56 protein-coding genes, 2 tRNA genes and 2 pseudogenes (1 of these 60 only partly in view) are annotated in these 55957 nt (G+C 56.9%); 31 read left to right on the forward strand and 29 right to left on the reverse strand.

Annotated features, from left to right (window positions below):
* The 10 genes from MWU51_RS05930 to MWU51_RS05975 form a co-directional block, all read left to right on the forward strand.
* Positions 1–380, forward strand: the 3' portion of a protein-coding gene (locus tag MWU51_RS05930; RefSeq protein ID WP_247035601.1) for a thioredoxin family protein. 208 nt of this gene lie to the left of the window's left edge; only the last 380 of its 588 coding nucleotides appear in the window; the start codon falls outside the window, past its left edge; the stop codon is at positions 378–380.
* Positions 381–458: 78 nt separating this feature from the next.
* Entirely contained in the window at positions 459–1169 is a 711-nt protein-coding gene (locus tag MWU51_RS05935) for a c-type cytochrome (RefSeq protein WP_247035606.1), read from the forward strand.
* Between the two features lie 74 nt (positions 1170–1243).
* On the forward strand, positions 1244–2518 hold the full coding sequence (locus MWU51_RS05940; RefSeq protein WP_247035607.1) for an NAD(P)/FAD-dependent oxidoreductase: 1275 nt from the start codon (positions 1244–1246) through the stop codon (positions 2516–2518).
* A 121-nt stretch (positions 2519–2639) separates the two neighbouring features.
* A complete protein-coding gene (locus tag MWU51_RS05945) occupies positions 2640–3098 on the forward strand; it encodes a DUF302 domain-containing protein (RefSeq protein WP_247035608.1) in 459 nt (152 codons plus the stop codon).
* Between the two features lie 172 nt (positions 3099–3270).
* Complete coding sequence (locus MWU51_RS05950) at positions 3271–3705, forward strand: YeeE/YedE thiosulfate transporter family protein (RefSeq protein ID WP_247035609.1); 435 nt, start codon at positions 3271–3273, stop codon at positions 3703–3705.
* A 12-nt stretch (positions 3706–3717) separates the two neighbouring features.
* Positions 3718–4161 (forward strand): YeeE/YedE family protein, encoded by a 444-nt coding sequence (locus MWU51_RS05955; protein WP_247035610.1) that lies wholly within the window; start codon positions 3718–3720, stop codon positions 4159–4161.
* 45 nt (positions 4162–4206) lie between these two features.
* On the forward strand, positions 4207–5094 hold the full coding sequence (locus MWU51_RS05960) for an MBL fold metallo-hydrolase (protein WP_247035611.1): 888 nt from the start codon (positions 4207–4209) through the stop codon (positions 5092–5094).
* Between the two features lie 30 nt (positions 5095–5124).
* Complete coding sequence (locus tag MWU51_RS05965; protein ID WP_247035613.1) at positions 5125–5454, forward strand: TIGR01244 family sulfur transferase; 330 nt, start codon at positions 5125–5127, stop codon at positions 5452–5454.
* A 40-nt stretch (positions 5455–5494) separates the two neighbouring features.
* Positions 5495–7276: a sulfate permease gene (gene sulP / locus MWU51_RS05970; RefSeq protein WP_247035615.1), complete on the forward strand. Its 1782-nt coding sequence runs from the start codon at positions 5495–5497 to the stop codon at positions 7274–7276.
* Between the two features lie 80 nt (positions 7277–7356).
* Positions 7357–8124 carry an SDR family NAD(P)-dependent oxidoreductase gene (locus MWU51_RS05975; protein WP_247035617.1) on the forward strand — a complete coding sequence of 256 codons (768 nt, stop codon included), beginning with the start codon at positions 7357–7359 and terminating at the stop codon, positions 8122–8124.
* A gap of 585 nt (positions 8125–8709) precedes the next feature.
* Here MWU51_RS05975 and MWU51_RS05980 read toward each other — a convergent pair.
* The 12 genes and pseudogenes from MWU51_RS05980 to MWU51_RS06035 all read right to left on the reverse strand — a co-directional run bounded on the left by MWU51_RS05980 (position 8710) and on the right by MWU51_RS06035 (position 17546).
* A complete protein-coding gene (locus MWU51_RS05980; protein ID WP_247035618.1) occupies positions 8710–9450 on the reverse strand; it encodes a GNAT family N-acetyltransferase in 741 nt (246 codons plus the stop codon).
* Positions 9447–10586 carry an o-succinylbenzoate synthase gene (menC, locus tag MWU51_RS05985; RefSeq protein WP_247035619.1) on the reverse strand — a complete coding sequence of 380 codons (1140 nt, stop codon included), beginning with the start codon at positions 10584–10586 and terminating at the stop codon, positions 9447–9449. The genes MWU51_RS05980 and menC overlap by 4 nt, the downstream gene beginning before the upstream one ends.
* 28 nt (positions 10587–10614) lie before the next feature.
* On the reverse strand, positions 10615–11373 hold the full coding sequence (locus tag MWU51_RS05990) for an amino acid ABC transporter ATP-binding protein (RefSeq protein WP_247035620.1): 759 nt from the start codon (positions 11371–11373) through the stop codon (positions 10615–10617).
* A complete protein-coding gene (locus tag MWU51_RS05995) occupies positions 11370–12095 on the reverse strand; it encodes an ABC transporter permease (RefSeq protein WP_247035624.1) in 726 nt (241 codons plus the stop codon). The genes MWU51_RS05990 and MWU51_RS05995 overlap by 4 nt, the downstream gene beginning before the upstream one ends.
* Before the next feature lie 10 nt (positions 12096–12105).
* Positions 12106–12813, reverse strand: coding sequence for an ABC transporter permease (locus MWU51_RS06000; RefSeq protein WP_247035626.1), 708 nt, complete (start codon positions 12811–12813; stop codon positions 12106–12108).
* 33 nt (positions 12814–12846) lie between these two features.
* Positions 12847–13620, reverse strand: coding sequence for an ABC transporter substrate-binding protein (locus MWU51_RS06005; protein ID WP_247035628.1), 774 nt, complete (start codon positions 13618–13620; stop codon positions 12847–12849).
* Positions 13621–13651: 31 nt separating this feature from the next.
* Positions 13652–14284: an SIS domain-containing protein gene (locus MWU51_RS06010; protein WP_247038882.1), complete on the reverse strand. Its 633-nt coding sequence runs from the start codon at positions 14282–14284 to the stop codon at positions 13652–13654.
* A 30-nt stretch (positions 14285–14314) separates the two neighbouring features.
* A pseudogene (locus MWU51_RS17130) lies at positions 14315–14536 on the reverse strand (RpiR family transcriptional regulator); the annotation flags it as partial.
* Between the two features lie 296 nt (positions 14537–14832).
* Positions 14833–15105, reverse strand: coding sequence for a pyocin activator PrtN family protein (locus MWU51_RS06020; RefSeq protein ID WP_247035630.1), 273 nt, complete (start codon positions 15103–15105; stop codon positions 14833–14835).
* Positions 15106–15112: 7 nt separating this feature from the next.
* Complete coding sequence (locus tag MWU51_RS06025) at positions 15113–15370, reverse strand: pyocin activator PrtN family protein (protein WP_247035632.1); 258 nt, start codon at positions 15368–15370, stop codon at positions 15113–15115.
* Positions 15371–15539: 169 nt separating this feature from the next.
* Positions 15540–15953 (reverse strand): hypothetical protein, encoded by a 414-nt coding sequence (locus MWU51_RS06030; RefSeq protein ID WP_247035633.1) that lies wholly within the window; start codon positions 15951–15953, stop codon positions 15540–15542.
* 459 nt (positions 15954–16412) lie between these two features.
* Positions 16413–17546 (reverse strand): DNA-primase RepB domain-containing protein, encoded by a 1134-nt coding sequence (locus MWU51_RS06035; RefSeq protein ID WP_247035634.1) that lies wholly within the window; start codon positions 17544–17546, stop codon positions 16413–16415.
* 474 nt (positions 17547–18020) lie between these two features.
* Here MWU51_RS06035 and MWU51_RS06040 point away from each other — a divergent pair, with 474 nt between their 5' ends.
* A complete protein-coding gene (locus tag MWU51_RS06040) occupies positions 18021–18647 on the forward strand; it encodes a hypothetical protein (RefSeq protein WP_247035635.1) in 627 nt (208 codons plus the stop codon).
* A gap of 292 nt (positions 18648–18939) precedes the next feature.
* On the opposite strand, the pseudogene MWU51_RS06045 reads toward MWU51_RS06040, so the two are convergent.
* A pseudogene (locus tag MWU51_RS06045) lies at positions 18940–19668 on the reverse strand (MobA/MobL family protein); the annotation flags it as partial.
* Positions 19669–19872: 204 nt separating this feature from the next.
* On the opposite strand from MWU51_RS06045, the gene MWU51_RS06050 reads away from it, so the two are divergent.
* Complete coding sequence (locus tag MWU51_RS06050) at positions 19873–20154, forward strand: hypothetical protein (protein WP_247035636.1); 282 nt, start codon at positions 19873–19875, stop codon at positions 20152–20154.
* A 61-nt stretch (positions 20155–20215) separates the two neighbouring features.
* On the opposite strand, the gene MWU51_RS06055 is transcribed toward MWU51_RS06050, so the two are convergent.
* Together MWU51_RS06055 and MWU51_RS06060 are read right to left on the reverse strand one after the other, a co-directional pair.
* Complete coding sequence (locus MWU51_RS06055; protein WP_247035637.1) at positions 20216–20761, reverse strand: hypothetical protein; 546 nt, start codon at positions 20759–20761, stop codon at positions 20216–20218.
* Between the two features lie 87 nt (positions 20762–20848).
* A complete protein-coding gene (locus MWU51_RS06060) occupies positions 20849–21367 on the reverse strand; it encodes a hypothetical protein (protein WP_247035638.1) in 519 nt (172 codons plus the stop codon).
* Positions 21368–21763: 396 nt separating this feature from the next.
* Here MWU51_RS06060 and MWU51_RS06065 point away from each other — a divergent pair, with 396 nt between their 5' ends.
* From MWU51_RS06065 to MWU51_RS06075, 3 genes are read left to right on the forward strand one after another with little or no spacing between them, the layout of a single operon-like run.
* Entirely contained in the window at positions 21764–24475 is a 2712-nt protein-coding gene (locus tag MWU51_RS06065) for a DNA methyltransferase (RefSeq protein WP_247035639.1), read from the forward strand.
* A complete protein-coding gene (locus MWU51_RS06070; protein WP_247035640.1) occupies positions 24476–26551 on the forward strand; it encodes a DEAD/DEAH box helicase in 2076 nt (691 codons plus the stop codon).
* A complete protein-coding gene (locus MWU51_RS06075; protein WP_247035642.1) occupies positions 26551–27750 on the forward strand; it encodes a GIY-YIG nuclease family protein in 1200 nt (399 codons plus the stop codon). Before MWU51_RS06070 ends, MWU51_RS06075 begins: the two co-directional genes overlap by 1 nt.
* A 13-nt stretch (positions 27751–27763) precedes the next feature.
* Here MWU51_RS06075 and MWU51_RS06080 read toward each other — a convergent pair whose 3' ends face one another.
* Complete coding sequence (locus MWU51_RS06080) at positions 27764–28918, reverse strand: site-specific integrase (RefSeq protein WP_247035644.1); 1155 nt, start codon at positions 28916–28918, stop codon at positions 27764–27766.
* Positions 28919–29193: 275 nt separating this feature from the next.
* Between MWU51_RS06080 and dusA the strand changes: the two genes are divergently transcribed.
* Together dusA and MWU51_RS06090 are read left to right on the forward strand one after the other, a co-directional pair.
* A complete protein-coding gene (dusA, locus tag MWU51_RS06085; RefSeq protein WP_247035645.1) occupies positions 29194–30225 on the forward strand; it encodes a tRNA dihydrouridine(20/20a) synthase DusA in 1032 nt (343 codons plus the stop codon).
* An 8-nt stretch (positions 30226–30233) separates the two neighbouring features.
* Complete coding sequence (locus tag MWU51_RS06090; protein ID WP_247035646.1) at positions 30234–31058, forward strand: sulfite exporter TauE/SafE family protein; 825 nt, start codon at positions 30234–30236, stop codon at positions 31056–31058.
* Between the two features lie 3 nt (positions 31059–31061).
* Here the strand turns inward: MWU51_RS06090 and MWU51_RS06095 are convergent, their stop codons facing one another.
* The 8 genes from MWU51_RS06095 to MWU51_RS06130 all read right to left on the reverse strand — a co-directional run bounded on the left by MWU51_RS06095 (position 31062) and on the right by MWU51_RS06130 (position 38098).
* Complete coding sequence (locus MWU51_RS06095) at positions 31062–31550, reverse strand: acyl-CoA thioesterase (RefSeq protein ID WP_247035647.1); 489 nt, start codon at positions 31548–31550, stop codon at positions 31062–31064.
* Between the two features lie 61 nt (positions 31551–31611).
* A tRNA-Gly gene (locus MWU51_RS06100) sits at positions 31612–31685 on the reverse strand.
* Positions 31686–31740: 55 nt separating this feature from the next.
* A complete protein-coding gene (locus tag MWU51_RS06105; protein ID WP_247035648.1) occupies positions 31741–33783 on the reverse strand; it encodes an ASKHA domain-containing protein in 2043 nt (680 codons plus the stop codon).
* Positions 33784–33921: 138 nt separating this feature from the next.
* Positions 33922–35097, reverse strand: a complete 1176-nt coding sequence (locus MWU51_RS06110; protein WP_247035649.1) for a CoA transferase — start codon at positions 35095–35097, stop codon at positions 33922–33924.
* Between the two features lie 199 nt (positions 35098–35296).
* Positions 35297–35605 (reverse strand): antibiotic biosynthesis monooxygenase, encoded by a 309-nt coding sequence (locus tag MWU51_RS06115; protein ID WP_247035650.1) that lies wholly within the window; start codon positions 35603–35605, stop codon positions 35297–35299.
* A 154-nt stretch (positions 35606–35759) separates the two neighbouring features.
* On the reverse strand, positions 35760–36833 hold the full coding sequence (locus tag MWU51_RS06120) for a methyltetrahydrofolate cobalamin methyltransferase (protein ID WP_247035652.1): 1074 nt from the start codon (positions 36831–36833) through the stop codon (positions 35760–35762).
* Positions 36834–36836: 3 nt separating this feature from the next.
* Positions 36837–37775 (reverse strand): methylenetetrahydrofolate reductase, encoded by a 939-nt coding sequence (locus MWU51_RS06125; protein ID WP_247035654.1) that lies wholly within the window; start codon positions 37773–37775, stop codon positions 36837–36839.
* A 26-nt stretch (positions 37776–37801) separates the two neighbouring features.
* Complete coding sequence (locus MWU51_RS06130; RefSeq protein ID WP_247035656.1) at positions 37802–38098, reverse strand: virulence factor; 297 nt, start codon at positions 38096–38098, stop codon at positions 37802–37804.
* 290 nt (positions 38099–38388) lie between these two features.
* Between MWU51_RS06130 and MWU51_RS06135 the strand changes: the two genes are divergently transcribed.
* The 3 genes from MWU51_RS06135 to betB all read left to right on the forward strand — a co-directional run bounded on the left by MWU51_RS06135 (position 38389) and on the right by betB (position 41851).
* Complete coding sequence (locus tag MWU51_RS06135; protein ID WP_247035657.1) at positions 38389–39501, forward strand: Ppx/GppA phosphatase family protein; 1113 nt, start codon at positions 38389–38391, stop codon at positions 39499–39501.
* The gene (locus MWU51_RS06140) at positions 39501–40232 is read left to right on the forward strand and encodes an RlmE family RNA methyltransferase (protein WP_247035658.1); all 732 of its coding nucleotides are present in this window, start codon (positions 39501–39503) and stop codon (positions 40230–40232) included. The genes MWU51_RS06135 and MWU51_RS06140 overlap by 1 nt, the downstream gene beginning before the upstream one ends.
* A gap of 164 nt (positions 40233–40396) precedes the next feature.
* A complete protein-coding gene (gene betB, locus MWU51_RS06145) occupies positions 40397–41851 on the forward strand; it encodes a betaine-aldehyde dehydrogenase (protein WP_247035659.1) in 1455 nt (484 codons plus the stop codon).
* A 13-nt stretch (positions 41852–41864) separates the two neighbouring features.
* Here the strand turns inward: betB and MWU51_RS06150 are convergent, their stop codons facing one another.
* From MWU51_RS06150 to MWU51_RS06160, 3 genes are all read right to left on the reverse strand, one after another.
* Positions 41865–43733 carry a hypothetical protein gene (locus MWU51_RS06150; RefSeq protein WP_247035660.1) on the reverse strand — a complete coding sequence of 623 codons (1869 nt, stop codon included), beginning with the start codon at positions 43731–43733 and terminating at the stop codon, positions 41865–41867.
* The gene (locus MWU51_RS06155; protein ID WP_247035661.1) at positions 43726–44010 is read right to left on the reverse strand and encodes a hypothetical protein; all 285 of its coding nucleotides are present in this window, start codon (positions 44008–44010) and stop codon (positions 43726–43728) included. Before MWU51_RS06155 ends, MWU51_RS06150 begins: the two co-directional genes overlap by 8 nt.
* A 389-nt stretch (positions 44011–44399) precedes the next feature.
* Positions 44400–44489 (reverse strand) — tRNA-Ser (locus MWU51_RS06160).
* A gap of 164 nt (positions 44490–44653) precedes the next feature.
* Here MWU51_RS06160 and MWU51_RS06165 point away from each other — a divergent pair.
* Together MWU51_RS06165 and MWU51_RS06170 are read left to right on the forward strand one after the other, a co-directional pair.
* Positions 44654–45484 carry a DUF2059 domain-containing protein gene (locus MWU51_RS06165; protein WP_247035662.1) on the forward strand — a complete coding sequence of 277 codons (831 nt, stop codon included), beginning with the start codon at positions 44654–44656 and terminating at the stop codon, positions 45482–45484.
* Entirely contained in the window at positions 45484–46365 is an 882-nt protein-coding gene (locus MWU51_RS06170; RefSeq protein ID WP_247035664.1) for a hypothetical protein, read from the forward strand. The genes MWU51_RS06165 and MWU51_RS06170 overlap by 1 nt, the downstream gene beginning before the upstream one ends.
* Before the next feature lie 39 nt (positions 46366–46404).
* On the opposite strand, the gene MWU51_RS06175 is transcribed toward MWU51_RS06170, so the two are convergent.
* A complete protein-coding gene (locus MWU51_RS06175) occupies positions 46405–48573 on the reverse strand; it encodes a sulfotransferase (protein WP_247035665.1) in 2169 nt (722 codons plus the stop codon).
* Positions 48574–48915: 342 nt separating this feature from the next.
* Here MWU51_RS06175 and MWU51_RS06180 point away from each other — a divergent pair, with 342 nt between their 5' ends.
* The 8 genes from MWU51_RS06180 (at position 48916) to MWU51_RS06215 (ending at position 55085) form a co-directional block, all read left to right on the forward strand.
* Positions 48916–49527, forward strand: a complete 612-nt coding sequence (locus tag MWU51_RS06180) for a 50S ribosomal protein L21 (protein WP_247038731.1) — start codon at positions 48916–48918, stop codon at positions 49525–49527.
* Between the two features lie 21 nt (positions 49528–49548).
* Positions 49549–49818, forward strand: a complete 270-nt coding sequence (rpmA, locus tag MWU51_RS06185) for a 50S ribosomal protein L27 (RefSeq protein WP_247035667.1) — start codon at positions 49549–49551, stop codon at positions 49816–49818.
* Between the two features lie 196 nt (positions 49819–50014).
* Entirely contained in the window at positions 50015–50554 is a 540-nt protein-coding gene (locus MWU51_RS06190) for a GNAT family N-acetyltransferase (RefSeq protein ID WP_247035668.1), read from the forward strand.
* Positions 50555–50596: 42 nt separating this feature from the next.
* The gene (locus MWU51_RS06195) at positions 50597–51082 is read left to right on the forward strand and encodes a GNAT family N-acetyltransferase (RefSeq protein ID WP_247035669.1); all 486 of its coding nucleotides are present in this window, start codon (positions 50597–50599) and stop codon (positions 51080–51082) included.
* Entirely contained in the window at positions 51082–51594 is a 513-nt protein-coding gene (locus MWU51_RS06200; RefSeq protein ID WP_247035670.1) for a GNAT family N-acetyltransferase, read from the forward strand. The genes MWU51_RS06195 and MWU51_RS06200 overlap by 1 nt, the downstream gene beginning before the upstream one ends.
* Before the next feature lie 90 nt (positions 51595–51684).
* Entirely contained in the window at positions 51685–52716 is a 1032-nt protein-coding gene (gene obgE / locus MWU51_RS06205; RefSeq protein WP_247035671.1) for a GTPase ObgE, read from the forward strand.
* Positions 52704–53810: a glutamate 5-kinase gene (gene proB / locus MWU51_RS06210; protein WP_247035672.1), complete on the forward strand. Its 1107-nt coding sequence runs from the start codon at positions 52704–52706 to the stop codon at positions 53808–53810. The genes obgE and proB overlap by 13 nt, the downstream gene beginning before the upstream one ends.
* Positions 53811–53837: 27 nt before the next feature.
* Complete coding sequence (locus MWU51_RS06215; RefSeq protein WP_247035674.1) at positions 53838–55085, forward strand: glutamate-5-semialdehyde dehydrogenase; 1248 nt, start codon at positions 53838–53840, stop codon at positions 55083–55085.
* A 4-nt stretch (positions 55086–55089) separates the two neighbouring features.
* On the opposite strand, the gene MWU51_RS06220 is transcribed toward MWU51_RS06215, so the two are convergent.
* Positions 55090–55689: a histidine phosphotransferase family protein gene (locus MWU51_RS06220; RefSeq protein WP_247035675.1), complete on the reverse strand. Its 600-nt coding sequence runs from the start codon at positions 55687–55689 to the stop codon at positions 55090–55092.
* 26 nt (positions 55690–55715) lie between these two features.
* Between MWU51_RS06220 and MWU51_RS06225 the strand changes: the two genes are divergently transcribed.
* The gene (locus tag MWU51_RS06225) at positions 55716–55907 is read left to right on the forward strand and encodes a DUF3553 domain-containing protein (RefSeq protein WP_247035677.1); all 192 of its coding nucleotides are present in this window, start codon (positions 55716–55718) and stop codon (positions 55905–55907) included.
* Positions 55908–55957: the final 50 nt, after the last annotated feature.

Below are 55957 nucleotides of genomic sequence, written 5' to 3' on the forward strand. Positions count from 1 at the left end.
AGCTGCACGAGGTCAATTTTGCGCGTCAGCAGATCGTGGATCACCTGCGGGAAAATTTCATGGTCGTGCAGTTGAACATGTTCGGCGCGCGCGAGGTCGTCGATTTCGACGGTGAGGCGCTGGAAGAGCGTGATCTGACCGTGAAATGGGGTGTGAACTTCACGCCAACTGTGGTGATATTCCCCTCGGATGCCCCTGATAACAGTTCCGCCCGCGCCGCTGAAGCGTTTCGGATGCCCGGTTACTTCAAGCCATTCCATTTTCTGAAGTCTTTGGAATTTGTCACATCTGATGCCTATCAGGATCAGGTGTTCCAGCGTTACCTTCAGGATGTGTTCCAGCAGATGGACGAGAAGGGCGAAACGCCTGACGTGTGGTGATCGAAAATTCCAGCCAAATGCACGCATCATGATATGAATATTATTGAGTGCGTCAGGTTAACACGTTACGCTTTTTGCATGCGTTGGATTCGACACATTACGACCTGCTTTGCCGCCTTGGCCGTCACAGCGACACCGAGTTTTGCCAACGAGATCGGGGATGCCGACAAGGGCGAGGCCATGTTTCGCGAATGCTCAAGTTGCCATTCCGTTGGGCAAGGGGCGAAAAACCGGGTCGGGCCGCATCTGAACAGTCTTTTCGGCCGTCGCGCGGCCGCGATTGAGGGGTTCAACTACTCCAACGGGCTGACGCGCATGGGCAAAGACGGGCTGGTCTGGGACTTTGATCTGCTGGATCGCTATGTCGAAAACCCCAAAGCCTTCGCGTCGGACACGCGGATGGCGTATAAGGGGTTGAAAGACGCGCAGCAACGCGCTGATTTGCTTGCATTTTTGCGCAGGTATTCCGATGATCCAAGCAACATTCCGGAAGCCGCGCCGACGGCTGCGGGCACCGATCATTCGGTCGACCCCGCCATCCTCGCCATTCAGGGCGACCCGGAATATGGCGAATACCTGTCGTCGGAATGTGTGTCGTGCCATCAGCTGGATGGTGATTATGACGGTATTCCGGGCATTATCGGCTGGCCGGTCGAAGATTTTGTGGTCGCCATGCACGCCTACAAGGACAAGTTCCGGCCCCATCCCGTGATGCAGATGATGGCAGGCCGCCTGTCCAACGAAGAGATTGCCGCCCTGGCCACCTATTTCGCGATGGCCGGTTCATAGGCAGGCAGGCCCGAACGGGCCGGTCAAACGCGAACGGTGCGCGCGGATATCGCACCAAATTGGGAGGAATTCATATGAAACTGAACAGACGTCTTTTCATGGGGGGGGCTGCGGCGGGGGCAGCAGCTGCGACGTTGTCAGCTCCAATGGCGCACGCCTCGACCAACGGCAAACCTAGGGTGGTTGTTATTGGGGGTGGGGCAGGTGGCGCAACAGCCGCGCGCTACATCGCAAAGGATAGCAACGGCGAGATCGACGTGGCGCTGGTCGAGCCCACGCGCAGCTATTACACATGTTTCTTTTCAAACCTTTACATGGCGGGGTTCCGTGAGCTTGGTTCGATTGCGCATAGTTACGGCAAGCTGGCGTCCGAATTTGGCGTGAACGTGGTGCATGACTGGGCGGTCGGGATCGACCGCGAGGCGCGTACGGTCACGCTGGCCGGTGGGGCGACATTGCCCTATGACCGCCTGATCCTGTCGCCCGGCATTGATTTCGTCGATGGCGCGGTCGAGGGCTGGGATGTTACCCAGCAAAACAAGATGCCCCACGCCTATAAGGCCGGGTCGCAGTCCGAGCTTTTGAAGGCGCAGATCGAAGCGATGCCCGAAGGCGGCACCTTTGCCATGGTGGCCCCACCCAACCCGTTCCGCTGCCCGCCGGGGCCGTATGAGCGGATCTCGATGGTGGCGCATATTCTGAAGGAAAAGAACCCGACCGCGAAGATCATCATCGCCGACCCGAAAGAGAAGTTTTCGAAAATGGCTTTGTTTCAGGAAGGTTGGGGTCGGCACTATGACGGCATGATTGACTGGATCGGGCCGGATTTCGGGGGCGGCAACGTCTCGGTCAATCCGGACGCGATGACGCTGACCATCGATGGCGAGGAAACCAAGGTTGATGTCTGCAACGTGATCCCCGCCATGAAGGCCGGGCGTATTTGCGAGATTGCAGGCATCACCGATGGCAATTGGGCACCCGTGAACCCGTACACCATGCAAAGCCGTATGGATGAAAACATCCATGTGCTGGGCGACGCCAGCCATCAGGGCGACATGCCCAAGTCCGGCTTTGCCGCCAACAGTCAGGCCAAGGTGGCAGCGATGGCGGTGCGGTCCGCACTGACGGGGTCGAAGCTGTTCCCGGCCAAGTTCACCAACACCTGTTGGTCGCTGATCGATAGTGATGATGGCGTCAAGGTAGGGGCAAGCTACGAGGCCACCGATGAAAAGATCGCTAAGGTGGATGGGTTTATCAGCCAGACCGGCGAGGATGCTGAACTACGCAAGGCCACCTACGAGGAAAGCATCGGCTGGTATGCCGGGATCACAGCCGACATGTTTGGTTGAACCTGTTGTAAATATTCGCAGCGGGGAATATGTTTTCTGTACGACCGGGGCAGGTGTTCTGCCCCGGCACTGTCAGGGGAAGGTCCGGGTCTTGCCCACTGATCGACGAGGAGCGTCCAATATGAAAAAGCTACTGACTGCCACACTGTCCGCCGTTCTGCTGGCAACGCCAGCCATGGCCGACAACCACGATATGCAGGAAACCGAGCATGCGATCACCTATGCGTTTGAGGGCGACTTTGATGACGCGACTTTCGCGGTCGAAACGGCGATTGTCGGCAAAGGGCTTGTGATCGACTATGTCAGCCACACCGGCGCGATGCTTGAGCGCACAAAAGGCGATGTCGGGTCAGACGTCAAAATCTATGACGCAGCCGATATCTACCTGTTCTGCTCGGCCCAGATCAGCCGTGAAGTGATGGAACCCGATCCCATGAACATCGCATTTTGCCCCTATGGCATCTTCGTGACGGATACCGATGGTGATATCCACGTAGGGTATCGCAAGTATCCCGAGGGTGACATGCAAAAGGTTCAGATGCTGCTTGACGATATCGTGAAAGAAGCTGTGTCCAACTGAATCGCGTCAAATATCTTGAAAAATCAGGCCCCGCGTGTCCGAATGGCAGGCGGGGTTTTGCGTGACGTGGCGAAAGATTAAAAAAAACATTCAATAAAATGAATGTAAGACTTGCTCCTGCCGATATGTGCACTTAACTTAACACGCGAACAAGACATCTGGTGAGGCAGACATGATCGAAACCGAATTTACTCCTTGGGCATCCGCATTCGGGGGGGCACTGATTGGCCTTGCCTCGGTGTTTCTGATGTGGGTGCGTGGCAACGTGTTCGGCGCGACCGGCATTCTGGCAGGGTTTTTGCAGCCCAGCAGTTCGACCGACTGGTCGTGGCGCGCGGCCATTCTGGCGGGGATGCTGACCGGTCCGCTGATCTTTCTGGCGGCAACAGGCGGTTTCCCGGCGATCGAGGTGCCGGTGTCTACCCTGTCGATGATCGTCGGCGGGTTGATCGTCGGCGTCGGCGTCACCTATGGCTCTGGCTGTACGTCGGGGCACGGCGTGTGCGGCATGGCGCGGTTTTCTCCGCGATCCATTGTCGCCACGCTGACCTTCATGGCAGGCACGGCGGTGATGGTCTTTCTGACCCGTCACGTTATCGGGTTGTGAAGGGGGATTAAAATGAAACTTTTTCTGACATATCTGGCAGGCGTCGTCTTTGGGCTTGGGATTGCAATCTCGGGCATGGCAAATCCAGCCAAGGTGCTGAACTTCTTTGATGTGTTCGGGGCATGGGACCCCAGCCTTGCCTTTGTCATGGGGGCGGCCCTTCTGGTGACCGCACCGGGCTACATGCTGGTGTTCAAACGCCCCAAACCCGCCTTCGCCGAAAGCTTCAAACTGCCCGGCACCCGGTTGATCGACCGAAAACTGGTGCTGGGATCGTTCACCTTTGGTCTTGGCTGGGGGCTGGCGGGGTTCTGCCCTGGTGCCGCCTTGCCCGTGATTTCGACCGGGAACCCCTCGGTTTTGATCTTCACGGTTTCAATGGTTGCGGGTTTGTTTCTGGCCCGCTGGATGATCACAAACACCGCGCGCCGCCGCGATGCCGCGCAGGCAAACTAATCATTGGGCGCCGATCGCGCCTGGACAGACTGGAAAGGACAGATCATGAGCGACTATCCCGTCAACACATCCCTCAAACCCGAGGTGAAGGCCTTTTTCGAAGAGGATTCAAACACCATTTCGTATGTGGTCAAAGACCCCGCGTCGAAGGCCTGTGCCGTGATCGACAGTGTGATGGACATCGACTATGCCGCTGGCCGGATCACCCATAACCACGCGGACGAAATTATCGCCTATATCAAGTCCGAAGGGTTGGCGCTTGACTGGGTGATCGAAACCCATGTCCATGCTGACCACCTGTCCGCCGCGCCTTACATACAAGAGCAACTGGGCGGCAAGATCGGTATCGGCAGCCAGATCACCGTTGTGCAGGAGGTGTTCGGCAAGGTCTTCAACGAAGGCACCGAGTTTCAGCGTGACGGCAGTCAGTTTGACCAGTTGTTCGAAGATGGCGACACATACAAGATCGGTACGATGGACGCGTTCGTGATGCATACGCCCGGCCACACCCCCGCTTGCATGGTGCATGTGATCGGCGACGCGGCCTTCGTGGGCGATACGTTGTTCATGCCCGATGGCGGCTCTGCGCGGGCCGATTTCCCTGGTGGGGACGCGGGCGAGCTTTATGACTCGATCCAGAAGGTGCTGGCACTGCCCGATGAAACGCGGCTATTCATGTGCCACGATTACGGGCCGAACGGGCGTGACATTCAGTGGGAAACCACCGTGGCAGAGGAAAAAGCGCATAACATCCATGTGGGTGGTGGCAAGACCAAAGAAGAATTTGTGAAATTCCGCACAGAACGTGATGCCCAATTGGCCATGCCGCGACTGATCATTCCGTCGCTTCAGGTCAATATGCGCGCAGGTGACATGCCGCCCGCGGACGAGGATGGCAAGACCTTCCTGAAAGTGCCCGTTAACACGCTTTAAGATCATGCTTGGAAAGGCAGTTTGATGCAGATGAAGAAACTCGACGACAAGGTGACGGTCGCCCCCCAGATCTCCGCAGGCGACATCCCTGACATCAAGGCGGCGGGCTTCACCGTGGTGATGTGCAACCGACCGGATGGCGAAGAGCCGGGACAGCCCACCTGGGCGGATATCAGGGCAGCCGCCGAAGCGGCAGGTCTGGCGACATCGTTTCTTCCCATGTCGAACCGCGACGACGCCTTTGCGGTGATGAACGAATTTCGGCGTGTGGTCGATACCGCCGCAGGACCCGTTTTCGCCTATTGTCGTTCAGGCGCACGATGCGAAATTCTGTGGATGACAGCGCAGGCAAACGCTTGAATATCTGGGGGTAATCCCCGGCAATACTTAGGAAAAGCTCATGAATTCGAAGCATGATCTGGCGGCGCGCGGCGCTGCCCTCAGACGCTTTGTACCAATTCTTGATTGGGGCCGACGTTATGATAGCACGACGCTGAGCTCAGATCTGGTGGCGGCGGTGATTGTCACGATCATGCTGATCCCGCAATCGCTGGCCTATGCGCTGCTGGCGGGTCTGCCTGCCGAGATGGGGCTTTATGCCTCGATCCTGCCGCTGGTGGCCTATGCGATCTTTGGCACATCACGCGCCTTGGCGGTGGGTCCAGTGGCAGTGGTCAGCCTGATGACAGCAGCTGCAGTGGGCAATCTGGGGTTAGACAACCCTGCGGATTATGCCCTTGCCGCGATCACGCTGGCCTTTCTGTCTGGCATGATCCTTCTGGTCATGGGCGTGTTCCGTCTGGGCTTTCTGGCGAACTTCCTGAGCCACCCGGTGATCGCGGGGTTCATCACGGCCTCGGGGCTGTTGATTGCCACCAGCCAGTTGAAACACATTTTCGGGATTGAGGCGCACGGGCATTCGTTGTTTGAGCTTCTCGGCTCGCTCCTGTCGCATGTCAGCCAGATCAACCTCGTTACATTTGCCATCGGGGCGGCGTCCGTTGCGTTCCTGTTTTGGGTGCGCAAAGGGTTGAAACCATTGCTCTTGTCGCTTGGTCTTGGCAAGCGACTGGCGGAAATTCTGGCAAAAGCCGGACCGGTGGGTGCGGTGGCGGTTACGACGTTGATCAGTTGGGGGTTTGACCTGCAATCGAAGGGTGTGGCCATCGTGGGGGACGTGCCGCAGGGACTGCCGCCGCTGACATTCCCTAGCTTTGATGCGGACCTTTGGACCAGCCTGTTTGGGTCCGCCTTGCTGATTTCGATCATAGGGTTTGTCGAAAGCATTTCGGTCGCTCAAACACTGGCCGCCAAGAAACGCCAGCGCATCGTGCCGGATCAGGAGCTTGTGGGGTTGGGCGCGTCGAACATCGCGGCGGCCGTGTCGGGCGGTTATCCGGTGACAGGCGGCTTCGCGCGCTCGGTCGTCAACTTTGACGCGGGTGCGGAAACCCCGGCGGCAGGTGCGTTCACCGCGATCGGCATCGCAGGCGCGGCGTTGTTCCTGACGCCGCTTCTGTTCTTCCTGCCCAAGGCCACGCTGGCCGCGACCATCATTGTCGCCGTGCTGAGCCTTGTGGATTTCCACATCCTGAGCGCCACATGGGCCTATCATCGCGCGGATTTCACCGCCGTTCTGGCAACCATCCTGCTGACCCTCAGCTTTGGGGTGGAAATCGGCGTCTCGACAGGCGTGATCCTGTCCATCGTGCTGTATCTTTACAAAACCTCGCGGCCTCATATTGCCGAGGTCGGATTGGTCCCCGGCACCCAGCATTTCCGTAACATCAACCGCCACAAGGTTCTGACCCACCCGGAACTGGTGACGCTACGGCTGGACGAGAACCTCTATTTCGCCAACGCGCGGTTTATCGAGGACTACCTGCTGGCCCGCGTCGCGAAAGGCGGCATCAAGCATGTGGTGCTGATGTGCTCTGCGGTGAACGAGATCGACCTGTCCGCGCTGGAAACGCTGGAAGAACTGAACCGGCAATTGGGCGACGCTGGCATCACGCTTAGCTTGTCCGAGGTCAAAGGCCCAGTGATGGATCGACTGATGCGAACGCATTTTGTCGAAAACCTGACCGGTTGTGTGTATCTGACCCAGTTTGCAGCCATGCGGGCGTTGGGGCAGGTGAACGGTGCTGTGCCGATCAAGTCGGGGCAGGGCGACGCTGCGTAACTCTGGTTGACTGTCAGGATTTATTGAACGCTTGTGCAATTCTTGCTATGTCGCTGCAGACCATAAACGGAGGGCTTGCCATGCAAATCACTGAAAACACCGTTGCCGTCGTCACCGGGGGTGCGTCCGGGTTGGGCGGCGCTGTGGCACAGGCGTTGGCAACTGCCGGGGCGAAGGTTGGTATCTTTGACCTGAACGAAGACGCCGGGCAGGCGATGGCCGACAAGATTGGCGGCACATTTGCCAAGGTGGACGTTTCCGATCCCGCATCGGTGGCTGAAGGGTTCAAAATCCTGCGCGCGGCCCATGGTCAAGAGCATGTCTTGGTCAATTGTGCAGGTATCGCACCTGCCTCAAAAACGCAATCGAAGGGCGAACCGCACGATCCCAACGTTTTCACCAAAACCATCGGCGTAAACCTGATCGGTACCTTCAATTGTGCCAGCCAAGCGGCGGCAGGCATGTCGCAATCCGACCCGGTGACCGATGACGGCGAACGTGGCGTGATCGTCAATACGGCTTCGATCGCGGCGTTTGATGGGCAGATCGGGCAACTGGCCTATGCCGCATCAAAAGGCGGCGTCGTTGGAATGACCCTGCCCATGGCACGCGACCTGATGCGCGACGGCATCCGCGTGATGACCATTGCGCCGGGTATCTTCAAAACACCAATGGTTGCAGGGCTGCCGCAAGAGGTACAAGACAGCCTTGGCGCCCAAGTCCCGTTCCCGTCACGCCTTGGCGATCCGGCAGAATACGCTGCCACGGTGCGCCACATCGTTGAAAACAGCATGTTGAACGGAGAAGTCATCCGGTTGGACGGTGCAATCCGCATGGCCCCGCGGTAGAGTTTCGATACGGTTTGATCCTATCTGCGGTCAGTTTCGCGCGGGATTGTTGTTAGGCCCACGTGCGGCAGGTTGACTCGAACAAACTTACGCGCCCTATGCGGAGTGCTTCGCACGAAAAGGGCTACTGCTTGTGACCCTGCGCCGCAAAATCGCCACCCCTGATGCGCCAAAGATTGTCGCAACATATTACAGGGTAGAAATACCGGAGGCACCTCTTCTTGGGCCGACCATGATCGCCAAAATGAAAACAGGACGCTGTTAACGGCGCAAGGTTTCGCCGAAAACCCCGAACGTTCACGGGGTGACGTTTTCGCATTCGAACGTTCCTCGCATTGATTGTTGACGACTGACAGTGGCATCTGGCTTTAACCACGTCATTCCATTATGTAGCGCGCGATGAGCACTAACAATGACATAACCCACGCCGCGCGCCTTTCGATCGCCCCCATGATGGATTGGATGGGTGATCCCTGAAGGGCCTTGTTTTGTTGGTGTTGTGAAAACTGGCGGTTTTTTGTAGCACTGAATGTAGCACCAAGAATGACTCCGGATTTGAGCCCCGGGAACTGAGCGCTTCGGGCCTCATAACCGGGTCAGAAGATAGCGGCAAGTTTCGGTGTCAAATCCTGTAATTCGATAACCCTTTGAAAATGCCGTGGTCAGTGCCTCGCGCACGCGCAACCGTTCGGCAATCGCCTTGTCCAAATCTGTGGACAATAGCCTATCTAAATCATTAGGAACGTCCACTTCCAGGCAGCTTTCGGAAGGTGCCGAGAGAGCTGCGTCGACCCCATTCGTGCCTTTCGCCAACGCCTCGACATGGGGCGCATTCAACGCCCAGTCAGCCACCAGGCGGTCTGAGGCGACGCCAGCGTTGATGCCCTCCATCTGGCCGTAGTAATCCTCGTGATATGTTCTGGCTGTGGCACCAAGGCGCGTGATGTTCAGCCCTGCATTGATGCGACGCAGTGGATCATAGGTCCAGCGCACCAAAGTGATACCCCGCGAAAGGCACCAGTCGCGCTGAAACCATTTCAGCTTCATCCCCAGTCCCATGCCACGACTGTCAGGATGCACGGCGAGCCGGTGCGAATGTTGAATATGCGCCTGCGAGGTCGGAAAACCGAAAAGGAATCCCAGCATCCGCCCATCTTTGAACGCGCCCGCTACCAGCCCACCTTCGTGTTGGATTGCAAGCATAAGGTCGGAGTTGTCGGGCGGGTCGTCCTCCCCCCAAACGGTTTTCTGGAAATGTTCCGAGTCTTTGAGTTCTGCAACACCCGACAGTTCTCGCAGCACCAGGCCCTCGTTCTGAATGTTCATGTCTGGATCTCCTCGACATGGTCGGTGACGGTTGCAAGGAAATCGTAGTCCAACGTGACGCCGATGCCGGGTCCATTTGTGGGCACCGGCATCTGGCCGTTCGCGGCTTCGAGCGGTTCGTTGATGATATCGCGTTTGAAATAGCGGCTGGCGCTGGAAGTGTCGCCGGGCTTGGTGAAGTTCGCTAACGTCGCCAGATGGATGTTGTGTGCGCGGCCAATGCCGCTTTCCAGCATCCCGCCACACCAGACCGGCGCATCAAAGGCAGCGCAGGTGTCATGGATGGCGCGAGCGGCCATAAAGCCACCGACGCGGCCCACTTTTATGTTGATGACCCTCGCGGCACCGATTTCCAAGGCAACGCGCGCATCCTTGGCGCTTTTGATGCTTTCATCCAGACAAATGGTGGTCTTGACCAACTGTTGCAGTTTGGCATGATCGTGGATGTCGTCAAAGGCGAGGGGTTGTTCGATATAATCCAGCGCGAACTCATCCAGAGCCCGAAGCACAGGCGTATCAGAGAGAGTATAGTCCGTATTTGCATCCACCGTGAGTTTGATGTCGGGGTGGGCGGCGCGCACTGCTGCTACAATCTTTACGTCATGGCCCTGCGCGACCTTCAGTTTAGTGCGCTTATAACCCTGTGCGACGGCTTCATCGACGCGCTCAAGCGTTTTTTCAATCGGCGCAATGCCAAGGCTTACGCCGACATCAACATGATCACGAACCCCGCCAAGCGCGGCTTTCAGTGGAAGGTTCAGGGTTTTGGCCCAGAGATCCCAGAATGCCATTTCCACCACCGCCTTGGCCATGCGGTTTCCTCGCCACGGCGAAAGGATTTGCTCCAGCTCGTAAGGTGTCGCAAAGCGCTTCCCGACGATCTGCGGCAACAGCACATCGCGTAGAAACGCCATGGCACTGGGAATGGTTTCCTCCAGATAATCGGGTGTCGGGTCCATGACGCCTTCGGCCACGCCCTCCAACCCTTCGCCTTTGAGCACAAGCAGGGGGAAAGTCTTGCCGGTCATGGTGCCGGTCGAGATTACAAATGGGATCAGCAGCGGCAGGCTGACGATGCGCAGCTCAGCGGCCTCGATCAGGACGCCCGGACGGTGCGCAGGGTGTGAATGCAGCATCTAATTTGTCTTTCGTTCGAGTAGGGGCTTACATCACCTTGGCGATAAAGCGCTGGAATTCTTCGGTTTTGGGATTGGCGAACATCTCGGCCGGCGGGCCTTGTTCCGCGATGTGGCCTTCGTGCAGGAACACCACTTCGGAGGACACCTCGCGGGCAAATCCCATCTCATGCGTGACGACGATCATGGTGCGCCCCTCGGCGGCCAGATCCTGCATGACCTTCAAAACCTCGCCCACCAGTTCAGGGTCCAGCGCAGACGTGGGTTCGTCAAACAGGATTGCGTCGGGTTCCATCGCCAAGGCGCGCGCGATAGCAACCCGCTGTTGCTGACCGCCAGAAAGCTGCGAAGGATACATGTCCATCCGTTCTTCCAGCCCGACGCGTTTCAGCAAGGCTTCGGCCTTGTCGCGTGCCTCGGCTTTGGTTTCGCGTTTGACCTGAAGGGGGCCTTCCATCACGTTTTCCAGAACTGTGCGGTGAGTCCATAAGTTAAATTGCTGAAAAACCATACCGAGATGGCTTCGGATTTCCTCGATATGACGCGTGTTCTGCGGCTTGCCATTTTTGACCAGCACTTCTTCGCCATGCACGGTGACTTTACCCGAAGTCGGGATTTCTAAAAAATTCAGGCAACGCAGAAACGTGCTCTTGCCTGATCCGGACGAGCCAAGGATCGAGATCACGTCATGTTTGCGGGCCTCAAGCGAGATGCCCTTGAGGACTTCGAGACTACCAAAGGATTTGTGAATGTCCTCGGCTTTCAGAATAAGTTCCGGCTGGGTCATGCTTGGGATTCCTTCACGGTCTGCGCATTGGCACGCGGTTTTCCGGGGCGGTCGATATGGCGGCTGAGACGGCGTTCGGCCTGCCGCCAGAGCAGGACGAAAATGGCGGTGATGCACAGATAGATCAGCGCCGCCCACAGGTAGACCGAGAAATCGAAGCTGCGCGAGAAGATCTGGCGCGTGCGTCCCATCAGGTCGAAGACGGTCACGATGCTGGCCAGCGCGCTGGCTTTCATCAGCAGGATCACCTCGTTGCCAAGCGCCGGCCATGCAATGCGGTAGGCGTGAGGGAACACCACACGGCGCAGGGTGCGGGTGCGGCTCATGCCGATCGCCTTGGCGGCTTCGATTTCGCCTTGTGGCACGCCCATGATGCCACCGCGCAGGATCTCGGTCTGATAGGCGGTAGAATTCAGCGCAAAGGCCAGAAGCGCGCAGTTGAACGGATCACGAAAGAAGGTCCAAAGGCCCCATTCCTGCAGAAACGGGCGAAACTGGCCCGACCCATAGAAGATCAGGAACAACTGCGCCAGAATTGGTGTCCCGCGCATGAACGAGATGTAAAGGCGCAGCGGTGCTTGTGCGATGGGCGAGGCCTGCACCCGGACCAGGGCAAAGAACGGCGACACCATACCGGCAATCAGCGCACCCAGCAGGGTCAGCTTGATCGTCATCAGTGTGCCATCCAGCAGGCGCGGCCAGTATTGGAGGAAAATGTCCATCGGGTTCATCTCAGGCCCTCCGGATGCCGCGATTGGCGCGGCGTTCCATATGCGCCAGCACAATCTCTGACAGCACACACATGGCCCAATAGATCAGGCACGCAGCAAGGTAGAAGGTGAACGGCTGTTTGGTCACGCCCACCGCCACCTTGGTCATGCGCATCAGATCACTCAGCGCGATGACAGAAACAAGCGCGGTGTCTTTCAGCATGTTGATCCACAGGTTGCCCAATCCCGGCAGCGCAAATCGCCACAGTTGCGGCAACTGTATGCGGCGAAAGATTTGCGCGTCAGTCATTCCGATTGCGCGCCCGGCTTCGGTCTGGCCGACATCGAGCGAATTGAATGCCCCGCGCAGCACTTCACCCGCAAAGGCACCGAACACCATGCCAAGCGCCACAACTCCGGCGGCAAAGGGACTGAAGTCAATGAACGTGGCGTCGGGGTTCCACCACTTCAGGGCTGCATTCAGCAGCAGTCCAACGCCGTTGTAGACAACAAACAATGTCAGGATTTCCGGCAAGCCGCGCATGACGGTGGTGTAACCAAAGCCAATGGCACGCAATGCACTCAGCTTTGACATGGATGCAAAGGCCGCGAGGAAGCCCAGGCAAAGCCCGACAGGTAGCGTGACGATCGCCAGTTGCACCGTGATCGCCAGCCCCCGAAGGATTTCGTCCCCCCAGCCGGTATCGCCGTATGAGAATAGTTCAAACATGGATTACCCTTTTTACTGGGAGGACGGGGGAGTTTACTTCATCGTGTAGACGTCAATGTCGAAATATTTGTCGTTGATCGCTTTGTAGGTGCCGTCAGCGCGGATTTCGGCCAATGCGGCGTTCAGCTTTTCGCGCAGATCGTCGTCTTCCTGACGCACAGCGATGCCCACGCCTTCGCCGACAAAGGCCGGATCGGTAATAGGCTCACCGGCCAGTTCGCAACAGCCGCCATCGTCGGACTTGGTGGTCCAGTCCAGCATTGGCAGCATGTCACCGACCTGCATGTCGATACGACCGCTGGCCATGTCCAGGTTCACCTCATCCTGCGTTGGATAAAGGCGGATATCGGCATCGGGGTAGGTGGCCTCGATGAAGTCGGCCTGGGTGGTGCCCGATTGCGCGCCGATCACCTTGCCCGACAGGGCGTCATTGGTGAATTCGGTGATGCCCGCGCCCTTGGGCACGACATGGGTCATCGCCGCAAGATAGTAAGGATCGGTGAAATCCACCTGCTTCTTGCGCTCTTCAGTGATGAACATCGAAGCGATGATGAAATCGTATTTGTTGGCCAGCAGACCGGGGATGATCCCGTCCCAGTCCTGCGCAACCAGATCGCATTCGACGCCGATGCGTTTGCACAGCTCCAACCCGATCTCGACGTCGAACCCGGCGATCTTGCCATCGGCTTCGATGTAGTTGAACGGAGGGTATGCCCCCTCGGTCCCAAGTCGCAGGGTCTCTGCGGATGCAGTTTGCGCTGCAGTTGCGACAAGTATGGCTGACGCCAGTATGTTTCTGAGTTTCATTTGGTTTCCTCCCTTTGGATTTCTGTTTTCTTCATTTTGCGATGGTTGCGACCGGGTCACCGACATGGCCGGTAATGCTGCCGTAAAGCTTGGCAAACCGGCTCAGGCGGTCTTCGACGGCGGGCCCGAGCTCCATGCAGACGCTATTGATCAAAAGGTTTGACAGGCTTGCCATCTGCGCTGTGGAATCCCAGAACTGGTTGAACTGGGTGGGCACAACAAAGACTTCGTCAGCGGTGTCCCGCGCCCAGTCGCAAAACAGGTCGGTGACAATGGTCACCGGAACGCCGGCGGCTTGCGCCTCCTGTGCCAGCACCTTGGCCATCCGGGAATACCGGCGCGCCTCGAAGATCACCAGGCAGGCGTCTTGATCGGAGGCCAGCACTTCGGCGAAGTTGCCACTCGCCAGATCAAGCAGCATCACGCGGTCTCTCAGGTATTGCATCTGGTTGGCAAAATACTGCGCCAACCCACGTTCGGTCTGGAAGCCCGCCACATACACATTGGCTGTGTGGGCCAGCCGGTCGACCACGCTCTGCCATTCTGGTGTTCCGACATATTCATAGATCCGCACCACCGCAGCGATTTCCATTTCCATGGCGTCAGTCAGATCGGTTTTGTCCTTGCGGGCACTGCTTTGCATCTCGTTCAGCCGGTCGCTCACCAGCCAGGGGTGGTCTCCCAGATCTGCTTTCAGATGCTCTTTGAGGTCTTTGAAGCTTTTATATCCGACCGAGCGACAGAATCGCCCAACCGTGGCCTCACTCACCTCAACCTTTGCCGCAAGGCTTGCCGCAGTCTCAAAAGGAACCTCAGCCAATGCGCCTAACATATAGTTTGCAATGGATTTATCGGCTTTGGATCCTGTCTTGATTGCATTAGATAATCTGGAGCGAACGGGGAGTGGCAAGGGCAAACCTTCTGAGTAGGGCAGTCTGGACTTTAGGTAACATTGAAAGTTTTCTGACTTTACGTCAAGAATTTAAAAAAACTGTCATTTCCGAATGTCTGTATTGAGGCCGGAAGGCATTTGGGCCCTTAGCAATTTTTCCGCATCGGAAATGCCGTAAATACGGAGGCGGCTTCACACAGCTGGTAACCATGGTTTTCCCGGTGTTTCACTGGACGCATAGGCGAGATCCGGTTTCCCTAATTCCGAGCGATACGTTCTCAGGTGCGCGAAATTCCGAACGCGACACGGTGCAAGAAAAGCTACCTTGGCGAGGTATCCGGTGAGTATTCTGCCATTTTGAACATTGCGGTTGCGCGCCTGTCTTGGATGTATCGCGCCAAGTGGGTTAAGGGGATGTTACTTGAGCGGAGGGCTTTCAAGCGTTCAACTGGGAGGTCGATCTGAAGCGACCCCTTGTTGATCTTTCGCTCAAGAGCTTCCGGTTCAATTCCAAAATACTCCCTTGCCATCTGGCGGAAAGGGATCTCTTCCTGCCCATCATGGCGGGCCAATAGCAACATCAGTGTCGTCATGGTCGTCTCAGTGTCCCATCAGCTTCAGTTCTTTCTCGGCGGCAGCACGGCGCGTGTCGATGTAATCCGCAAGGTCAGTCAGGTGAACACCCTTTGCGCACTTCTGGCTGTCTTCCATGGTTACCAGCGGGAGAGGAATATCCCCCTTGCGGATCTTTTCATGGAATTTACCGACAGACAGGTTGAACCAGTCTGCTGCAACCGCTTCGGAAGGGATGATCGGGCGGGCGTTATACATGGCCATCATCATGATTGCTGTGTTCATTTAGTTTTCCTCGAATGCGACCGCGCGGAACACGGTTATTGTTGTTGCAAAAACTGGCACCTTGTGGCGACAGTTTTGAGAAAATGGCTCATTCGCAAAAACGCAGAAGAAATTTTTTGGAGTTCGAGAACCCATAAAACGAGGTGATCTCAAAACTTGGGGGCAGGGGTCATATGCCCGCCAGCAGTCTATCAGTTTGCCGTATCGCTGCGACCTTGTCTTCGAGCGCACGCTGAGCCGCGCGGAATTGGCGCCAACGCCACGCGAGATTGATCAGGTCGATGACTTTAGTATCGTAGATGTGCTCCGTCTCGATATCTGTAGCCATTGCACGATCACCGAGGCCCTCTCGAAATTCGTTGGTAAACCGACGGATCTGATCACCGAGCACTTCGATGCGATCGTCATCGATGTCCTGCAGTCCGCAACGGTCGGTCAGCTTTTGAAGCAGATCTAACGTCAGCTGTTTTGTGCTGCCCCGCGGAACCAAGCCCGCTGTGTGCCATTCTTGTGCCAGCAGGCGACCGTGGGTGATTGCATTGAGCGTCCGATCGTGGAGTTCGCGTTCCGTCTTTTCGTCCATAAAGAGTCCTCCGGAGGTGAGACCGCGTTATGTGGCCTCTCAAGACGCGGGCAGTGGGAGCTGCTGCCAGCGGGTGCGTTCTGGCGGCGAAAATGATGCCAGACTGGGGGGAGGCCAGCGTTTCCCGAGCCGGCCACTCACCTCCGACCCGGGATCACTTCACTCACACAATGGAACCAACTTTGTTCGGTTCCCGAGGGGCTTGCGTTTCCGGTCGCGCCCTCACCAAGAGGGGCGTGATCGAAACGGCAAGCATCTCGGCGGTTTTCATCCCCTCTTCGCGCATGGCTTTGCTCTCCGGCGGACAGGTCTATGGTGGTGCTGTGGCTGCGGGCTTGTCCGGAGGTGGGCCGGTGGGGCAGCGGGTGGCTGTTCACCGCTGTTGGGGTCATTTCTGCCCCCAGGCTGGAGCCAGGTGGGCGGGCTTTGCCCCTGAAGCGGGCACGGACCTGTCCGTGATCACGCCGCCAGGGGTTCGGGCAGCATTCCTACACGTTTCAGCTCGTAATACTTGGTCCGACCGATCCCGAATGCGGCCCAGGGCTTCATCCGCGAGGCGCTATTCGCCTCCAGATAGGCGTCGCGGGACTTGGCGCCATTTGCCGCGCGGCGCTGCCTTTCAGCCTCCGCCTTACGGCGCCGTCTTTCCTCTTCGGGGATCATCTGCTTCAGGCCGAGGTTGCGCGCGAGGTCCGGCGTGATGCCCAGACGCTCGGCCATCGTTGCGCCCTTATAGTGATAGCGGCCGTCAGCCCACAAAGACGCGTTGGTGAAAAGCTTTGCCTTCTGGATGGCCTGCCTGACAATCGCATTCACTTCGATCCGCTCCAGCCCCGGTGTCGCGCCCTGCGCGGCACTCAAGATCTCTGCTTCCAGATCCATGACTTCGGGCAAATGGGTGAGGCAGGTCGCATGGAAGTGCAGCCAGGTGTTCCGCAGACCCGTCGGGATCAATCCGCCATGCGCACCACGAAATGCCGCCAGATCATCGCGGATTAACCTGAACCTCTCTGTCTGTGTCAGCCCCCGTGGCATCGCGGCGTTTGCGCGGCGTTTCTTCGATTTGCGCGTCCTTCGCTCCTGCAATTCGGCGCGGGTGGGCCTGCCGGCGGCCCTGTAGATCAGATCCGCCAGATCGTCGAAACGGTGGCGTTCTGCGGTGCCGCCGCTGACTCGAACCTCCTTGTGCGACTTTTCGTTGAGTGTGCCCGGAATGCGGAAGACGCGTGCTGCATCCTTGCACGCCTTGTCTGCCCCGAACGTGGCCGCGACGTCGATCAGCGCGCCCATTGCGCCCTGCCAGCGCGGGAGCGCCGAGATCGGGATCGGCACGATCAGCCAGATCGCTGCAAGCCCGTGCCCCGTCTGTAGGAACACCGACGGCTGCGGCATTCCCGAGATCAGCAGATGGGCGGCGAATGCACTCTGAACTTCGGCGGGCGGCTTTCCACGCCATTGTGGCGCATGGAAATAGTCGAGATCGACATAAAGCGCGTTAAGCGATGCCAGCGACTTCAGCTTCCGCCCATACCAAAAGCGGTTCAATGTCAGGAAACTGGTCCGGTCGACGAAGTGCGGCATCTGAGCGATCAAGGGCGCTGCCTCGTAGGTATGGGTTTCGACATCGTCAGGCCCAAGCTTGCAAAGAACAGCGGCCTTCCCGCGTGACCCTTCCGGATGCAAAAGGTGGAAATACTCCTCGGCAGTTAGGTCGAAAATCTGGGCGGTCGGGGCGAATTCGCAGGGACTGGTGTGTTTCATCCCAGGGAAATGGTTCCCGGACCACCATCACGAAAAAAACTGGATGATTTGAATATTGGCCCAAGTCGCGGTGCAAAAGGATGCCGCGTCATGCGTCGATAAAAGTCGCCTGGACTTACCAACCTGAAAAACTTACCGACTTACTTACCTACAAACTTCCGACCTTCGGACTTGCCAACCAACTTACCAACAAAGTGACATTCCAACCTTTTCTTTTGGCACGCAAAAAACTTAGGAAGTTTGTTTTTTGGCTTTTGCCATTGAACCCACGTCTCTCCTGCAATCGCAAAACAAGGAGTAACAACGATGCGCACACCCATTCATTCTGACGAAGATATCATCGCAAAAGGCACCAGTCTGACGGCGCAGCTTGGCCGGGAGATCTCGGCCACCGATCTGTTTAAAGCGCTTGGCAGCAAGGGCAAATTCTCGCGGGTTCGCGACCTGTGGGAGGAGCACATGGCAAGCCGCGAAGAAGAACAACTTGCCGAATTTCCGCTGCCAGACAGCACCCAGGCGCTGATCCAAACCGCCGTATCAGCACTGGAGCAAAGCATGGTGTCGATGCTGCGCGGCGAAATTTCACGGCTCACTGACCAGAACATCCGCCATCTGGCACTGCGCGAGCGTGATTTTGCCATGCTCGAGTCCGAGCATGCGAACACGGTCAAGAAGCTGAACACGCAGATCACTGATCTGACGCAATGCCTCGATGATCTGTCTGCGGCGGCCGAGATCAGCGAGACCGAGGGCCTCGACGGCGAACCCGACAAACCTGCGGCGATAAAACTGGCTCGGGCAAAGGGCGCCCAGGGGGCGGCTCATAGGTCTCCAAATCGACCGGTGAAGAGAACTCTGGCGCCTCGCAAGGCGGGTCGACCTCTTCGCTCAAAGCCCACGCCAGAGCCGACGCAAAAGCAGCCCCCGTCTTGAGGCTGTCGAATTGCGTTGCCTCTGACAGCGCGGTCTCAGCCTCATCCACAGATTGAACCTTTCGAAGCCGGTGCTTTTCAGCATCGGCTTTATCCTTGCGGGCCGCTTCCCGCTCCAGTGCGTGCACTTCTGCGGTCAAACGGCCTTTCTCACGCTCCAGCGCCCTCAGACTGAGCCAAGACGCCCAGACAGATTCGTTATGCCTCCTCGTCTCGGCACGTCGCTTTCCAGCGCTGCTGGTATCTACGCCTTTTTCTTCAAGGCGCCGTGATCGTTCAGCCCGGCGTGGACCCAGATGGTCCTGGGCAACCAATCCCTCCGGAGCGTCTCCCGCTTTCGCCATGGTCTCGTAGGAGCGCAGATCGACACGTGCGGACGACCCGATGCGCTTTAGCGCTGCGTTGGTGCGTTTTTCCCACTCCTGCCTGATCCTCAGGATTTCTTTCGGCCCCGTTTTCCTATCATCCAGTATCCTGGTCTTTGCTCCGAAGGTGCCGGTCAGCGGACACACCTCGCGCGTCGTCATCAGAATGTGGGCGTGGAAATTGAGGTTGGTTAGCACTGGGTCGAAAAGCGATGCGGGATAATCTGGCTGATCCGTGGCGAATTTGCTGGCCTTGTGAAACGCTTCCATCTTCCGATCCAGAAACCTCGGCGCATGGACGTCAGCCTGGACCGCAACGCCGTATTCATCACGAAGCCAGAGGCCAAATCCTCGAATAAGTCTGACTTGATCGGCAAGCGGTAGCTCAGCCGGCAGCGAAGGGCGCAGTTCCCTGATAACCCGGGCATTGCCACGAGTCTCGGCCACTTCGGCGAGGTTCCAGAGCGATGCGGCGTTGCCGGTCCAGTTGATGAGCTCGTGAGACAATAGCCCACCGGTCTTGCTCGAGCGGAATCTCTTCCCCAGCCGCTCGTCACGGTAGGACGCGCGCGCAGTGTAGGCGGCAGATTTGACCGCGCTTCGGCCATCGGCGCGGGAATGAATGACAACTTCGAGGCGGCTTGCAGGATGTATCATGAATGGGATGTCGGGCCCGAATCCGACTTCCGCTCCTCAGCCCCGCCGGCCAGGCGCGCAGGCAAACTTCAGTTTGCGTAACTGCGCGCACGCGTGCGTATACGCACGTAGGCGCGCGAGGCGAACCAAAGTTTTTTGGTTTTCTACGAGCGATGAGCTTTTCGAAGCACCACTTCCCATTCAGACACGATTGGAGGAAAGACTATGTCATACCAGCAGCAAGTTGCGAAAAGTTCCCAGGGGATCGCCCAAGCAAAGGCTCGAGCGAAGGATCAGATTGCGCAGAGCAGGAAAAAAATACGCAGGGCTGAAACACGCCGAAAGATTCTATATGGGATCGCGGTTCTTAGTTTTCTCGATGATCTGGAGCCCCAGCAAAAGGAGCGGTTGCTTGCAAAACTACATGGCAAAATCACCCATGACAGAGATCGCGAATTTCTCGGGCTGCCGGTGCAATCTCACAATAAGGGTGTTCACGCTGAGTAGCATGAAAGGGTTTACGCTACACAGGCTACCCAGCGTGACGAGATGTGGAATTGGCTAAGCGTTATACCATTGAGCGCAAACTGGATAGATTAGCAGCACAGCCCTTTGGGTTTTGCCGCTCTGCTGCGTGAATTAAATCAAGAGCGCGTTCTTGGGCCGCAGTAGTGATTTCCTCTGAGAAATGTATGGTTGAGGTCGCAATGATAGCAAACGCAAGTATTCTCAACAGATCCTCTGGGGTAGCGCCGAGGTCAGAGGCGATCTCAGGTGCAAGGAGAAAGACCGACGCTGCGACGCCTGCTCTTTGGGATTCAACGTCGCCAATTGCTTCGCTGATCACATGTTGCGCGATTTCCGATTTAACCTCGCGAAACGTTCGAGATGCCAGCGCGTCTTCCAAGTATATTTGCTCGCAGAGGAAGGTGTCAGCCAAATTGGCGTAGCCATTGGTAGTGTTGCTCACCAATACCGAACCGGTGATCAGGCCGTTTAGAAAATCTTCTAAGCGAGGGATGCCGCGGTTGCGAGAGTTGGCACGCAGTGAGGCGGCGAAATAGATACCGGTGACTATGAGATTACGGCGACGAACGGCTGAGATGACTGACATAAATTATCCTTTGATGGGGGGAGGCCCTGCGGCCCCGCATGTGAAAGGCGGGGTTGCGCAGTAGGCATTAGACTTGGTTTGTTGGCTTCAGACTGCAGATGTGAACTCTGGTCGAGATCTTTGTCGGCCAAACAGTCCGCGGTTAGAAAAGGGGCGCTTAGCAGTCACCTTCTTATTGGGATGGATCCCTTGGCGTTCGTCTTGTGCTTCGCGAAACGGAAGCTCTTTGTAGCACTTGCTAATAAACGGAGAGGCATAGGCGGGGAGCCCACCAATCCGAGAGGTTCCGGCGCATGGCTTGATGCAGAACCGAGGATCATCTTTTCGAACGCGGATCCTGCGTTTGAATATGAAGCGAGTTGGCTTTTTCAGGTTGAATTCAGAAAGCATCTCTGGGCTGGAAGCCGTCATTTCATGGATATTTACGTCTCTGGGATCAAAGCTGCTTGTCCCGTAGGCAATCACGACTTCATCTGTCTCGTGATCTTCATGCAGAACAAAGCAAGGTCTGTTCTTCAACGCTTCGCTGCTTTTGTAGGGAAATTGAAAGGTGACAACATCACCAACGGTGATCGAACGCTGCGCGTCCGGCACAAGTGCCATCATGATGGGCTCCGATTTTGAGGAAGGAAATCGACGCCCTTGGGTTACCCCCCTTGCTCTCAAGGGATGTAACTACTCCCTTCGAGTTTAGGTGAATGCCAGAACGTCATGACGAACGCTCTGGATTCACTAAACTCTTAAGGGAGTTAAGAAGGCTAACGCCTTAGATGGAATTTTCGGCGAGCTCGTCAAGATGCTGCGGTAGAAAAAAGTTCGCCTGTTGCCTTTGGGTGTGCTTGTTCGGTGGGGCGTTTTCGATGCGTAGATGCCCGAATTTGTTGGAAAAACAGGGGCGCAGCGCACATCAATAGGTTGCATGGCCAGCAAGCTGCCAATACAAATCTTTTAGAGGGTTTTGTTTGGCGCTCGTTGTTTTCCTTTTGATTACAGGATCCTTTAATGAACCCGACTGAGATTTTTGAAGCCCTTGAGAAGATCTCGTCCGAGCCATTCGATCCACTGGAATTCCCTTTTGCCTTTGCCGAGGCGACTGACGTGGCCCAGGCCGCAATTGCCAAGCTGCGAAATGGCACGACCAACAAGTCAGACCAGCCCAGTGGTGTGCTGGTCAACAAGAAGTTCCACTATGCACCCGCCTTGGACGGCATGGTTGATGTCACACTTGAGGCCCTTCGGAACTCTAAAAAGACGACCACTGCCAAACCAGCTGTCCTGATCGCCACGGATGGCGAGATGGTCGCGGCAGAGCAGCGGATGAGCGGAGAGACGCTTCATTGCCGTTTTGATGAGATCGGCGACAACTTTGGGTTCTTCCTGCCCGCCGCGGGCAAAGAGCGTTATGACGCGGTGCAGGAAAACCCTGTCGATGTCAAAGCGACCGGCAAACTGGCCCGGCTCTATGACGCGCTGGCCAAAGCCAACCCCGACTGGGCCAGTGATGAGCGCCGTCACGAGATGAACCAGCTGATGATGCGGCTGATCTTCTGCATGTTTGCCGAAGACGTGGGTATCTTCCCGGACAATCAGTTCAGTCAAATCCTGTTCAGCCACTCGGGCAACAAGGGCGAGGAAGCGCGCGAGGTGATCATCGCAGCCTTCACCGCCATGAACCGCCCCAAGAACCAGCGCGGCGATCTGCCAGGCTGGGCGGGGGAGCTGGAATACGTCAACGGTGGCTTGTTCGCCGGGGCGATTGATGCGCCCAAGTTCGATGTGCCGTCCTATCGCTATCTGCGCGATGCCTGCGATCTGGATTGGCGCGAGATCAACCCTGACATCTTTGGCTCGATGATCCAGTCAGTCGCCGACCCCAAACAGCGCTCTGAGCTGGGGATGCACTATACCTCGGTGCCCAACATCATGAAGGTGATCGGGCCGCTGTTTTTGGATGATCTGGACGCGGATATCGAGAAAGCATGGGATAAACCTGCCGCGCTGAAACGGGTGCTGACACGGCTTGAGGGGATCCGCGTGTTTGATCCGGCCTGTGGGTCGGGCAACTTTCTGGTCGTGTCCTATCGTCAATTGCGCGAACGTGAGATGCGCATTCTGGAGCGGTTGGAAGAACTGACGGGCGAGGGCACGAAAGAGATGTTTTCGGCCATCCAAATCGCCCATTTCCACGGGATCGAGATCACGGATTTCGCCGCCGAGACCGCCAAGTTGGCGCTGTTCATCGCCGAGTATCAGGCCAACGCGGTGTTTCGCGAGGTGTTTGGCCAAGGCCCTGCAAGCCTGCCACTGCGCGAAAGTGCGCATATCGTCTGTGACAACGCCCTGAGGGTGGATTGGGACGAGGTCTGCCCGCCACCCGGTGAGGGGGAAGAGGTGTTTATCGCGGGCAATCCGCCGTTTTTGGGGTCGACCTATCAAAGCAAAGAGCAAAAGGCCGATCTGGCCTTTGTGTTCAAGGAGCATGTGAAGAGTTTTGCTGCGTTTGATTTTGTCGCTGCATGGTTCTTCAAAGCGTCACGTTACATTCGGGGAAGGGCGGCACGATCCGCTCTGGTTTCGACCAATTCGATTTGTCAGGGCTACTCAGTTGCCGCTTTGTGGCCGCATGTTCTTGAGCCTGATTTGGAAATTGGGTTTGCCCACAAGGATTTCAAATGGCGGAACAACGCATCAGCAAATGCAGCAGTAATTTGCTCGATTATTGGATTGCGAAATGTGACGAGGGTTCCGAAACGCTTGTTTGCAAATGGCGTTGAAAGTCTGGTGGACAATATCAATGCCTTTTTGGTGCATGCCCCCTCTGTTTCGGTGGTCGGGACGCGCGATGGATTGTTCGGGTTACCTTCTATGGACTATGGCAATAAGCCGGTCGAAGGAGGGTTTCTTCTCATGACCGAAGAAGAGAAATCCACTTTGTTGCACGCTGAGCCACGTGTTTCGCCCTTCATACGCCCCTTTATGGGCTCCAAAGAGGTGGTAAATGGTTTCCGTCGCTATTGCCTGTGGATCACTGCGGATACATTGACTGAGGCGATGTCTATTCCTGCGATCTCAGAAAGAGTTCAAAGAGTTGAGGAATTTCGAGCGGAAAGCACTGACAAGTATGTTCGTGAAAAACTGCTCCCTCTTTCTTACCGGTTCAAGCAAGTATTTGAAGCCAATAGCCATTCTATCCTCATCCCAAGCGTGACTTCTGAACGCCGTCCGTATCTTCCAGTAGATCGGGTAGATGCGAGTGTGATCTCATCAAATCTCAACATGGCCCTCTACGACGCCCCCGACTGGTGCCTCGCGCTGATCGCTTCGCGCATCCACCTCGTCTGGATCGCCACTGTTTGTGGAAGGCTTGAAAGCCGTTTCCGTTATTCGAACACCCTTGGCTGGAACACCTTTCCGGTGCCGAATTTCTCGGACGATCAGCTTGAAGCGCTCAATGCTTCGGCCCGCAAGATCCTCAAAACCCGTTACAGCCATTATCCGGCCACCATTGCCGAATTGTATGACCCCGACAAAATGCCCGACGATCTGCGAGCGGTGCATCGGGAAAACGATGAGCTGCTGGAAACCATGTATATCGGGCGGCCGTTCCGCAACGATACCGAACGGCTGGAGCATTTATTCAAGCTCTACGCTGCCAAGATTAAACAGATTGAAAAAGATGCTGCGAAATCCAAGCGCGGCAAGAGGGGCAAATAAATGGCTCAGATGTTGAACGTCCAATACGGGCACAAGAAATCAGCGACCAACCCCATGGGCATGCGCGAAATGCAGGCGCGGGCCTATGCGGCGCGGGCGGCACAGTTCCTGCTGCTCAAGGCGCCACCAGCGGCGGGCAAGAGCCGTGCGCTGATGTTCATCGCGCTGGACAAGCTGCGCCACCAAGCGCGCGAGAAGGTGATCGTTTGCGTGCCCGAAACCTCAATCGGTGGATCGTTTCGCACCACGGATCTGACCAGCTATGGATTTGAGGCGGATTGGGAAGTTGAGGACAAATGGAACCTCTGTCTGACGGGCGAGGATGCGTCAGACCAAAAGGTGAAGGCCTTTGTGGAGTTCATGGGGTCGGATGCCGAAGTCTTGGTCTGCACCCATGCGACTTTCCGCTTTGCCTATGAAAAAGTGGTCGAGGCGCAGGGGCCAGAGGCGTTTGATGACTGCTTCATCGCGATTGATGAATTCCACCATGTGTCCGCGTCTGACAACAACCGTTTGGGCGTGATCCTGCGCGCCCTGGTAACGCGCGAGAAGTGTCATTTGATGGCGATGACCGGCAGCTATTTCCGTGGCGACGCTGACCCTGTGCTGAGGCCTGAGGATGAGGCCAAGTTCACCACGATCACCTACAGCTATTATGAGCAGCTGGAAGGTTACGAGCACCTCAAGGCGTTGGGTGTGAACTATCAGTTCTATAAAGGTAATTACGTCAACGGCTTGGCGGATGTTCTGGATGTATCCCAAAAGACGATCATCCATATCCCGCATCGTGGGTCTTCGGAGGCATTTGACGACAAGTTCAACGAAGTCGGCAAGATCATGGATCTGATCGGCACCCATAAAGGGCGCGAAGAGTCGACGGGGTTTGATCTAGTTGAGACGGCTGATGGACGGCTGCTCAAAATCGCAGATCTGGTCGATGATGGGCCGGGGCGGGATATCGTCAAATCCGCGCTGTCGCGTGAGGTAAAAGGGCCTGACGGCAAACGGGATGATGAGGCAGACCGTGCGAAGGTCGATATCATCATCGCGCTCGGGATGGCCAAAGAGGGATTTGACTGGGTTTGGTGCGAGCATGCACTAACCATCGGCTATCGGTCTTCCTTGACGGAAATCGTGCAAATCATCGGCCGCGCGACCCGCGACGCCCCGGGCAAGCCACGTGCGGTCTTCACCAACCTTGTGGCAGAGCCGGGTGTTGAAACCGGCGTGGTCACAGATGCAGTGAATGACATGCTCAAGGCGATTTCAGGATCGCTGCTGATGGAGCAAGTGCTGGCACCCAATTTCAAGTTCTACCGGCGCGAAGACGGTGACATTCGGGAGCCTGTGGTGGTGGACGGGCAGGGGAATGTCATGATCGGCATCAAGGGGCTCGTAGAGCCGCCCACAGAACGTTCCAAGGACATTTGTGAACAAGACATGCATGACCTGATGGCTGCGGCTTGTCAGGCGATGGACAAGCGCGTTCTGTCACCGGAAACGGCGCCCGAGGTCGCGACCCAGATGATTTTGACCGACATCATCGAGAAGCGATACGAAACGCTTGATGACGAAGAGGCCGAGAGCGTTCGTCAACATCTGGCTGCACACATGAACATTCTGACCCTGGCCAGAGATGAACAGCAAAAGGGCATGGCTGAAGCTGGATCTGTTTTTGAAGGTAAACCCGCGCCTGCTGATGAGGGGGAGGATGATGACGATCTTGCAGGTGCGCCGAATACCCTTCTGCAAATGGTAAAGAAGTTCATCAATGTGCGAGATATCGACGTAGAACTGATAGACAGTGTGAACGCGTTTCAGGAGCGGTTTGAAGTTGCCTCCAAATCGCTGGATTCAAAGCTTCTGGCACATGTGCAATCCGCAATGGTCGCAATGCGTGTGGACATGTCCGAAGACGAGGCACGAACGCTTTGGCCGCGTATCAAGGCATTTCGGGCATCCGAGGGGAGAGAACCCAATCCCAACTCGCCTGATGCGCTTGAAAAGCGAATGGCAGAAGCGCTGTCATGGCTAAAAGCTCAGAAGGCCAAACGCATGCGTGAGGGAACGCTGTAATGCCTCGCCCCACGCTTGATGACATCTTTACTGAGCCAGATGAATTTGGGTTGCTAGCGGTAAAACCGCGTGCTGCGGGCGCCCAGAATACTAATCGGGGATTGGCCGTATTGGGCGAGGTGAGCACATTCTTTGAACGAACCGGCCATTTACCCCACCCAGATGCGGCTGATCATGAGGAGATGCGGCTCGGCACGATTTGGGAGAAGCTAAGGCAGAACCCAACAGATGAGATGTTAGCCTCTGATCGCTTGGGATTGCTTGTGGCACAGGAGGTTCCGCAAACAAATTGGCGCGAAGAGCCTCAGGAAGAGCAGATTCCAGACAGTCTTGATGACATTTTTGACGATGATGCGTTGGAACTAGATGAAGATGCTGTAACGCTTCGCCATGTAACACCATCTGCCGAGCGCCACTTGCCGGATCATCGTGCGGAATTCGTTCCGTGCACAGATTTCGATAGATATGCTGACAAGTTTGAAGAGGTGCAGTCTGCCTTAGAAGCGGGTGAGCGCAAAGCGCGGCCCGTGAAGAAATGGGCAGTGATTGAGCCAGTTGAAGGTGATTTTTTCATTCGGAATGGTTTGCTGGCGATGATCGCAGAGAAATCGGAGATGACAGCGCGCGGTGGGTCTCGAGATCATCGCTTACGGGTCATTTTCTCTAATGGCACGGAAAGCGACCCACTCATGTCCTCTTTCCGCAAGTCGTTGAACGATGACAAAGCCTCAAGGTTTATCGAAAAAGTTGGCCTCGGGCCGTTGGATGCTGAATGGGAAGCGGATCGAGTTGGTGTCTCAGGCACGATCTATGTTGCTCGATCCTTGTCTGAGGATCCCGCGATCAAAGATCAAAGAGATATCCTCCACAAGATTGGGGTCACCAGCCAAGACGTTCGTAGGCGTGTTGCAGATGCGCGGAATGATCCTACGTTTCTCTTGGCCCCAGTGGAGGTCGTCGCCACCTTTGATCTGGAAAACCTCCCACGCGAAAAAGTGGAGCACCTTCTTCATAAGTTCTTTGAAAGAGCCAGACCGTCAGAACTCTTCATTCTGGACCGGTTCGGTAAGAAGGTGCACCCAAAAGAGTGGTTCTATGTGCTCCCAGAGCATGTGAGCCAAGCTGCCAAATTTTTGCTCAATGGCGAACTTCACAAGTTCGCTTATGATGTGAAACAGCAGGCTATCGTAAAAAAATAGCCTGCTCATGAGCCTATTTCACGGGCAACGGGGACGTTACAATTGGCCACCATTCCCAGCCTTCATATTTATCCCCGCGCTCTTTGATATGAGTGTATCTCTTGATGCTGCCCCAATCTTCATGCCCGGATACTTCAGCAACTTCATGTATTTTCAGTCCGATCTCGAATAGCCGAGAAATCCCTTCGTGGCGCAGGTCATGAAACTTTAGGTTTTCGATTCCGAGTAGTTTGCAGGCTTCGGTAAATAGCCGAGTGATTGTATCCTCATGGTAAGGGAAAATGCGCTCATCGATGCGGGGCATGGAATCGATGATCGCCATTGCTTCTTGTCTGATAGTAAGAACCTTGTCGTTACCTTCTGTTTTTCGGGGGTGCTTCAGATTGCGCACTGTGAGTTCACCATACTCGCCGTCGTAATCATCCCACAGCTGGGACAGGATCGAACCACGGCGGTGCACCTTAAAGATCGCCGCAGGAACAATCTTATGCATTGGCACGCAACGAGGGTTTTCCTGATATCGTTTCGCGAAGTGATCCATCAGTTTGTTGAGCTCTGTGAGCGAGGGGCGACGGTCCCTTTTTGCCGATTTTGTCACGATTTTCTGGTGCCTTAAGGTGCGCATTGCTTGTTCATATTCAGCCAAGGGCATTTCAACACCGGCAATTGGCCCTCCAAACCTGATAACAGCCCCGAGAGTTACCAGGTAACCATTCACAGTTTGCGGCTTTCGGGGTTTGAAGCTGTAGTGTTCAGGGGTGTCCAGCTCGGGATCGGTAGGTCGCGCCTGAACACCATTCAGGAGGTCTGTCGCGAGGCGAACAAAATCTTCTGCTGCCAAAGTTTCCATTTCAGCTTCACCGAAAGGAAGACGCTGAAAATAGCTGAGCATTTGGGATTTTGACGATCCGAAACCGTCAGGAGAGGATTCGATGTAGTCTTGGACACATGCCGACACATCCTTTCGTCTCTTTGCATTGACCGCTCGATCGAGCGCTCCGGGCTTTTTGAGTGCTCTTTCCTGGTTCTTGAGCCAGTTTTCTGCGGCTCTTTGGGACGGGAATGTCTCCACCAAATTGAGGATGACCTTGCCTTTTTTTTTCTTGCGTAATTGCGCTGTATAGCTTGGCTTGCCGTTTTTCTTAAAGCGCTCGGTAACAGTTCCCATGAGAGTTCCTTTCAGTCTCGGGTTTTTCATGGCCGGGACATCGGTTCGACTGTATTTTTCAGAAGCAGGTTTGTGTAAGTTTGAGTCCTAAATCGGAGGCGATCGGGGGGAACTGGGCCAAATCGACGGCCGGGCCGTTGTCTGATTGCCCAAGAACAGTGAGGAGGTGGAAACCGGCCCCGAAAAAGTGCTACACGGCGGTTTCGGTGCTACATCCTGTAGCACCGCATCCAAAAACGGGGCTGAACGGGGCCGAAACGAGGAAAACGTGAAAAATGGTCGATCGAAAAAACCAAGAAAAATCAGGGTTTTCCGATGTTCAGCGGGCTGCGCGTTTGAGTGTGGCGCCGATGATGGATTGGTCGGATCGCCATTGCCGGTACTTCCACCGATTGATGACGCGCCGCGCGCTACTGTACACCGAAATGGTAACCGCGCCCGCGCTGGTACGGGGGGGAGCATTGCATCTTTTGGACTTCAATTCTGAAGAGCATCCCGTGGCCGTGCAGCTTGGAGGCTCTGACCCGAAAGAACTGGCCGAAGCGACCAAAATTTGCGTCGCGCGCGGCTATGACGAAATAAACCTGAATGTGGGGTGTCCGTCGGACCGGGTTCAATCGGGCACGTTTGGGGCTGTGCTTATGCGGGATGCGCCGTTGGTGGCTGCGTGTATGTCTGTTATGAAAGACGCTTCGCAAGATATTGAAGTAACAGTTAAATGCCGGATTGGTGTGGATGAGCAAAGCCCCGATGAAGTGCTGCCATACTTTCTTGAAACCGTCGCCGCCGCCGGTGTGTCGAGGTTCACAATTCATGCCCGCAAAGCGTGGCTTCAAGGGTTAAGCCCGAAAGAAAACCGGGACATCCCGCCGCTGGACTACCCTTTAGTGCATCGTATGAAAGCAGCGTTTCCGGCATTGCATTTGTCAATCAATGGCGGGATCACAACATTGGACGAGGCGCGCGCACAACTGGATGTCATGGACGGGGTGATGATCGGGCGGGCGGCCTATCACGATCCGGGCTCGGTTCTGCTGGGGGTGGATCAGGCGATCTTTGGTGACACCACGCGACCCCGCAGCGCGCATGAGGTGGTCGAGGCGATGTATCCTTATATCGAGACGCAGCTGGCCAAGGGCGTGCGTCTGCATTCAATTACGCGCCATATGCTGGGTATTTTTACGGGACGCCCCGGAGCGCGCAAATGGCGACGCATCTTGTCCGAAGGCGCGTCGCGAGACGGGGCAGGGGTTGCGTTGCTGGCCGAGGCGCTGTCACATGTGCCAGACCACGTTCCCGCAAGCTGAGGCGACCCATGCCAGATCTGTCCTTACTTCTGCCGATGGCCGCACTTTTGCTGGTGATCGGCGCGTTTGCGGGTGTTTTGGCAGGTCTTCTGGGCGTTGGCGGAGGTATCGTGCTGGTGCCTGCGTTTTTCTATGCGTTTACGGCGCTGGGATACGCATCTGACCAGTTGATGCAAATCTGTCTGGCCACGTCGCTGGCAACGATCATCGTGACGTCACTTCGGTCTGTGCACTCGCACAATCGCAAGGGTGCGGTCGAGTGGGATATCCTGAAGACCTGGGCACCGGGCATCGCGGTTGGCGCGGTGATCGGCGTGCTGGTTGCATCAGGTCTGCGCTCGACCGTGCTCCAGGCGATCTTTGGCGGCTTGGGGCTGGTAATCGGGGCGTATCTGGGGCTTGGCCGTGCCAATTGGCGTCTGGCCCAGGCAATGCCGACCGGATTGCGCCGTGCGATATTCTCGCCGGTTCTTGGGTTTCTGTCTGTCTTGATGGGGATCGGTGGGGGCAGCTTCGGCGTGCCCCTGATGACATTGCATGGCCGCCCGATCCATAACGCGGTGGCCACAGCCGCGGGCTTTGGTGTTCTGATCGCCGTGCCATCGGTGCTTGGCTTCCTGTTGGTGACGATCGCGCCAGACGCGCGTCCGCCGTTTACCATCGGGGCCGTCAACTTACCCGCGTTCGCGTTGGTGGTGGCCATGACGATGTTCACCACGCCCTATGGCGTCAAGATCGCCCATGCCATGGACCCGAAACCTTTGAAACGAGTGTTTGCCGTGTTCCTGACGTTGGTGGCTTTGAACATGTTGCGCAAAGCGCTTCTTGGCTAGACATTACGCCGGACCGACTGCGCCTTCGCTCAGGAAAACCTCGATCGTTTCAGGGCGTAGGGTGCGCTTGGTCACGCCGTCCTGTTCCAGTGTCACGATCACGCTTTCCGATCCACACATCAACTCGCCATCCACATAGGTGCCGTATTCCATCACGAACGAACTGATACGAAAGCTCTTAGTGCGGGCGGTGATCACATAGTTGTCGCCCAGATGCAGTGGTTTAAAATAACGCGCGTAGTTCGTCGCAAGCACCACTTGTGGGTCGTCATCCCTGTAGCTTGTAACGTGGACATGGGCGAAGTAAGGGATGCGGATCGACTCGAACCAACGGAAATAGGCGACGTTGTTGACGTGGTTCAACGCATCCAGCTCGTGAAACCGCACCCGGTCGGCCAACCCATAGTTCCATCCCTTCGGCACACCGACGCTTTCCAATTGCGCGGCATTTAAGGGCGTGACCAGAGGAATTTGGGCAAATGGATCAGACATCATAGCACCTTGGCGTTGCGCCAGCTGCGCTGGTGTTGGCATCCGGCAAAGAGTGGAAAACTGGAGCGGGTGAAGGGAATCGAACCCTCGTCGTCAGCTTGGGAAGCTGCTGCTCTACCATTGAGCTACACCCGCGATGGGTTTTGGTTATGTCACCGGTACAAGGCCGTCAAGTGGCAGCGTGCAAGCGTCAACCGCGCCGCCGTCTGCGCCGTCGTCCACCGTCTTCACCTTCCCCTCCGCCGCTGTTGAAGCTGGGGTCCGGTAAGGTGACGATGCTGCGCAGGATGGGGAACGGTTCGACCGCGTTGGGCAAGGCCGAGGCATTGACGAAATGTTCCTGAAAGCGCGGCTCGACGGCGGTTTCGACCTTGTGGATGCTGCGCACGGTCTGTTCGATCTCGGCGCGTGCGGCGCGGTTCAAAAGCGCGATGCGGGCGCCCGTGCCGGCCGCGTTGCCAGCAGATGTCACCTTGTCTAGCGGGCAATCGGGGATCATCCCCAACACCATCGCGTGCTTGGCGGAGATATGCGCACCAAAAGCCCCGGCCAACACCACGCGATCCACGCTGTCAACGCCGCGCTTGTCCATCAACAGACGCGCGCCTGAATAGAGCGCCGCCTTGGCCATCTGGATGGCGCGAATATCGCCGTTGGTGACGGCAATCGGCCCATGATCGTCGTCTCCGTCCCACAGGCGATAGGAATAGGTGCGTCCGTCGGCGAAACAACGGTCGGTGCCGGTTTGCTCGGGTGATCCGACCAGCCCGCCGGCATCGACAAGCCCGGCCATGCGCATTTCAGCGATCACCTCGATGATACCGGACCCGCAGATGCCAGTGACCCCGGTCGTCGCGATGGCGGCGTCAAAGCCCTCTTCGGTGGACCACAGGTCGGACCCGATCACCTTGAAGCGCGGCTCTTTGGTCACCGGATCAATCTCGACCCGTTCGATTGCTCCGGGGGCGGCACGTTGACCTGCGCTGATCTGTGCGCCTTCAAACGCGGGACCGGTAGGAGAAGAACACGCCATCACACCGGTCTTGTCACCCAACAAAATCTCGGCATTGGTGCCCACATCGACCACCAGCACAAGGTCTTCGGACTTGTCGGGAGCCTCGGACAATGCCACGGCTGCCGCATCTGCGCCCACGTGACCCGCGATGCAGGGCAGGAGATAGACCCGTGCGGAGTGGTGAACCGACAGGTTCAGATCATCGGCTCGCAGGCGAAGCGCATTTGAAGTCGCCAGCGCGAAGGGTGCCTGGCCCAGCTCGAACGGATCAATCCCCAGCAGAAGATGGTGCATCACCGGGTTGCAGACCACGACCACATCCATGATCAGGCCTTTGTCAATCTCAGCGTCCGACGCGATTTGCGTAAACAACGCGTTCAACCCTTCACGAACCGCATCGGTCATTTCCTGCGCGCCGGACGAGTTCATCATGGAATAACTAACCCGGCTCATCAGGTCCTCGCCGAACCGGATTTGAGGGTTCATCAGGCCGGACGAGGCGACGACCTCACCCGTAGCCAGATCACACAAATGGGCGGCGATGGTGGTTGATCCAAGGTCGATGGCCACGCCGTATACCGCGCCTTCGTAATAGCCGGGCCACAGATGCATGATGCGGGGCGGGTTTTCTTCATCCCCCAAATGGACGGCAACGGTGACTTTCCATTCTCCTTTGCGCAGTATCGGTTGCATACCTTGCAGAATGTGCAAATCAGCCTTCACATCGTCCAGTTCCCATTGGTCGCGCAGGGCATCGACGAGCCGCTCCAAATCGCCGGACGGTTCGTGCATGTCAGGTTCTTCGACCGCGACATAAAACAGCTTGACCAGCGGATCGAGCGTGATGTCCCGCGCCTCGGCCCGCTTGCGGACGACCTGTTTGTGCACCTGACTTTCTGGCGGGACATCAATAACCACATCGCCTTGCACCGTGGCCTGACATCCCAACCGACGACCCTTGGGCAAGCCGCGAATATCGTCATAGCGTTGTTCGACCTTGTTCCAGTCAGACAAGGCATCTTCGGCCACTGTCACGCCGTGCTTGGAAAACTCGCCATAGCTGGGTGTGATTTGGCATTTCGAACAGATGCCCCGACCACCACAAACACTGTCTAGATCAACACCAAGTTGGCGCGCGGCGGTCAGGATCGGGGTGCCGACAGCAAATCGGCCCCGTTTACCGGAGGGGGTGAAAACGACCAATGGATCCTGTGACATGCGCGCGTATTCCTTGAAGAGTTTCGCCCAATCTACGGATGCCGCCAGCAGGTGCAATGCCTGCCAGCGGCATCTTCGGGAAGGAAACGTCTTTTTCGGCGGAACCGGGGAAATCAGGCGGTTAACAAGAGCATGGTATCACTGGGTCGAGGATTTGCCGCTTTCACGTTGGTCAAGCCACGTCAGAATATCGGCGCGGTCGCCATCCAGCATGGGGGCTGGCCCGGCCACGATCATGTCGGGCTGGTCGGACATCTTGATCGGGTTGCCCGCCGCTTTGAAGGGGCGGTCATCGTTCGGGGCGGGCATGTCGACCACCATGTTGCGGGCAAGGATTTGCGGGTCCCGCATTGCTTCGGCCACGTTCTGAATGGGCGCACAGGGGATACCTGACGCGGTGAACAGTTCGATCCAGTATTCGCGTGGCTGCGTAAGAGTGACGGTTTCGATCTTGCGCCTAAGCAGCATGACGTTCTCGCACCGGGCCAGGTTGGTCGCAAACTCATCCCATTTGGCCCATTTCGGCTTGCCGATCACGTGGCAGAACTTCTTGAACAATGCGTCATTGCCGCAGGCGATGACCATCAGACCATCCTTGGTATGATAGGTCTCGAATGGTGCAATTGACGGATGGCGTGCACCGGACGGGCCTGGCGGGATGCCGGTTTCGCTGGTGATCGCGACAGCGTGTTCCAGAATGGCCAATTGACTGTCCAGCATGGCTACGTCGACCTTCTGACCCTTGTCGGTCTTTTGGCGTTGATAAAGCGCGGCCAGCAGTCCGTGCCCCAGAAACATGCCCGCAACAATATCGCCAACTGACGCGCCCAGTCGCACGGGTTCGCGGTTCTTTTCGCCGGTGATCGACATCACTCCGCCGCGGGCTTGAACCACCATGTCATAGGCGGGGCGCTGCGTGTCCGGGCCGGTATGCCCGAACCCAGAGACCGCGCCATAGATCAAGTGGGGATACTTGGACGACAGGCTGTCCCAGCCATAGCCTAGACGCTCCATCACGCCGGGTCGGAAGTTCTCCATGACCACATCCACTTGATCAAGAAGACGTTCAAAAACAACGCGATCCGCGCCATCTTTCAGATCAAGAGCAATGGACTGCTTGTTGCGGTTGATGGTGGCAAAATAAGCGCTGAATCCTTTGCGAAACGGTGGGAAGTGGCGTGTGTCATCGCCGGTCTTGGGTTGTTCGACCTTGATCACCTTTGCGCCAAGATCTGACAGGATCATCGAACAATACGGCCCCGCCAGAACATGGGTCAGATCAAGAATGGTGATGTCTTCCAGCGGTGCGCTCATCAGCCTGTCCTTTCCTGTTTGCACAGGCCCTGCCTAGAGGTCGCGCGTCCCGATGACTTTGAGATGAGTCAATTGCAGCGGTTAACCGAGGGGAAGGAGATCGTTTTCTATGCTTTCCGTGTCTTACTTCTGCGCCGCATCGTTTTCATAACGCAAGAATGCGATGTTAAGATGTTCTCGTAATCGATTGATATATATCTTATAACATCACTTCCGTTTCAACGAACTGATAGTGTTTGATCGACCGTGATTCAACCAGTTCGGCCTCCATCGGGTCGATATGCGGGCTTGAAATATCATCGCCGACAAAGGCTTTAAGAGCCTCAATGTCCTCCCAGACCATGACGAAACTGAACTCTCTGGGAGTGTCGGGAAGCGGAGCACCGGGGATCACATGGACGAGCCCCTTTGTCCTTTTCATTAACGGAATCGCGGTGTCGTGGAAGAACTTACCGAACGCATCTTCCTTTCCAGGCCGTGTAACAACTTGAAATATCCTCACAATCATGGGTTCACCCTCCTTTGGTGCGACGCCTGAATGCAAGACCTACTCAATCCTGAAAGCATAGCAGAAAATACCGTCCACGTCTGTGGTCGGGATAGCCATCGGCAAAAAAGGCCTGCGCAAGGCAGCCCTTTTTCGTTTGTACCTGTCGGTGCGGTCAGCCCCGGCGACGACGACCACCACGTCGGCCACCTGCAGCCCCAGCAGCACCGGCATGTACCGAGTTGAACTTGATCCACTCGGCACCGCCGTCGTCGTTGTTGGTCAGGAAGTTGGCGGCACGGATGGCCTCCATTTCCTTTCCAGCCTTGGGCTGGGTCGAACCCAGACCGAACAGCTGGCAGAAGGTTTCGTCATCTATATCAGCGGGGACGATAATCCCTTTGGCTTCCACCTCGGCGCGTTTCTCAGCCAGTTTTGTCGGCCCGACGGGCAGGGCGACCGGGTTCATGATTGCCGAGGTCATGCCGGCGCCCATCGCCATGGGCAAGAACGCATTGTTGATGCCGTGACGGTTGGGAAGACCAAACGATATGTTCGACGCGCCGCAAGTCGTGTTCACGCCCAGCTCTTCGCGAAGACGACGCACAAGGGTAAAGACTTGAAGACCTGCCGTGCCCATTGCGCCAACGGGCATTACCAAGGGGTCAACCACGATATCATGCGCCGGGATGCCGAAATCGGCAGCGCGTTCGACGATCTTCTTTGCCACGGCAAAACGCACATCCGGATCTTCGGAAATCCCCGTATCGTCGTTTGAAATCGCCACTACCGGCACGTTGTATTTCTTGACCAGCGGAAGCACCATCTCTAACCGTTCTTCTTCGCCTGTGACCGAGTTCAGAAGCGGGCGGCCCTTGGCGGCTTTCAGCCCGGCCTCAAGCGCGCCGGGAACGGACGAGTCGATACACATCGGGCAATCGGTGACGGCTTGCACAGTTTCGACCAGTTGGCGCATCAGGTCCGGCTCAACGAAGTTGTTATCGGCATAACGCGGATCTTCGGCCATCTTATTGGAGAAGACTGCGCCCGAGTTGATATCCAACACCGTCGCCCCTGCAGCGACCTGCGCCAGCGCGTCGCTTTGCACGCGGCTGAAATCACCCGCTTCCAGCTCGGCGTTCAGAACCTTGCGTCCGGTCGGGTTGATGCGTTCGCCGATGACGCAGAACGGCTGATCAAAGCCAATGACGGCAGTTTTCGTTTCAGATTCAACGATGGTACGGGTCATTCTTTATCCTTTGGTCACGTTGACTGGGGCGGTGTTTTCGCCGCCATTTTCGATGGCCCAGTTGGCATTGGTCTTGATCCCGCCCAGCGGGAAGAAATGCACCTGAGTGATGTTGAAGTCAGGATCGGCCGCCTTGTGGTTGGCCAGTTCGTTCAGAACCTCTGTTGGTTCATAGGGCAGAAGCAGCTTGGTCACATCCATCGCGCGCTTTTGCAGCACTTTCAGCGATGGGCCGACACCGCAAGCGATGGCAAATTTGATCAGCGTTTGCAGCTTGGCGGGGCCAGCGATGCCGATATGGATAGGCAGATCGACGCCTGCCTCTTTCAAGCCATCGGCCCATTTGATGATGGGGCCAGCCTCAAACGCAAACTGCGTTGCCAGTGCCATCTTCGCATCCGTTCGCTCCGAGAATTTCTGTTTCCAGAGAAGGGCTTCCATGACGTTCTTGCGTGATCCGTCCGGGTCAATGTCGCGGTTTCCCTCCGGGTGGCCTGCGACGTTCAACTGAGTGAACCCGGCTTTGTCGAACAGACCGGTTTCAAGCAACTGCATCGAGCTGTCGAAATCGCCATGCGGCTTTTCCACGCCGCCAGCCAGCAGAAGCGCCTGCTTCACATTCGCCTCGCCTTGATAGCGCGCGATCCAGTCGGCCAGCGTGGCCTCATCCTTGATGATGCGCGCGGGGAAGTGCGGCATGACCTCGAAGCCTTCGGCGTTGATGCGTTTGGCGGTGGCGACCATCTCGTCAATCGGGGTGCCGTCGATATGAGCGATATAGACGCGCGTGCCTTCGGGCAGCAGATCGCGGAAATCTTCGACCTTCTCAGCGGTGCGGGGCATTACCTCGATCGAATAGCCTTTCAGGAAGTCCTGAAGGGCGGGGGACGCGGACGTGGCCTGACCTTCGGTCGGCTTTCTGCGGAAGTTCAACAGCGCCATGGCTGCCTCCTTTATGCGGGACAGGCTTACGCCCATCCGTCGTTGCCAATCAGAGCGATCAGCCGCTCTTTGTCGTATTCCGCGTCGATCTTGGCGGCTTCTGCCGCCGCAATTTCTTGCGGGTCTCCGTCCACGGTATAGGGGGCTGCCTTGCGCCATTCCGCCAGATAGGCGTCGCTGTCTTTCGCGTTCACCTTCATGGCGGCCCGGTCGATGGCCTGTTCGAACCGCTCGGGCAGCGGGGCTTTGGCCCCACGGCGCCCTTTGCCAACGATCACCTGGGCGGGAATGTCCCTCCAAAACACGATGGTTACGTCTGGCATGCGAATCTTCCTCCTCCGCTGTTCATTACCTACGCGTGGGCAGGGCGTTTCCTGCGTCGTTTTTCGACATCACGCAGACCACAAGCGACCTGCGTGACCCGGATTGGCTTCAGGATTGGCTTGTGTGGGATACGTCAGATGAACCCGTGCTGCCATGGGGGCGGGACTGAAAATTTCTCAAGATGATTATGTGTGGTGACGAATTTGTGCGCCTGACATGCAGGGAAGGGATTGTCAGACACCGGGCGCGGCCCTATCTTGAACATAACTTGAAATGGAGGGCGTGAGCTATGGCGCCCAAGCGTCCCGAAGGTGCGGGCGCGTTCCCGAAAGCGGTCGATACCCCCGCGCCGTCACCCGTGGATCCGGCCAGCCTCTATGCGGCTCTGGACCTTGGAACAAACAGTTGTCGAATGCTGGTTGCCCAACCGAAGGGAAGCCAGTTTCACGTCGTGGACAGCTTTTCGAAATCTGTACAGTTGGGCAATGGGCTGGAAGCGTCGGGCCGGTTAAGCCGATCATCCATGTCGCGCACGGTTCAGGCCTTGCGAATTTGCCGCAAGAAGCTGATCAAGCATGATGTAAAGCGGATGCGACTTGTGGCAACCGAAGCGTGCCGCCGCGCGTCAAACGGCAGAAGTTTCATGAACTACATCCGGCGCGAAACCGGGTTGGAGCTTGAGATCATCAAGCCCGAAGAAGAAGCGCGCCTTGCCGTCGTGTCCTGTGCGCCCCTGGTGTCGACCAAGACCGAACAGCTGCTGGTTGTCGATATCGGCGGCGGCTCGACCGAGCTTGTTTGGATTGACCTGTCGAAAGTTCCGCCGCTGGAAAGACCGCGCTCCATTATGCGCATGGGGCGTGGCTTCATCGGTGGGGTCAGCGACTTTCCTGCCGCCAGCGTTGTGGATTGGATATCGGTGCCCTTGGGCGTCGCCACCCTGCGCGAGATGTTCGACGATGTCGAAGACGACGCAGGCCGCTACGCCCTGATGTCGGTGCATTTCGAAGAACAGCTGGCAGGCTTCAGTCCGTTCCATCACGAACCCCCGCGCGAGGGGTTTCAGATCATCGGCACATCCGGCACCGTGACGACCGTTGCAGCGACCCATCTGGGGCTGCGCCGTTATGACCGCACAAAAGTTGACGGGTTGCGCATGACTTCTGACCAGATCGAACGGGTGATCCAAGGCTATCTGGCGCTCGGCCCGCAGGGGCGACGGATGAACTCGCATATCGGGCGCGACCGGCAATCGCTGATCATGTCTGGCGCTGCGATCCTGCAAGCGTTATTGCGGGTCTGGCCCACGGATCGGTTAAGCGTCGCAGACCGCGGCCTGCGCGAGGGCATCTTGTATTCGCAAATGTCTGCGGACGGCGTTTTGGAAGGCGGACCATTCTGATGACAGGAACAGGTGGCAAAAAAGGCGGACGGGTGCGCAAAAGCTCGGGCCGCGGACAACGGGATTTGACCGTGAAGGTGAAAACTGCGCGGGGACGAACGAACAGTTCCACTCGCTGGCTGCAACGGCAACTGAATGACCCGTATGTAGCGCGTGCCAAAGCCGAAGGCTTTCGTGGGCGCGCGGCGTTCAAAATTATGGACCTGGACGACAAGTTCCGGTTTCTGGTGAACGGCGCGCGGGTCGTCGATCTGGGCTGTGCGCCCGGTGGTTGGGCGCAGGTCGCCGTGCCGCGCATCAACGCGCTTGGAGAAAAAAGTGGCAAGAAGATTGGCACGTTTCTGGGTATCGACCTGCAAGAGGTTGAGCCATTGGCAGGGGCAAGCTTCCATCAACTTGATTTCATGGAAGACGACGCGGATGTGGTCGTGAAAGATTTGCTGGGCGGCAAGGCCGATGTGGTCATGTCTGACATGGCGGCGTCCAGTTCTGGACATAAGCAGACGGACCATCTGCGCATCATCGCCTTGTGCGAGGCGGCGGCCTATTTCGCGTTTGATGTGCTGGACGAGGGTGGCACGTTTGTCGCGAAGGTTCTGGCAGGCGGTGCCGAAGGCGAGTTGCAAAAGCTGCTCAAACAGAAGTTTGAAAAGGTCATGAACGTCAAACCACCCTCCAGCCGGTCAGACAGTTCCGAAAAATTTGTGGTTGCCATGGGCTTCAAGGGCTGATTGACCGCAGGGATGGATCGGGCAAGACGTCGAATGCGTGTCTTGGCCCGTCGCCTTTTGGATGGTTCTTGATGATCTGTCCTGCAAACTTAGACACTATCACAGACACGCGCGAATCCCGTGGTTCATCCACCGGTCATCGCACATCGCAGAGAGGCAACGATATGAGAGCGCAACCCAAAGCCAGCCACTTCATCGGCGGTGAGTATGTCGAAGATACCGATGGTGCTGTGATTGACGTGATCTTTCCGGCCACGGGCGAGGTTATTGCGAAACTGCACGCTGCCACTCCTACGATTGTCGACAAAGCTCTGTATGCCGCCAAGTCTGCGCAAGGCGCATGGGCTGCGATGACAGGTACCGAACGGGGCCGCATTCTGCGCCGCGCCGCCGATATCATGCGCGAGCGCAACCACGATCTGTCGGTTCTGGAAACGCTCGACACCGGCAAACCCTATCAGGAAACCAGCGTGGCCGACGCCACATCCGGCGCGGACGCGATGGAGTATTTCGGGGGGATTGCGGGCAGTCTGACTGGCGACCATATCCAGCTTGCCAACGGTGATTTTGTTTACACACGCCGCGAAGCCTTGGGTGTTTGTGTCGGCATCGGGGCGTGGAACTATCCCACCCAGATCGCCTGCTGGAAAGCAGCGCCTGCGCTGGCCTGCGGAAACACGTCTGTATTCAAGCCCTCCGAAACGACACCGCTGTCGGCCTTGAAGGTGGCAGAAATCCTGATGGAAGCGGGCGCCCCTGCAGGCATTTTCAACGTGGTACAAGGCTATGGCGAGGTTGGTGCCGCCCTCGTCACCGATCCACGCGTGGCCAAGGTGTCACTGACCGGGTCCGTGCCGACCGGCAAAAAGGTTTATGCTGCCGCTGCCGCCGAAATGAAGCACGTCACGATGGAGCTTGGCGGTAAATCCCCGATGATTGTCTTTGACGATGCCAATGTTGAAAACGCAGTTTCAGGAGCTATTCTGGGCAACTTCTATTCGTCCGGGCAGGTTTGTTCCAACGGAACGCGGGTCTTTGTGCAGAAAGGCATTAAGGAGGCGTTCTTGAAGCGTCTGGCCGAACGTCTGGACGGTGCCATAATCGGCGATCCGCTGGACCCAGAAACCAGTTTCGGTCCGATGGTCAGTGAAGGCCAGATGAACATCGTCATGAATTATATCGAGAAGGGTAAAGAAGAGGGTGCGCGTCTGGTTTATGGCGGCGAACGCATTGAGGGCGATGGCTTCTATTTGAAGCCCACCGTCTTTGCCGATGTGACCGACGACATGACCATCGCCCGTGAAGAGATTTTCGGCCCAGTCATGTCGGTCTTGGATTTTGACACCGAAGACGAGGTGATGACCCGCGCCAACGCGACCGAATTCGGGCTGGCCGCCGGGGTGTTCACCAACGATCTGACCCGCGCGCACCGCGTCGTGGCTGGGTTCGAAGCGGGCACGTGTTACATCAACACCTATAATGACGCGCCGGTCGAGGCACCGTTCGGAGGGTCAAAGGCATCTGGTGTAGGTCGCGAGAACTCAAAAGCGGCGATTGAGCATTATTCGGAATTGAAAACTGTCTATGTGCGCCTGAGCGATCTGGAAGCGCCGTTTTGATCGGGTGACCGCGTCAATTGCGGCTGGTAAACAGGTATGGGTCTGAGAGCGGCAGATAGTATCCGGTGGCCGAGATGAAAACGGTTTTTCCGACCCACGCGTCATCGGGCAGGTCAAACTGAACTTCGGTGCGTTCACCGTAGCCTAGGATCAGCTCCTGCCCGTCCTCTTTGGTCAACTCCACCGGCCATACGGCGAGGTATGTTTCTTCAACTCCCTCGTCATCTTGCAGGACCAGGGTGATTTGGTCGATATGGGCCAGTTCGTGTTCTTTCTCGCGAATTTCCAACCGTCCGTCGAAATGGGAAAGCTTCAATCGGTCGGTGCGTTTCTTGCCGGGTGAGGTTGCCCCCAGCAGGAAATGGTTTTCTTCGATCCAGATGTCGCCGTCGTTCTGATAGGTATAGATATAGGGACAACTGCCAATGCCGCCCCCGGCGAACAGTATGAAATTGTTGGGATCATGCTGGCGGAAGTCATAAGATGTGCCGTCGACCTCCACCGCCTGAATGGACCATGCGGGACCGTATTCAAATCGCTCGACCAGTTCCGGTATGCGCCCCTTGGGAACGCCGGACGGGGGCAGGGCAAACAGCAGGTTTGTCTGTTCGTTGGGATGCACGAACGCAATCATTTTGGACTTCGAAACCACGGCCTCCTCCCGGATTGTCTCGCTCTGTGCATAGTTGTCGCGATAGCCAGAGACGATCCAATCGAAAAACTCGGGCAGCAGCGGCATTTCGATGCGAATGGGGATGACCAGCTTTTCACCCGGCGCCAGCATGCCCGGCGGCCAAAGCCGTTTTTCGACAGGACGCGCAGCCGCCAGCAGAGCCTGAGTGTCTTCGTGGCGTCGCAATGTCTTCGCATCGGTTTCGGCAACGCTGAACGCCCCCACATCCATCGGCGTATCACCGACATTTTCCAGCACCGCGACCAGCAGATCGGCGCTGCGAGTCTTGGCGGTGAACGCCCATCCGTAATGCACTCCCGGTTCGCCCATCACGATGGCATAGTTCGGGGGCAAGCCATTTCGCGCAAGGTAGCGCAAGGCATCAAGGGGTCTGTGGTCAATGCGACGACCCTCAAAATATCCTGCTCCCGCATTGGCAAATAAACCGCGTTCGGATCGCAGGCGAAGTTCGCTGTCACTGCGCGCATCATCGGATAGATCAAGCGCGCGTCCCAGATAGGCGTCATAACGGGCCTCGTAATCCTCAAGATCAGCCGCGGTGAGGGATCGCCACAACGTGGGAGCGGTCATTTTCGATCCATACTCGACCCATTCGGACGGGCCCTGGGATGTGCCCCAATAGGCGTTATAGCCCGTCGGAATCGCATATTTTTGAAACAAGGATTGGGCGGCCTCAAGATCAGGAACAAACAGTTCGCCCGGGCCAAAAACACGCCAGCCATCGTTTGCCTTCAGGTCAGGCATTGCGCCCGCGTCTGTGTCAAACACTTTAATGTCCGCGTTGACCTGCTGTGCGTAATCGGCAAGACCCGTGCTGAAATCCCCGCCCTCAAATCCCACGTTGCCGGACAGATAACTGCCCCCGATCTCCTGCCCGAACTTGTCTGTCAGATTTCGGATTTCGTGATGAATGGCGTTGTTGACGATGGCTTGTTGGCCGCCCAGGTATTTTTCCCACTCAGGCGACAGTTTGCCGTTGATCAGAAAACTCTGCCCGATTCCGCCAAGTCGGTAATAGACCACACGAAAGCGGGGTTTCTTTTCCCTGTCGCGATAACAGACAACAGTCACATCACCGCCGACATCCTGGATGACCGGACTGCAGTTTCCATAGGTTGTGACGTCCTGAGCGTTGACTGCATAGGGCAGGGCGGTCAAGGCCGCGATACGTGCCGCCCACCTAATCATTGCTTCCTGTAAAGGTGACGTTGCCACCTGTTTCCCGAATGATCGGGCTGTTGTCCCCGCTTGTGGACATACCGCCACCGGTGTCAGTTCTGTTGGCTTGCGACGGTGGGGAAGGAGCATCAGAGGTGAAAAACCCTGCCTTGTCTGCCGCTGCAAGAAGTGTCGCGACAGCCGTCACGACGGCCGCAATGCCTGTCAATATACCGGGCACTGTCTTCCAAAATGACTTATCTTCAGGCTTATTTGTGCCGTTTTCCTGTGGTTTCTGGTCTGTCATCAAGGTTGGATGCGAATGATCCGTTACCTAAGAATACGTTAAAAACCGGGTCCAAACAACTAGGTGTATATTGGTAGTTTTGCGAGCAGTTCCAATATGCGGAGGCTAGCAGGCCGACGGCAATCACGAAATGCAGTTTGACGAGGCGATCGGGCCAGTGCTGCGCAGAGTTCAATGTCTAACCATTGAACCAACGAGGCAAAAGAACGGCAACGGACAGAGAACAAGGGCCTGACGATATTGGTAGGCGCAGGATTGAAGTGGATCGTTAAAAAGACCGAAAGCACTTGTGTGTTTTCTCAGAAGTCATTCAGACAAAAGGAAGATTGGTGCGATTTAGACGCGATGACACAAAGAACTAGTTCAAACTGTGACTAGCTCGAGTGTCGTGGCGGAGAGACAGGGATTCGAACCCTGGGTAGGCTTGCACCCACAACGGTTTTCGAGACCGCCCCGTTCGACCACTCCGGCACCTCTCCGCGGGGGTCTTGCGGGGGGCATAATTCGCTCGCGCGGCATGTGCAAGCCATTTTTTGAACAAATCATTGCCGACCTGCGGTTTCGTGATCGGGCAGAGCTTGGCACTCGAACTCAGCGGGGCTAGGCTGCGGGAAACAAACCATTCGAAAAGGCACATGTACCAATGAAACTCAACAGATTGGCGCCGTTATTTGCCATCGTGCTCGTTTTGCTGGGGGTGGCGTCTCAGGCAAAAGCAGCGGAAGAACAGGACATTCGCAACTTCCTTCAGGTAACGGGTTTTGACGTTGCAATTGCCTCGATCCAACAGGGTGCCATGGCGGGGCCGGCTTTGACTGGTGAAGATCCTGATGTGTTTGGCCGACAATGGGTCAAGCTGGCTGAAGAGGTCTTTGATCCAGACGAAATGATCAGCGAAGCGGTTGAGATGCTGGGCGCGGTGATGCCTGATGAGCTTCTTGATCACGGTTCTGCTTTTTATAGCAGTCCGCTGGGCCAGCGTTTGGTCGAGGTAGAAAATGAAAGTCACATGGCCGACGACACCGAGAAATACGAAGAAGGCGAGCGATTAACGGGGGAACTGCTGGAACAGAACAGCATCCGTATCGATCTGTTTCGCGAGATGGGCGTGGCGATCGGATCGACGGATACTGCAGTGAAGTCGATCGTAGAAATTCAGGTCCGGTATCTGATGGCGGCGGTAGCAGCCGGAGTCAGCAACTTCGATATCTCGGAAGAGGATTTGCGCCTGATGCTGATGGAGCAGGCGGGCGAGATGCGTAAGAATATCGAGGTGAACAGCCTTGTTGCCAACGCATATGCTTATCGTGCGCTTTCCGATGAAGAGTTGATCGACTATCTCGCGGCGCTTCAGGATCCGAAAATGGGCCAGGTTTATGAGATTCTAAACGCTGTTCAGTATCAGATCATGGCCGAACGATATGAAACATTGGCCAGCCGATTGGTCGATTTGCGCCCTGAGCAGGAACTGTGATGCCTATCCGACTGCGACAGTCTGTGGAAGTCGCAGTGGTTCTGGTTCTGCTGGCGGTTTCAGGTGGTGCAACTGCGGGCTGGGCAGGGTCGATTGATACATCACCCTCTGCGCAAATCGAGGCGCAGACCTACGACAAACTGTGGTCGCTTTTACGGTTGAACGACCTGTTGGAGATTATGCACGAGGAAGGCGCCAATATGGCGTTGGAGGCCGATGTTGACCTGTTGGGTCATCCCGGCGGCGCGCCATGGCGCAAGCGAGTGCAAGCCATCTATGATATCGAGCGGCTGAAGGCGGACGCCGAAATGGCGATGGAATCCGCGCTGGATGCGGTTCATCTGCACGCCTTATGTGATTTCTATGAATCTGATGACATGCAAAGCGTTGTCGATCTTGAAATCACCGCGCGCCGTGCTTTTCTGGATACCGAAGTCGAAGAGCGCGCCCGTAGCGCGTGGTTAAGTGGTCGGGCTCTGACGCCACACGAGGACGCCATCTTGCGATTTGTCGAGGTCAATGATCTGGTCGAACGCAATGTGATGGGAGCGTTGAATTCCAATTATGCGTTTCTGCGTGCAATGACCGACGCCCATCCTGTGCCCGCCGAGAAACTGACCGAGCAGGAAATCCTGTTCGAGGTCTGGTCGCAAGAGGTCGAAATCCGGCGCGACACGTCAGAATGGTTGTTTGCCTTTCTATCGACGGCTTATAGCCCGGTTTCGCAAGAGGTGCTGGACGACTATGTGGCGTTTTCCGAGACGGAAGCCGGGCACGCGCTGAACCACGCGATGTTTGAAGCGTTAGATCAGATTTATATCCGATTGTCCGCAGACCTTGGCCGTGCTGTCGGTGAGTTCGGGGCGCAGCAGGATCTATAGCTCGAGCGTCAGATGAAAGCGGGGGCAGGGTGTCCGCGATCAGTCCTCGGGCACCCCGTCCAGACCTTTCAGCCCGTCAACCATCTCGCTCAGCTGATCTTTGTATCTACGCCATTTTCCGATGGACGAGTTGTAAAGCGGTTGCCGCACTTGAGCCAATGACAGTGTTTTTACGTCACGGTCGGTCTTGTGGAAGTCCAGACAGGCGTCCTCCCACTCCAACTCGCAAAATTCCAACAGCTTGCGCACTTCGACTTCGGGGTTGGCAACAAGGGCTTCATACTCGATCTCATAGATACGTTCGGGCGCCATGTCCCGCCACAGGGCAAGGTATTCAGTAAACAGGCGATAGGTCTCGACAAGATCGGATTGTGTGTAAGTGTAAAGATGCAGGCCCGTAACGAAACGGTTTTTGAACATCGACCACAAATTGTCGCGTGGATCGCGTCGCAGGGCAACGATCTTGGCATTGGGCAGCGCCAGCCACGCCAATGGCGCGATTTGATAGGTCGAGATAGTTTTGTCGGTGATCCGTTCCGCCCCCGGAACACGAATGTCGATGGCGGCTTGATAGTCGCGTCCGATTGCTTCGAGCTGCTCTGGGGTCATATCTGCAATGGTGCCGCCATCACGGTCTGTCTGTGCTACCGACTGAAAGGCCAGCGGATGCAGGATGCTTAATTCATCCCCGCCGGTGATCGTGGAATGGCTTGCCAGAATCTGTTCGACCAGCGTGGTACCTGACCGGGGCAGGCCGGTGACAAAGATGGTCTGGTTGTCCAAATATCCGACCTTGCCGATCCGGTCTTTGTCGAAGCCTTCAAGAAACGCGCCGAGCTTGTTGAAATCCCGCTGTGCTTTGTCACGGTCGTAGGGGTGGCGCTTTGCCATGATCTTGTTCGCGCGGGAAAGATACTGCCACGCCTGATCGTAGTCGCCGATGTCTTCCATTACTTTCAAAAGACCATAACCCAGATCCATGCGACCTTCGTCCGGCAGGTCATCGCGCAACCACAGGTCTTTCATTTCAGCAACCACTGGATCATCTGCGGCAAGTTTCTTGCCATGTGCAATCATCCGGTAAATCGCGCCAGAGCGGACGTCGCGCGCAAGCGCCTCTCGCAGAACGGTATCGGCTTTGTCCATCGCGCCTTCCTGTTGCAGGATATTGGCAGCAATGGTGACGACACGCAGGCTGTTTGGATCCGCCTTCAATGCTGCGTCAACACGTTCATGCGCGGCTTCAGGGTCACCGGCCAACTTGTGGGCGACCGCCCCAAGAGCAAGTGTCTCACCGGTCGGTCCCGCAAGTCGCTCTAGATGGTCCAGATCCGTCATGGCCGGGGCTGCGCTTTCCAGCGTCAGATATGCCTGCGCCCGCGTCATCAGGGCCAGACGGTTGTCCGGGTCCTGTTTCAAAAGCCTGTCAAGGCATTCCACCGCTTCATGCGGGGACCCGAGATCCTGATAGAGTTTGCCAAGATTGCCAAGAACAATCGGGTTGTGCGGGATCAATCGCCGGGCGTGCAGCAGCATCGGTTTGGCGTCCTGATGACGTCCGGCGGCCAAAAGAACTTGCCCCAGCTGTGCTGCGGCCTCGCCGTAATCCGGGTCAATGGCAAGGGCCGCGCGAAAAGCGGTCTCGGCTTCGTCGATGCGTCCCAGACTGGCCAGCGCCGCGCCATGTATGGTCGACAGTATTTCGCTGCTTCCGCGCGTGGCAATCAACTGACGGGCTTGAGCTTCGGCGTCGCTCATCTGACCAGCATTGATTTGGGCGACCAACTTGTTGATCTCGGCGGTGGTCACATTGGACGAAACGCGTGATGTGCTGGTCTGGACGGTGTTCATCGCTTTCACGATCGCCTTGCGATCACGCTGGCCAAGGTTGGCCGTTTTCAACTGGGCCTTGGCTGCTTTCCGGGCGTCGTCATCGCCGTAAGCAGCAATGGCGGCCGCATAGGCCTGCCAGACCTTCATTTCGCCGGGCGCCAAACTGGCGGCTCGGGCCAGAAAGTAGCTTGCATCCTTGGGGCGCCCGGCCTGCATATGAATCTGGCCCATATGGAAAGGGATTTCGGCGCGTTTCGGAGCCAATTTAGCAATCTGTGCCAACAGGTCCAACGCGTCACGTGGTTTGCCACTACGTGCAAGTCCCATCGCGCGATTGAACATGGCCGGGATCTGGTTTGAATTCAGCGGCAGCATCGCAGGCTCCTTGCGCGTGGATCAGGGGGCATGTGCAAGGGTCGCACGTGCGGGATGTTTCCTTTCATGGCCTAATATGTCATGCCAAAGGTCGCAAGTGGTGTTCCGTGTCAGCGTTGGATCGGAACTGGGTCTGAAGCCAAGGGCTATTTTCCTTGGATACCGGGTTGACTTGCAGACCAATTCGCCCGATAAGCCGCCACTCCTACCGGGAAATTCCTGTGTGGGGGCGTTTAACTTTGCCCATCGGGGCGCGCTGTTCGAGGTAAGTGAAGGGATCACCCCTTCGACAAACACCGGCCCTGCCGGGACCACAGAATGCGGAATATGAAGGAAGATCAAATGTTTGCGGTTCTGAAAACCGGCGGCAAGCAGTATAAAGTCCAGGCAGGAGACGTTTTGCGCGTCGAGAAGCTGGCAGCTGCAGCAGGCGAAAAAGTCCAGTTCAACGAGATTCTGATGGTTGGTGCAACCGTCGGCACCCCCACCGTATCCGGTGCAGGCGTGCAGGCCGAGGTCATCGACCAGATCAAAGGCGAAAAAGTCATTCACTTCGTGAAGCGTCGCCGTAAGCACAGCTCGAAGCGTACCAAGGGTCACCGTCAGCAACTAACGCTTTTGCGCGTGACCGACATCCTTGAAAAAGGTGCGGACAAGTCGGGCGTGAAAGCTGCCATCGGCGCAGGCTCGGTATCGGGTGGCGTTGATGCTGCTCCGGCCAAGAAAGCTGCTCCGAAAAAAGCTGCTCCAAAGAAAGCCGAGAAAGCTGAAGCTCCGGCAGCCGCTGCTGCAGATGACCTGACAGCAATCACCGGTGTCGGCCCCGCCGCCGCCAAGAAGCTGGCCGACGCTGGCATCACCACCTTCGCCCAACTTGCGGCCGTTGACGTTGACAGCTTCGAAGCCGTCAAGGTTAAGCCCGAGTGGGTTGAGCAGGCCAAGACACTGGCCTAATCTGAGCTAAGGAGAGATAGCATGGCACATAAAAAAGCAGGCGGTTCATCCCGTAACGGCCGCGACTCAGCCGGTCGTCGCCTTGGCGTGAAGAAATTCGGTGGTCAGATCGTGATTCCCGGCAACATCATCGTGCGTCAGCGCGGCACCAAAATGTGGCCGGGCGCGAATGTTGGTATGGGCAAGGATCATACGATCTTCGCGACTGTCGAAGGTCACGTCCAATTCCATAAGGGCCTGAAAGGTCGCACCTTTATCTCGGTTCTTCCGGTGGCGGAGGCCGCTGAGTAAGCCGAACCTGACAAGGTTGTGAAAAACCAGGGGCCGGCTGTGAAAGCCGGCCCCTTTTCTTTTTGTTTCAAATACCTATCTGCCATTCATCGGGAAATCACAATTTGGTCTTATTGCCCCCCATATCCTGCGATATGTCCATTTGGAAGAACTGACCAACCCGGTGCGTTCTGCGCTTTTCAGAGGAGGGAAAGCCATGAAGCATGTTGAGATCACTCGCCAACCGCTGATAGAAGCGGAACGCTTTGTGCTCCGCCCCGTCCGTCGGTCGGATGTGGGGATGTTGTCCATGTATACCGCAGATAAGCGCGTCGCCTCGGGCACGCGTTCGATCCCACACCCTTTGCCACCCGGCACGACTGAAGCATTCATTGAACGGTCACTGCACGATCACCGGAACGAAGACGTTTGGGTGATGGACGGTGCAGGCGCCGATGGGCGCGAAGTTCTGGGTGTGATCAGTCTGACCCATCTGGATCGGGCGCAATCGCAACTTGGGTATTGGGTCGCGCCAGGGTTCTGGAATACCGGGATCGCGTCAGAAGCGGTACAGGCAATCGTTGCGGCCAACCCACAAGAAAACACTTCGATATTTGCCGAGGTGTTTCAGGACAACGCAGCATCAGCCCGTGTGCTGACCCATGCGGGGTTTGAATATATCGGGGATGCCGAAAGCCACTGCGTCGCGCGCAACGCCAATGTACCAACTTGGACTTACATCAATAAGATATCATAACCCATTGCCATGGAAAATGAATACCTTGTTAAGACGAAGCGTTTGACGCTCCGTTCTTTGACAACTGAAGATGGCGAACAGATTGTCAGCTTGCTGAACGACTACGACGTTTCGCGTTGGCTAACCGTTGTGCCCCATCCCTATAAGCTGACCGATTTCAATGGGTTTCTGGCTCATCTGGCCGACACGTCTGCGCTGGGTGGGTTGGCAATCGAAGAAGACGGACGGGTGTTGGGGGTGGTTGGACTTGATCCGACACTTGGCTATTGGCTGGGACGCGCACATCAGGGGCGCGGTGTCATGACCGAAGCCGCGAAGGCTTTGGTGGACTGGGCTTTTACAAATCTTGAAATCGACCAGATCGGTTCGGGCTATTTTCGGGGAAACACCGCATCGCACGCCGTGTTAAGCAGGCTTGGTTTTCGCCCAACCGGCCTGATCGAACGTGTAAATTGCGTCGCGCAAGGTTCAGATATCGAACTGATAAAAGTCGATCTGAGCCGAACAGATTGGTCGTCGCGCCCATGATGACCCGTTTGATCACAGACCGATTGATGATGCGCCGTGCACAGCCTGCGGATGTCGACGCCTTTCATGCGCTTGTATCGCATTTTGACTTAGTGCGCATGACCTCAAGCTGGCCGTGGCCTTCGGATCCGGCGTTCACAAAGTCGCGTTGTGTACCCTGCGATCCAGCGATGGGTATGGCAGGTCCGGTTTTTCACCAACGCCAACTTGTTGGGGCCATGGGCGTCTTATGTCGTGACGAAAGCGGCCCGGAACTCGGATACATGTTCGCGCCGGACCATTGGAGCAAAGGGTTCGCCTCCGAGATGGCGGCAAAGCTGATCGCGCATGTTTGGGCGCGCTACGACTGGGATGTGATCGGTGCGACGGCGTTTGAAGATAATCCAGCTTCGGTGCGGGTGCTGTCCAAGTTGGGATTTGTCGAAACCGAACCGACAACCGGCAGATGCAGGGCACGCAATGGCGACTTTCCACTGCGCAGCTTCACATTGTCGCGACCTACACATCCGTAAGCTGTTTGTACCGCAAACCGCCTTGAACTCTTGAGCCTCGGCTCATTTCCCTCTATCGCCAATATCGTAACCAGAAAAGGCGTGTGCCCCATGAAATTCCTCGATCTCGCAAAGGTCTATATCCGTTCGGGCTCCGGCGGCGGGGGCTGCGTGTCGTTTCGGCGCGAGAAATATATCGAATATGGCGGCCCCGATGGCGGGGACGGCGGACGTGGCGGCGACGTGGTTGTTGAGGTCGTCGACGGGCTGAACACGCTGATCGATTTCCGCTATCAACAGCATTTCTTCGCAGGCAACGGGCGCCCGGGAATGGGTCAGCAACGCACCGGGGCGGACGGCGATGATATAGTCTTGCGGGTGCCTGTGGGAACCGAGATCCTCGACGAAGACCAGGAGACCGTGATCGCCGACATGACCGAAGTCGGACAGCGGTTCGTGCTGGCCAAGGGCGGTAATGGCGGTTTCGGCAACCTGCATTTCACCAGTTCGACCAACCGCGCGCCGCGCCGTGCCAATCCGGGGCAGGAGGGAGTTGAACGCACGATCTGGCTGCGCCTGAAACTGATCGCAGATGTGGGGCTGCTGGGTCTGCCCAACGCGGGAAAGTCGACCTTTCTGGCCGCCACATCGAACGCGCGGCCCAAGATTGCGGATTATCCCTTCACCACGTTGCACCCCAATCTGGGCGTGGTCGGCGTGGACGGGGCCGAGTTCGTGGTGGCCGACATTCCGGGCCTGATCGAAGGTGCCTCCGAAGGGCGTGGTCTGGGCGATCTGTTCCTTGGGCATGTGGAACGCTGCTCGGTCCTGTTGCATCTGGTCGATGGCACATCCCAAGATGTGGTCGAGGATTGGCAGACCATCATCACCGAGATTGAGGCCTATGGCGATATTCTGGGCGGCAAGCCGCGGGTCACTGTTTTGAACAAGATCGATGCGCTGGATGATGACGAACGTGCCGAGAAGCGAAAGGCGCTTGAGACTGTGGCGGGTCCCGTCATGCTGATGTCTGGTGTGGCTCATGAAGGCACGACCGACGTGTTACGTGCCTTGCGCAAACAGATCTCGGACGACCGCATTCGCCAAAAACCCCAAGAGGAGAAGCAGACGTGGCAACCCTGACCGATGCCAATCGGATCGTTGTCAAGATCGGCTCGGCGCTTCTGGTCGATGTCGCGACGGGTGCGTTGAAGTCAGACTGGTTGCACTCGTTGGCGGCAGATGTGGCCGCACTGAAGACGCGGGGCGCTGATGTGGTGCTGGTGTCTTCCGGCTCCATCGCTCTGGGGCGCGGCGTGTTGGGCCTGCCTGCGGGCACTTTGCCCTTGGAGCAATCACAGGCCGCCGCCGCAGTTGGTCAGATCCGGTTGGCCCGCGCGTATGAAGAGGCTTTGACCCCCTTGGGCGCAACCACTGCGCAGGTCTTGGTAACGTTGGAAGACAGCGCCGACCGAAGACGTTACCTGAACACGCGCGCGACGTTGGAAACCCTTTTGTCGCTGGGCGTCGTGCCCATTGTGAACGAAAATGATACCGTTGCCACAGACGAAATCCGCTTTGGTGACAATGATCGTCTGGCCGCCCAAGTGGCTGTCACGGTCGGAGCGGATCATTTGGTGCTGCTCTCCGACGTGGATGGCTTTTACTCTGGCAACCCCAAAGATGACCCCTCGGCCACGCGCTATGACTTGATCGACGCCATCACGCCCGAGATCGAGGCGATGGCAGGCGATGCAGGCACTGGTCTGTCGAAGGGTGGCATGAAAACCAAGGTGATGGCCGCGAAAACCGCGACCGGGGCAGGGTGCGACATGACGATCACACTGGGGTCGCGTATGAACCCGTTGACTGCCCTGGCCGAAGGTGCTGCATCGACCCTGTTCACCGCACGCACCGACCCCAAAGCGGCCCGCAAGCATTGGATTGCGTCGATGAAATCGCGCGGCGCGGTGGTGGTCGATCAGGGGGCGGAACGGGCTCTGCGCTCAGGCAAATCTCTGCTGCCCGCCGGTGTAGCCGCTGTGCGGGGTGATTTCCAACGCGGCGATCCGATTGAAATACACGGGCCCGACGGCACCCATCTGGGCGCCGGTCTCAGCCGCTATACTGCGGAAGAAGCCCGCGCGATCAAAGGCCGCCGCTCGGACCAGATTGAACCCATTTTGGGCTATCCGGGCCGCGCCGCCCTGATCCACCGCGACGACATGGCTCTTTAAGGGCAACAACAAAGGGACAAGCACACGATGAGCGAAGACATCACATCCATGATGACCGAGATTGGCCGCCGCGCACGCGACGCGGCCAAGCATCTTGCCTTCGCTCCGCCCGAGGCCAAGGAAAAGGCACTATTAGCCGCGGCAGACGCCTGTTGGGACCGACGGGCCGAGATCATCGCGGCCAATGAGAAAGATATGGCCTTTGGGCGCGACAAGGGCCTTTCGCCTGCAATGATGGACCGTCTGATGCTGGACGAGGATCGCATCAAAGGGATGTGCGATGGGCTGCGTGCCGTGGCCGGGCAAGCCGATCCGGTGGGCGAAGTGCTTGAGGAATGGGATCGTCCCTCGGGCCTTCATATCAAGCGGGTGCGCACGCCTTTGGGCGTCATCGGCGTGATCTATGAAAGCCGCCCCAACGTGACTGCGGATGCGGGTGCTTTGTGCCTGAAGGCCGGGAACGCTGTGATCCTTCGCGGCGGCTCAGAGAGCTTCCATTCTGCGGGTCTGATCCACGCCTGTCTGCAAGACGGGTTGCGTGCCGCCGATCTTCACGAAGATGCAATCCAACGCGTGCCAACTCGTGATCGCGGGGCGGTCAGTGAAATGCTGACCATGACCGATTACATCGACGTGATCGTGCCCCGTGGTGGCAAGGGGCTGGTGGGATTGGTCCAGCGCGAGGCGCGCGTGCCGGTCTTTGCCCATCTTGAAGGCATCGTGCATGTCTTCATCGACAAGGACGCCGACCCCGACAAGGCTGCGCGGGTGGTGATGAACGCCAAGACCCGACGCACCGGCATTTGCGGCGCAGCGGAGTGTCTGTTGATTCACCGCGACGCGGTGGCCTTGGGGCAGAAGGTCTTGAACGACCTGATGGAAGCCGGGGTTGAGGTTCACGCGGGCGAGGGGCTGACCGGCACCATCGCCGCCACGGAGGATGACTGGGGCAAGGAGTTTCTGGACAGCATCATCGCCGCGCGGATCGTCGATAATGTGGACGGCGCGATTGACCATATCAACCGCTATTCCTCGTCCCATACTGACGCGATCCTGACGGAAAATGACGCGACCGCCGAACGGTTCTTCACGCGGTTGGACAGTGCCATCTTGATGCGCAATGCCTCGACCCAGTTTGCCGATGGGGGCGAGTTCGGCATGGGGGCCGAGATCGGCATCGCCACCGGCAAGATGCACGCGCGCGGGCCGGTGGGGGCCGCGCAGCTGACATCGTTCAAATATCTGGTCGAAGGGGATGGGACGATCCGCACCTGACCCCCTAGAATTCCACGCTGATCGAATGCTCGGACAATGTGACGCCAGCGGTGCGGTTCTGGCGTTCGAGTTCCGGCGCAATCAGCGCGAAATGCACCTGCGCTGGTGGAACATCAATGTCGCCCCGCCGTGCGGTCAACAGGTTCCACAACTCCGCGTCCAGCTTGAGTTTGTCAGCTTGACCTCGAATTTGCCAGTGTTCGCCGTCGTTCCGCACGTCTATGCGACCGCCCCAGGGCATCGCGGTCTCAAAGCATTGAAGGATCAGAAATGCCAGTTTGACCGCACCACGCGGTTGGTTGCCGTTTGGTTGCCAGTTCACCTCGATCTTGCGGCCATCCACACCGGGCGCCAGAACAGCGTGAATTTCATTTTCCGCGATCATCTGATCGTCATTGGCAGCGCCGAATGCGACGCGGAAATAGCGGATCCGTAGGTTTGCATTGGTGACGCTTTCCGCAATCAACGCCATTTCCGGGCTATCTGCCATCCCTGAAAGCTGCAACAGTTCAACTCCGTTGCCGATCGCTCCCAGTGGGCTGATAAGATCGTGGCAGATACGAGAACCGATAAGCGCCGTCAGGTCGCGGTCTTGCTGAGTCATAGAAGATACCTTGGAAAGGAAGTCGGATGAATATGGGATCGTTGTTGGAACCGGGTATGTTGGTGCGTCATCCCCAGAAACCCGATTGGGGGCTTGGGCAGGTGCAGTCCAATATCGGTGGCAAGATCACGGTGAATTTCGAACATGCCGGAAAGCAAGTCATTGTCGCGGATCGCATAGACCTCATCCCAATTTATGAACCTCCAAAAACAACTTAAAGTAGGTTATGTATATTACGCACAACCCTAGAACCTAACGCGTTCAGTTG

The organism is Aliiroseovarius sp. F47248L, assembly GCF_023016085.1.
Lineage (GTDB): Bacteria > Pseudomonadota > Alphaproteobacteria > Rhodobacterales > Rhodobacteraceae > Aliiroseovarius.

Bases quoted from the DNA above. Each gene is read 5' to 3' on its own strand.
- MWU51_RS05935 (WP_247035606.1), top strand. From the start codon at position 459: ATGCGTTGGATTCGACACATTACGACCTGCTTTGCCGCCTTGGCCGTC.
- MWU51_RS05940 (WP_247035607.1), top strand. From the start codon at position 1,244: ATGAAACTGAACAGACGTCTTTTCATGGGGGGGGCTGCGGCGGGGGCA.
- MWU51_RS05945 (WP_247035608.1), top strand. From the start codon at position 2,640: ATGAAAAAGCTACTGACTGCCACACTGTCCGCCGTTCTGCTGGCAACG.
- MWU51_RS05950 (WP_247035609.1), top strand. From the start codon at position 3,271: ATGATCGAAACCGAATTTACTCCTTGGGCATCCGCATTCGGGGGGGCA.
- MWU51_RS05955 (WP_247035610.1), top strand. From the start codon at position 3,718: ATGAAACTTTTTCTGACATATCTGGCAGGCGTCGTCTTTGGGCTTGGG.
- MWU51_RS05960 (WP_247035611.1), top strand. From the start codon at position 4,207: ATGAGCGACTATCCCGTCAACACATCCCTCAAACCCGAGGTGAAGGCC.
- MWU51_RS05965 (WP_247035613.1), top strand. From the start codon at position 5,125: ATGAAGAAACTCGACGACAAGGTGACGGTCGCCCCCCAGATCTCCGCA.
- sulP (WP_247035615.1), top strand. From the start codon at position 5,495: ATGAATTCGAAGCATGATCTGGCGGCGCGCGGCGCTGCCCTCAGACGC.
- MWU51_RS05975 (WP_247035617.1), top strand. From the start codon at position 7,357: ATGCAAATCACTGAAAACACCGTTGCCGTCGTCACCGGGGGTGCGTCC.
- MWU51_RS05980 (WP_247035618.1), bottom strand. From the start codon at position 9,450: ATGAACATTCAGAACGAGGGCCTGGTGCTGCGAGAACTGTCGGGTGTT.
- menC (WP_247035619.1), bottom strand. From the start codon at position 10,586: ATGCTGCATTCACACCCTGCGCACCGTCCGGGCGTCCTGATCGAGGCC.
- MWU51_RS05990 (WP_247035620.1), bottom strand. From the start codon at position 11,373: ATGACCCAGCCGGAACTTATTCTGAAAGCCGAGGACATTCACAAATCC.
- MWU51_RS05995 (WP_247035624.1), bottom strand. From the start codon at position 12,095: ATGGACATTTTCCTCCAATACTGGCCGCGCCTGCTGGATGGCACACTG.
- MWU51_RS06000 (WP_247035626.1), bottom strand. From the start codon at position 12,813: ATGTTTGAACTATTCTCATACGGCGATACCGGCTGGGGGGACGAAATC.
- MWU51_RS06005 (WP_247035628.1), bottom strand. From the start codon at position 13,620: ATGAAACTCAGAAACATACTGGCGTCAGCCATACTTGTCGCAACTGCA.
- MWU51_RS06020 (WP_247035630.1), bottom strand. From the start codon at position 15,105: ATGACGACACTGATGTTGCTATTGGCCCGCCATGATGGGCAGGAAGAG.
- MWU51_RS06025 (WP_247035632.1), bottom strand. From the start codon at position 15,370: ATGAACACAGCAATCATGATGATGGCCATGTATAACGCCCGCCCGATC.
- MWU51_RS06030 (WP_247035633.1), bottom strand. From the start codon at position 15,953: ATGGACGAAAAGACGGAACGCGAACTCCACGATCGGACGCTCAATGCA.
- MWU51_RS06040 (WP_247035635.1), top strand. From the start codon at position 18,021: ATGCGCACACCCATTCATTCTGACGAAGATATCATCGCAAAAGGCACC.
- MWU51_RS06050 (WP_247035636.1), top strand. From the start codon at position 19,873: ATGTCATACCAGCAGCAAGTTGCGAAAAGTTCCCAGGGGATCGCCCAA.
- MWU51_RS06055 (WP_247035637.1), bottom strand. From the start codon at position 20,761: ATGTCAGTCATCTCAGCCGTTCGTCGCCGTAATCTCATAGTCACCGGT.
- MWU51_RS06060 (WP_247035638.1), bottom strand. From the start codon at position 21,367: ATGATGGCACTTGTGCCGGACGCGCAGCGTTCGATCACCGTTGGTGAT.
- MWU51_RS06065 (WP_247035639.1), top strand. From the start codon at position 21,764: ATGAACCCGACTGAGATTTTTGAAGCCCTTGAGAAGATCTCGTCCGAG.
- MWU51_RS06070 (WP_247035640.1), top strand. From the start codon at position 24,476: ATGGCTCAGATGTTGAACGTCCAATACGGGCACAAGAAATCAGCGACC.
- MWU51_RS06075 (WP_247035642.1), top strand. From the start codon at position 26,551: ATGCCTCGCCCCACGCTTGATGACATCTTTACTGAGCCAGATGAATTT.
- MWU51_RS06080 (WP_247035644.1), bottom strand. From the start codon at position 28,918: ATGGGAACTGTTACCGAGCGCTTTAAGAAAAACGGCAAGCCAAGCTAT.
- dusA (WP_247035645.1), top strand. From the start codon at position 29,194: ATGGTCGATCGAAAAAACCAAGAAAAATCAGGGTTTTCCGATGTTCAG.
- MWU51_RS06090 (WP_247035646.1), top strand. From the start codon at position 30,234: ATGCCAGATCTGTCCTTACTTCTGCCGATGGCCGCACTTTTGCTGGTG.
- MWU51_RS06095 (WP_247035647.1), bottom strand. From the start codon at position 31,550: ATGTCTGATCCATTTGCCCAAATTCCTCTGGTCACGCCCTTAAATGCC.
- MWU51_RS06105 (WP_247035648.1), bottom strand. From the start codon at position 33,783: ATGTCACAGGATCCATTGGTCGTTTTCACCCCCTCCGGTAAACGGGGC.
- MWU51_RS06110 (WP_247035649.1), bottom strand. From the start codon at position 35,097: ATGAGCGCACCGCTGGAAGACATCACCATTCTTGATCTGACCCATGTT.
- MWU51_RS06115 (WP_247035650.1), bottom strand. From the start codon at position 35,605: ATGATTGTGAGGATATTTCAAGTTGTTACACGGCCTGGAAAGGAAGAT.
- MWU51_RS06120 (WP_247035652.1), bottom strand. From the start codon at position 36,833: ATGACCCGTACCATCGTTGAATCTGAAACGAAAACTGCCGTCATTGGC.
- MWU51_RS06125 (WP_247035654.1), bottom strand. From the start codon at position 37,775: ATGGCGCTGTTGAACTTCCGCAGAAAGCCGACCGAAGGTCAGGCCACG.
- MWU51_RS06130 (WP_247035656.1), bottom strand. From the start codon at position 38,098: ATGCCAGACGTAACCATCGTGTTTTGGAGGGACATTCCCGCCCAGGTG.
- MWU51_RS06135 (WP_247035657.1), top strand. From the start codon at position 38,389: ATGGCGCCCAAGCGTCCCGAAGGTGCGGGCGCGTTCCCGAAAGCGGTC.
- MWU51_RS06140 (WP_247035658.1), top strand. From the start codon at position 39,501: ATGACAGGAACAGGTGGCAAAAAAGGCGGACGGGTGCGCAAAAGCTCG.
- betB (WP_247035659.1), top strand. From the start codon at position 40,397: ATGAGAGCGCAACCCAAAGCCAGCCACTTCATCGGCGGTGAGTATGTC.
- MWU51_RS06150 (WP_247035660.1), bottom strand. From the start codon at position 43,733: ATGATTAGGTGGGCGGCACGTATCGCGGCCTTGACCGCCCTGCCCTAT.
- MWU51_RS06155 (WP_247035661.1), bottom strand. From the start codon at position 44,010: ATGACAGACCAGAAACCACAGGAAAACGGCACAAATAAGCCTGAAGAT.
- MWU51_RS06165 (WP_247035662.1), top strand. From the start codon at position 44,654: ATGAAACTCAACAGATTGGCGCCGTTATTTGCCATCGTGCTCGTTTTG.
- MWU51_RS06170 (WP_247035664.1), top strand. From the start codon at position 45,484: ATGCCTATCCGACTGCGACAGTCTGTGGAAGTCGCAGTGGTTCTGGTT.
- MWU51_RS06175 (WP_247035665.1), bottom strand. From the start codon at position 48,573: ATGCTGCCGCTGAATTCAAACCAGATCCCGGCCATGTTCAATCGCGCG.
- MWU51_RS06180 (WP_247038731.1), top strand. From the start codon at position 48,916: ATGTTTGCGGTTCTGAAAACCGGCGGCAAGCAGTATAAAGTCCAGGCA.
- rpmA (WP_247035667.1), top strand. From the start codon at position 49,549: ATGGCACATAAAAAAGCAGGCGGTTCATCCCGTAACGGCCGCGACTCA.
- MWU51_RS06190 (WP_247035668.1), top strand. From the start codon at position 50,015: ATGAAGCATGTTGAGATCACTCGCCAACCGCTGATAGAAGCGGAACGC.
- MWU51_RS06200 (WP_247035670.1), top strand. From the start codon at position 51,082: ATGACCCGTTTGATCACAGACCGATTGATGATGCGCCGTGCACAGCCT.
- obgE (WP_247035671.1), top strand. From the start codon at position 51,685: ATGAAATTCCTCGATCTCGCAAAGGTCTATATCCGTTCGGGCTCCGGC.
- MWU51_RS06215 (WP_247035674.1), top strand. From the start codon at position 53,838: ATGAGCGAAGACATCACATCCATGATGACCGAGATTGGCCGCCGCGCA.
- MWU51_RS06220 (WP_247035675.1), bottom strand. From the start codon at position 55,689: ATGACTCAGCAAGACCGCGACCTGACGGCGCTTATCGGTTCTCGTATC.
- MWU51_RS06225 (WP_247035677.1), top strand. From the start codon at position 55,716: ATGAATATGGGATCGTTGTTGGAACCGGGTATGTTGGTGCGTCATCCC.